We start from the raw sequence: 54472 nt of genomic DNA on the forward strand, positions 1-54472 counted from the left end.
CCGCCGGTGGCATCCTCGCCACGCTGTGCTTCGGCTGGCTCGAGAGGCACGTGTCCTTCGCGACGCTCATGCGTGTGGTGCTGTCTCTCGAAGTGCTGATGCACCTCGCCTTCGCGCTCACCAACACCGGGTGGGTCGCCCTCGTGATCATGTTCGTCTTCGGCGCCTACGCGTTCATCTGGGGCACGATCTCGACGACCGTGCGTCAGCGACTCGTGCCGCCCGAGCTGCAGGGCCGGGTCGCCTCGGTCAACATGGTCGGCGTCTTCGGCGGCATGGTGATCGGGCAGGCCCTGGGCGGCGTGATCGCCCAGTTCTGGGGGCTCACGGCCCCCTGGTGGTTCGCCTTCGTCGGCGCCGCGCTCACACTGCTGTTCGTGTGGAAGCCGATCTCGCAGATCGTGTCGGCGAAGCCGATCTCCGACACACAGGCGATCCAGATTCAGTCGAACGAGCCGTAGACCCGCAGGGTGTTGGCGGCGAGCTGGACAGAGAGCTCGTCGACCTCGATGCCGAGCTCCGCAGCCATGAATCGCACCGTGATCGGCACGAGATACGGCGCGTTCGGACGACCGCGGAGCGGTGTCGGGGTGAGGAACGGCGCATCGGTCTCGACGAGGATGCGGTCGAGCGGCGTCACCTTCAACGCATCGCGCAGGTTCTGGGCGTTCTTGAACGTGACGTTGCCCGCGAACGACAGGTGATATCCGGCATCCGCACAGATCCGGGCCATCGCGTCGTCACCGGAGAAGCAGTGGAAGACCGTGCGCTCGGGCGCTCCGACGCGGGTCAGAGTCTCGAGCACCGCGTCGTGCGCGTCGCGGTCGTGGATCTGCATCGCGATGCCGTGCTTCTTGGCGAGGGCGATATGCGCCTCGAAGGACTCGAACTGCGGTGCTCGGCGCTCGGGCTCGGTGCGGAAGAAGTCGAGTCCGGTCTCGCCGATCGCCCGCGTGCGAGGGTGCGCGGCGAGCTCGTCGATCACCGCGATGGCGTCACTGAGACCGACACCGCCGAGGCGACCCTCTTCGGCGTACGCGGGAGCGTCGTTCGGGTGGATCGCGACGGCCGCGAGCACGCGAGGGTCGGATTCGGCGGCCTCGACCGCCCACCGAGAGGACTCGATGTCGCCCGACGCCTGCACCACACCGGCGATGCCCACGGCCGCAGCGCGATCGAGCTGCTCGGTCAGCGACAGAGGCTCGTCGCCGTCGAGGATCTCGAGGTGCGCGTGGTTGTCGTAGACGGACACGGCAAGCGGCTCGGGCGCCGCCGGGTATCGCAGATTCTTGCGTCCGTCGCCGTCTCGCTCCTGCACGTAGGTCATGCTCAGCTGGCGGACTCCACCCGCGGGAACAGCGGGGTGAGGCCGTTGACGCTGGTGCCGGGTCGCAGCACGCCCCAGGCTCCGGCCTCGCGGATGGGCTGGTCCTGCAGACGCCCGAGGCTCTCGGCGGCGCCGAGGGCGACCCAGAGCTTCTCCGTCGACTGCGGCATCACCGGCGAGAGCAGCACGGCGAGGGCACGCAGCCCCTCGGCACACGTGTAGAGCACGGTGCCCAGGCGGCCGCGCTGAGCCTCGTCTCCGTTGTTCGACTGCTTGGCGAGCGCCCACGGCTCGTTCGCAGTGATGTAGCCGTTGAGCGCGTCGACGATCGTCCAGATCGACGAGATGGCCTCGTCGATGCGGAACTGTTCGATCGCGGCATCCGCGTTCGAGGCGGCATCCGCGACGATCCGCTGGATCTCGAGATCTGACTCGGAGTACTCGGCGGGCGGCGGCACGATGCCCTCGAAGTACTTCTCGATCATCGCCGTGGTGCGCGAGGCGAGGTTGCCGAAGCCGTTCGCGAGCTCGGCCTGGTAGCGGGCCGACAGGTCCTCCCACGAGAACGAGCCGTCCTGGCCGAACGCGATCGCCGAGAGGAAGTAGAAGCGGTAGGCGTCCGAGCCGAAGACGTCGGTGATCTCGGTCGGCGCGATACCGGTGAGCTTCGACTTCGACATCTTCTCGCCGCCGACCAGCAGCCAGCCGTGTGCGAAGACGCCCTTGGGCACGTCGAGGCCTGCGGCCATCAGCAGCGCGGGCCAGATCACCGCGTGGAAGCGCAGGATGTCTTTCCCGACCACGTGATAGGCAGGCCAGCGGCGGTCGAACGTCTCCTGGTCGGAGCCGTAGCCGACGGCCGTGGCGTAGTTGAGCAGCGCATCGACCCACACGTAGATGACATGCGACTCGTCCCACGGCAGCGGGATGCCCCAGTCGAACGTCGACCGCGAGATCGAGAGGTCCTTGAGCCCCTGGCTGACGAAGGAGACGACCTCGTTGCGCGCCGAGTCGGGGCGCACGAAGTCGGGCTGGGTCTTGTAGAGCTCGAGCAGGCGATCCTGGAACTCGCTGAGCTTGAAGAAGTAGTTCTTCTCCTGCAGCAGCTCGAGGGGCTTCGAGTGGATCGCGCACACCTTGAGGCCCTCGAACGGACCGGTGCCGTCGACGATCTCGGACTCGGGCTTGAACTCCTCACAGCCGACGCAGTAGAGCGCCTCGTATTCACCCGCGTAGATGTAGCCGCGGTCGTAGAGCCGCTGGAAGAACGTCTGCACGTTGGTCTCGTGGCGCTCCTGCGTCGTGCGGATGAAGTCGTCGTTCGCGACGTCGAGCGTCTCGAGCAGCGGGAACCACGCCTCGGTGACGAGCTTGTCGACCCACTCCTGCGGGGTGACGTTGTTCGCCGCCGCCGCGCGGAGCATCTTCTGGCCGTGCTCGTCGGTGCCTGTCAGCATCCACGTGTCATCGCCGCCCTGACGGTGCCAGCGCGCGAGCGCGTCGACCGCCACCGAGGTGTACCCGTGACCGATGTGGGGCACGTCGGAGGGGTAGTAGATGGGCGTGGTGATGTAGAACGATTCGCCTGCGGGCATGGGGACAATTCTAGGCGGGATGCAGGGGGTCGTTACGCTCAGGCGACCGACACCTGGATGCGGTGCCACCCCTGGGCTCCGTCGGGCACGACGTCGGCCGGATCGGAGGTCTGCGTCTCGCCGTCCGCGCTGATGGCGCGACACTCGATCGTGTGCTCTCCGCTCTCGGCCGACCAGTCGAGACGCCATTGCACCCAGGTGTCGTCCGAGATCGCGGTGGCGAGGTCCGCGCGACGCCATGCGCCATCATCGACCCGCACCTCGACGCCCTCGACGCCCACGTGCTGCTGCCACGCCATGCCCGCGATGACGGCGTCCCCCGCCTCGATCCGAGTGCCTCGGCGCGGTACGTCGATGCGCGACTGCAGCTTCACCGGTCCGCGCTCCGACCATCCGCGATCCGTCCAGTAGGCGGTGGCGCGGTCGAACCGGGTGACCTCGAGATCCGTCACCCACTTGGTCGCCGAGACATACCCGTAGAGCCCCGGCACGACCATCCGCACCGGGAAGCCGTGCTCGATCGGCAGCGGATCCCCGTTCATGCCGACGGCGAGCAGAGCGTCGCGGTCGTCGGTCAGCGCCTCGATCGGGGTCGAGGCCGTGAATCCGTCGGACGAGGTCGACAGCACCATGTCTGCATCGGAGTCGACTCCCGCTCTGGCGAGCAGCTCCCGCACCGGATGCCCGAGCCACAGGGCATTGCCGATCAGGTCTCCGCCCACCTCGTTCGACACGCATGCGAGCGTCACATGCGACTCCTGCATCGGCAGGGTGAGCAGCTCGTCCCACGTGATCACGATCTCTCGGTCGACCATCCCGTGGATCCGCAGCGACCAGTCGGCCGGGTCGATCCGCGGCACGATCAGCGCGGTGTCGATGCGGTAGAACTGCGCGTTCGAGGTGACGACCGGCGCAAGCCCCGGGATGTCGAGTTCCGCGGCGGCAGGCACCGCCGCGGCCGGGGTGGTCGCCTTCGGCAGCCGCAGCGCACCGCGCACCGCCTCGATCGACCGGGTCACACCGCGGGCCGCGCTGCCGATCGCGAGCGCGACGACGCCGGTGGCGGCGACACCGACGGTCCACAGCAGGAACTGCCGGCGCTCTTCATGTTCGGTGCGCAGGTACGGAACCGGATGCACCCTGCGCATGAGCAGCCGCAGTGCGACGACCGCCGTCGCCCCCGCGATGAGACCAGGAAGCCACGCGAACGGCCCCGCCCCCGGACGGATCATCGCGGCCACGAGCGCGAGCACGCCGAGCGCTGCGAGGATCACGGATCCCACGCCCGCCCGGCGGGACTCCACGATGCCCGCGAGCGCCGCCACGCCTGCCAGCACGATGGCGATTCCGGTGATCAGCGCCACCTTGTCGCCGGTGCCGAACAGCGCGATGGCCGCATCCTTCGCCCAGCTGGGCGCAAGATCGATGAGACCGCTGCCGATCACCGCGAACGGGCTCGCACTCGGCTCGACGATCGCCGCGACCAGCTCCGCCAGGCCGACCGCGACGACCGCCGCGCTCAACCCGGCGGCCGCCGATCGGAGCCTGTCACCGCGCGTCGTTCGGGCTGCATGGCTCATGATCCGAGGGTAACCCCGGGGCAGCGCCCCGGGGTCGTCCGGCTCAGAGCCCGTTGCGACGTGCGACCTCGCCGAGCCAGGCGAGAGACGGCTTCGGCGAGCGCTCGAACGTCTCGTGGTCGAATCCGATCAGCCCGAAGGTCGGACGGAATCCGCTGGCCCACTCGTAGTTGTCGAGCGCGCTCCAGTGCTGGTACGCCTTGACCTCGATGCCGTCGGAGATCGCGCGGTGCAGACCCTCGAGCGCCCCCTGCGTGTAGGCGATGCGGCGGGTGTCGTCGGCGGTCGCGATGCCGTTCTCGGTCACGAGCACCGGCACCCCGCCGCTGCGCTCCCAGGCGCTGCGCACGCCCATCTCGAGCGCCTCGGGGAAGAACTCCCAGCCGGTGAGCGTCGTCTCGACATCGTCGGCGACCGGCCGCGGCCCCTCGGGTCCGATGAACGTGCGGGTGTAGGCCTGCACGCCGACGAAGTCGTCGCCGGCCGACTGATCGAGGTACCAGTGATCGCGCGGGTCGCCGTACTCGGCGAGCATCTCGTCGGCGCCGGGCTCTCCTGTGGAGTGGAAGGCCTGCGTCGCGATCGTCCACCCGGCCTGCACGCCCGAGACCGAGTGCAGGATCTCCGACGCGCGGTGGTGCGCGTCGAGCAGCGTGTCGGCGACCGCGAGGTCGGGGTTCGGCAGTCCGAAGGCGACGAGGTTCGCCGCATCCTCTCCCCCGGCCAGCATCGCAGCGATGTTCGGCTCGTTGATCGTGCAGACGTACTTCACGCCCTCGAGGATCGGCAGCACCGTCTCGACGTAGCGTGAGAAGAGGTCGACCGCGTCGTCCGCGCGCCAGAACCCGTCCTTCTGGAACCACTGGGGCACCGTGAAGTGCATCAGGGTGACCGTGGGGTCGAGCCCGTTCTCGCGAGCCGTGTCGATCATGCGGCGGTAGTGGTCGAGCATCGCCCGCGAGACGAACCCGCGCTCGGGCTCGATACGGGCCCACTCCATCGAGAAGCGGTACGAGTTCAGACCGGCATCCGCCAGCAGCCGCATGTCCTCCGGGTACCGGTGGAAGTGGTCGGCGGCATCGCCCGAGGGCTCCACCATCGGCGAGCCCGGAGCATGCTCCATCGCCCACCAGTTGCTGGTCGTGTTGTTCCCCTCCACCTGATGGGCTGCGGTCGCAGCACCCCAGAGAAAGCCGTCAGGGAATGTGAGCACGAGTGCTCCTCTCTATTTCGAGATTCGGGATGGATTGGGCACGGCGTCGAGCAGCTGGACCGTGTACGAGTCCTCCGGATGCTGAAGGACCTGAGAGGTCTCGCCGCGTTCGACGACGCGACCGCTGTTGAGCACGAGGATGTTCTCGGTCACGAGACGCGCGCTGAGCAGGTCGTGCGTGATGTAGAGCATGCTGATGCCCCACCGCTCGCGCAGGTCTTCGAGCAGGGCGAGCACGCCGGCGCGCAACGACACGTCGAGCATCGAGACGGGCTCGTCGGCGATCAGCACCTGCGGGTCGCTGGCGAGCGCCCGTGCGATCACGACACGCTGACGCTGACCACCGGACAGCTGATGAGGCAGCTTCGCCGCGAACTGCTCGACAGGAGTCAGCCCCACCGTCTCGAGCAGCTCGAGCACGCGGGCCCTCGCCTCCTGACCACGGAGCGGCGTGTAGTTGCGGATCGGCCTGCTGAGCGCGTACTCGACCGTGTGCAGCGGGTTCAGCGCGGCATAGGGGTCTTGGAACACCATCTGCACGTCCTTGCGCAGATCGCGGAGCCCCTTCCTGCGGAGTGAGGCGACGTCGACATCGCCGAAGCGCACGGTGCCGTCGGTCGGCTTCTCGACTCCGGTGATGAGCTTCGCGATCGTCGACTTGCCCGAGCCCGAGGCGCCGACCAGTGCGAGCGCCTCGCCCGGCTCCAGACGGAACGACACGTCATCGACCGCCGTGACCGGCTTCTCCCCCCGACGCGGAGCCGGGTAGCGCTTCGACACGCCCTCGACCACGATCGCGGCGTCCGCCCGGCGCGTGTCGCGCTGCGACACCGTCGGCAGGGTCTCGGTCAGATCGGTGCGCGAGTGTCCCTCACGACGCCGGGTGCCGAGGTCGACGAACCCGGGGATCGAGATCGACTCGGCCCGAGGATCGGCGTAGTGACTCAACAGCATCCGCGTGTACTCGTCCTGCGGACGGTGCAGGATGTCGCCGCTCGGCGCGTCCTCGACGATCCGGCCCTCGTGCATGACCATCACCCGATCGGTGGCTTCGAGCACGATGCCCAGGTCGTGGCTGATGAGGATCGCCGTGAAGTGCTCGGAGCGCTGGAGATCCTTGATCGTGTCCATGACGGCGTGCTGCACGAGGACGTCGAGCGCGGTGGTCGGCTCGTCGAACACCATGAGCTGCGGTTCGAGCGAGAGGGCGAGCGCGATGGATGCACGCTGGCGCATGCCGCCCGAGAGCTCACCCGGATACCGAGACAGCACGAGGGGGTCGAGTCCGACCTTGCCGACCAGCTCCCTCGCCCTCGCCTCCCGGGCGTCGCGAGCCACATGCCCGTGCGCCGCGAAGATGTCTCGGAAGTGGTTGCCGATCGTCCGCACCGGGTTCAGCGCGTTCATGCCCGACTGCAGCACCATCGCGAATCCGCCCTGGCGCTGCCGGCGCAGCTCCTCGGCATCGAGGTCGCGGATGTCGCGGCCGTCGAACAGGATGCGCCCGTCGCTGATCCGCGCCGGGGGCTTCTGCAGCCGGGTCAGCGCGAAGCCGAGCGTCGACTTGCCCGAGCCCGACTCGCCGACGAGTCCGACGAACTCGCCGCGTCGCAGCGTGAACGAGACGTTCTCGACCGCGGTGACCGGCGTCGTGCCCGGCGAGGCGTACTCGACGGACAGGCCCTGGACGTCGAGCAGGACGTCGTTGGGTTCCATGGCGCTCATCGGCCCTTCCCCTCTCGCAGGCGCGGATTGGAGATGCCGTCCACGCCGAAGTTGATCAGTGTCAGGCTCAGAGCGAGCAGGGCGATGCACAGACCCGGGGCGAACAGCAGCAGCCACTGCCCGGTGAGCAGGGAGTTGGAGTTCTGCGCCCAGTAGAGCATCGTGCCCCAGCTGACGATGCTGGAGTCGCCGAGCCCGAGGAACTCGAGTCCGGCCTCGGCAAGGATCGCCGCGGTCGCCGCCCCGAAGAGCGTTCCCGCGATGATCGAGGTCATGTTCGGCAGGATCTCGCGGAACACGATGCGCGCCCGGCTGTCGCCCGAGAACTGCGCCGAGGTGACGAAGTCGTTGCCTCGCAGCGACTGCGTCTGGCTGCGCAGCACGCGCGCACCCCACGCCCATCCGGTGACGACGATGACCGCGATGATCATCAGGATGCCGCCGTTCTGCAGGTACGCGGCGATCACGATCATGAGCGGGAGCCCGGGGATCACGAGGAAGAGGTTGACGATGAAGCCGACCACCTCTCCCAGGAAGCCGCGCATGTAGCCCCAGCTGAGACCGATCAGCACCGCGACGATCGTCGAGAGGATGCCGGCGGCCATGCCGACCAGCAGGCTGATCTGCGAACCGTAGATCAGCTGACTCAGGACGTCCTCGCCCGCAGCGGTGGTGCCGAGCCAGTGCGCTGGCGACGCATCGGCGTTGCGCTCGAACGTGTTGACCTTGGGGCCGTACGGGGCGAGCAGCGGAGCGAACACCGCCACCACCACGAACAGCCCGAGGATGATGAGGCCCAGGCGGGCCTTGCCGTTGGACCAGAGGGTGCCCACCATCCGGGCGAACGAGCGCCACGGGCTGGGAGCCGCGATCCGGTCGGAGGGAACCTTGACATTCATGGTGGAGGTCATCGGCGGGTCCTTGGATCCAGCACGCCGTACAGGATGTCGACGAGGAAGTTGGCGATGAGCACGCTCACGGTGATCATCAGGAAGAGCGCCTGCATGAGCGGGTAGTCCTGCCCGATCACGGCGTTGAAGAGCAGATAACCGATGCCCGGATACCCGAACACCTGCTCGACGAGGATCGATCCGCCGACCACACCGCCGAGCGTGAGCCCGAAACCGGTGAGGTTCGGCAGGATCGCGTTGCGTGCGGCGTACCGCACGGCGATCGTGCGCCCGTGCAGACCGTTCGCCTCGGCGAAGGTCACGTAGTCCTCACCGAGCGTGTTGATCATCGCGTTGCGCATGCCGATGATCCAGCCGCCGAGGGAGGTCAGCAGGATCGTCACCGCCGGCAGCACCGCATGCTGCGCGAGGTCGACGATGAAGTCCCAGCTGAACGCCGGTGTCGTGGTCGCCGCGTAGGCGCCCGTCGTCGGGAACCAGTGCAGCACGTACCCGAAGAAGAACAGCAGCAGCAGCGCCGTCCAGAAGTACGGGAAGGTGCTGAGGAACGATCCTGTCAGCGTCGGCAGGCTGTCGAGCCACGTGCCGCGGCGCCAGGCCGCGGCGGTGCCGATCAGTGTGCCGATCACGAACGCGAGGATCGTGACGATGCCGACGAGGCCGATCGTGTACGGCAGTGCGGTCGAGACCATGCTCGAGACGGTCTGCGGATAGAACGTGTACGAGACGCCGAAGTCGAGCCTGGCCACCTGACCGAGGTAGGTCACGTACTGGTCCCAGATCGATCCGGTGGGTACTCCGAGCTGGGCCTCGATCGCGGCGCGCGTCGCATCCGACACCGGGCCGTTCTGCGAGAGCTTCGCGATCGCGGCATCGGCCGGAGAACCCGGCATCAGGCGCGGCAGGAAGAAGTTCAGGGTGATGGCCGCCCACAGTGTGAGGACGAACAGCCCGACCTTCTGAAGGACGTACTTCATCGGTCATCCTCCTTGACGCGCTCGAGCCGGGTGAAGATGCCCAGCGGCGCCGAGTCGTAGTTCTGCGGAATCATGTACGGGTCGTTCTCTGTGGGCCAGCCGGTGAACTTGGAGTCGTTGAAGAGGCCCCAGATCCCGCCGTAGTAGAGACCGATGACGGGCATCTCCTCATAGACGATGCCCTGCAGCTCGTGCACGATCTCGGTCTGGCGGGCGGGGTCGACGGTCTCGCGGTACTCGGCGAGCAGCGCGTCCGCCTCATCCGAGCGGTACCGCTCGAAGTTGTTGGCGGTGGTCTCACCGGAGGGAACGTAGAACTCGCTCGAGAGGAGGTTGTTGAACGCCTGGTAGATGTCTCCGTTGCCCATGCCGCCGATGGCCATCTCGAAGTCGCCGTTGCTGATGGCACTCTGATACCCCGCGGGCTGCGGGAGCTTGAGAGTCACCGTGACGCCGACGTCTGCGAGCTGGCTCTGCACGGTCTGAGCCGCGCGGGTCCAGTCCGAGTACCCGTTGGCCGTCGTGAGCGCGAACTCGAGCTGCTTCCCGTCGGCGCCGACGAGGCGGTCACCCTCGAGCGTGTATCCCGCGTCGGCGAACGCGTCGAGTGCGGCATCCGTGTCCTGGGTGATCATGCCCTGATCGGGGATGTTCGGGTCCAGGTACTCCTCCTGGTTGGGGAGGGTGAGTCCGGTCTGCCCTGCAGGTTCCATGTACCCTTCGGAGGCGGTCTCGGCGATCTCCTCGCGGTCGAGCGAGAGGGCGATGCCGCGGCGCACGTTCACGTCGTCGAACGGAGCGACTTCGAGGTTCGGCATGAGGGCGATGACTCCGCCCGGCGGGAACCACCAGGCGTTGTGCTCGCTGGCCGCACCCCAGGTGCCCTCGACGTCGGAGATGAACGAGTAGGCCCAGTCATAGCCACGCGTGACGGTGTCGAGCTGCGAGTTCGTGGACGGCAGGATGATGTGCTCGATCTCGATCTTGTCGGCCTGCCAGTAGTCGGGGTTCTTGTCGACCGAGTACTGCTGGTCGTTGTAGTTGCCGAGCACGAACGGGCCCGTTCCGACCGGGTTCTCGTTGCGGTAGGTGGCCGGCTCCTCGACGTCGGCCCACAGGTGCTCGGGCACGATCATCGTCTGACCGAGGATCGGCAGCGACGGGGCATCGTCGGTCTGCAGGTGCATGATCACGTCGTCGCCCTCGACTTCGACGGTCTCGAGGTGCTGCCACGCGCCCTTGATGTCGATCGCGGGGTTGTCCTTGAGCAGCTGGAACGTGAACGCCACGTCATCGGGTGTGAGCTTCTCGCCGTCGCTCCACTCGACGTCGTCGCGGATCGTCATCACGATCGTGCGGGCGTCCGGCTGCGACCATTCGCTCGCGAGCCAGGGGTTCTCGGTTCCGTCGAGCGGGTTCACCAGGATCAGCGGCTCGTAGATCCACCGCGACGCGGTGCGCGTGTTGGTGAGATACGGGTTGAAGTTCCGCGTGAAGAAGGGATTCCCCTTGTCCGCGTTGATGAGCATCGTGTCGTCGCCGATCGATGGATCGGGCTGCGAACTGATCTGGATGCTGCAACCGCTGAGCGCGACGGCCGCTGCCGCCAGTCCCACGATCGCGGCTCTCCGCCAGCGCCGGAGCATGTGCGTCTTCGCCACACTGCCACCTCATGTCGTCTGTGTCATGAAGGGGGTCCCGGGGGTCGGGGCGCCCCACGGCCAAGGCCGCATGAGCGATTGTAAGCGCATACATTTTGTGAGCGCAACCCCTTGACGGCGGGCCGGAGACCGCCTCACCCCGGCCATGGCAGGCGTGGGAGCGGTGCCAGATCGGTTGCTGTTACGGACGCTGCGAGCTCTCGCGGACCAGGATCTGCAGCGGCAGTCGCACCGTCATCGGCTCGGCATCCGGCTGTTCGAGACGTCTTGCGAGAAGCTGCACGGCGGCGCGGCCGAGGTCGATCATCGGCTGGCGCACCGTGGTCAGGGTCGGCCGCGAGAGCGCGGCGGCCTCGATGCCATCGAAGCCCGTGACCCGCACGTCATCGGGCACGCGGATGCCGGCCGAGCGGAACGCGTCGATCGCCCCCAGGGCCATCTGGTCGTTCGCTGCGACCAGCACGGCCGGTGCACCGCGGGCGATCAGCTCCTCGGCGGCCCGGTGTCCCGATGCGCGCGTGAAGTCACCGCGCAGCACCGTCACGGCATCCGTCTCGATGCCCGCCTCGGCTATCGCGGCCGCGAACCCCTCCCACCGCTGAGCGCCGTCGGGCGAGTCCTCCGGACCGGCGAGAAAAGCCAGCCGACCAGGGTCGGCCTGCGCGAGCACCAGGCGTGTGAGTTCGGACATCGCCTCGGCGTTGCTGACGGTCACATGGTCATAGCTGTCACCTCGAGCAGGGCCCGAGAGCACGACCACCGGGATCCGTTGGGCGAGACGAGCGAGCACGTCGTCCGGCACACTCTGCGCCAGCACCATCAGTCCGTCGACTCGGCCGGCGATGTCGCGCACCGTCTCGCGCGCGGGATCGCCCCGCCCGACGCCGATCATGAGCACGAACCCCTGCTTCCACGCCTCCAGCTCGGCACCACGCAGCACCTCGTCGAGGAAGAGCATGGTCGGATGCGGTGCACCCGAGTCGGCAGCCGCCTGCTCGACCGTGAACGGCGGCACCTCGGCCTGATCCCCGGCGAGCACATCGAGCACAGGAGCGTCCTCCGAGGCGTCGAAACCCGGGAAGTACAGCCCCAGCACACCGGTGCGGCGCTCGGCCAGGCCTCGCGCACTGCCGCTGGGCACGTACCCGAGGGCTGCGACCGTGTCGAGCACGCGTTCACGCGTCGCAGGGCGCACCGCATCCGGCTGCCGCAGCACGCGTGAGACCGTCGCAATCGACACTCCGGCGCGCTCTGCGACGTCGTAGACGGTCGCCTTCTTGGTCACGCTCGGTCCTCCTCGGGTCGCGTGTGCACCAGGGTACCCGGGAAGCGAGGCGCCGCCCGCGCGCAGAGTTCAACGAGCGGCGACCAGCGAGCCGTGGGGTCGGGCGCTGATCTCGCCCTGCTCGCGGCCGCGGGTGTCGGTCGACGCGACCGTGAAGCCTGCATCGGCGAGAAGCTCCGCGAGGGCGTCGGCAGACCAGAAGTAGGCCGGAGCGACGGCGTGGGAGAACGGCTCGCGCGGTTCGCCGTCGAAGAATCCGACGAGGATGCTGCCGCCGGGAGCGAGCACGCGACCGAACTCGGCCAGGATCTCGGGCAGCTCTGCAGGCGGGGTGTGGATCAGCGAGTACCAGGCGAGGATGCCGCCGACTGCGCCTGCCTCGAGCGGCAGCTCCCGGAACGAGCCCAGCTCGAATGTCATGCCGGGATGCCGGTGCTGCGCCACGGCGATGAATTCTGCCGACAGGTCGATCCCCTGCGCCTCGCGACCTCCCCTGCCGAGGAACTCTGTCCAGTGACCGGGTCCGCAACCGGCATCCAGCAGTCGCCCCGGCGTCGCGTCACGCCAGGCGGCGATGACCCCGGCATCACGGGGGTCCATCTGCTCGAGCGCACCGGCCACCTCGACGTATTCCGCGGCCCTCGCGTCGTAGGCAGAGCCGATCGCGGCGTCAGTGCCCTGCACCATCAGCTGCGGGCGGCGAGCGTTGCCTGATACAGGTCGCGTGATGACAGGCCTGTGGCGGCGGCGACCTCGGCGCAGGCCTCTTTCAGACGCACGCCGGATGCCACGAGGGTCTGCACCTGCGCGAGCGCGTCTTCCGCAGAGGCCTCACGATGCGGCGCTCCCTCGACGACGACGACGATCTCGCCCTTGACTCCCGCAGTCGCCCACTCGACGAGCTCGGCCGAGGTGCCTCGGCGGACCTCCTCGTAGAACTTGGTCAGCTCGCGGCACACGGCGATGCGGCGGTCGTCGCCGAACGCGGCGCCCATGTCGGCGAGCGACGACGCCAACCGAGCGGGTGACTCGAAGAAGACCATGGTGCGAGGCTCGGCGGCGAGCGCTCTCAGCGTCGACCGCCGCTCCCCCGGCTTGCGCGGCAGGAAGCCCTCGAACGTGAAGCGATCGGTCGGCAGCCCCGAGATCGAGAGGGCCATCAGCACGGCGCTAGGTCCGGGGATGGCCGTGACCGTCACGCCCTGCGCGACCGCTTCGGCGACGAGACCGTAGCCGGGGTCGCTGATGGCCGGCATCCCCGCATCGCTGACGACGACGACATCGGTCTCGATGGCGAGGGTCGCGAGCTCTGCCGCCTTCTGCTTCTCGTTGTGGTCATGCAGCGCGATCAGCCGCGGACGGTTCGAGATCTGCAGAGCCTGCAACAGCTTCTGCGTGGTGCGGGTGTCTTCTGCGACGACGACCTCTGCGTTCTCCAGCACCTCGACGAGGCGACGTGAGACATCCCCGAGGTTTCCGATCGGTGTTGCGGCGAGGATGATCACCCGCCCAGCTTAGGCGGCGCCCATCGGCGGAGTGTCTAGGCTGGTGCGGTGACCGCGCCCCTGCCCCTGCTGCCTCCGCCCGAGCAGCGACTCACGCGCTACGGGCGACTGCGCGACCGCGTGCTGCAGGACCCCGACTGGGGGCGCATGATGCGCTGGTTCGCACCGCTCGTGGTGACCGCCCTCGCTGCGGTGCTGCGTCTGGTCAACCTCGGGCACCCGCACCAGCTCGCCTTCGACGAGACCTACTACGTCAAGGACGCCTGGTCGCTGTGGACTCTCGGATATGAGGGCACCTGGGGCAAGGATGCGAACGAGGCGTTCATCACGCTGCAGCAGCTGCCGCTGTCGGACGCAGGGGCGTTCATCGTGCACCCACCCCTCGGCAAATGGCTGATCGCCCTGGGGATGGCCGTCGGGGGACCCGACAACACGGTGGGCTGGCGCATCGCGACGGCTGTTCTGGGCGCTGCCACCGTGCTGCTCACCTATCTGGTCGCCCGCAGGCTGACCGGCTCGATCGTGGCGGCGACCGTCGCCGGCACCCTGCTGGCGATCGACGGCCTCAGCATCGTGATGAGTCGCACCGCGCTGCTCGACGGGCCGCTGACGTTCTTCCTGATGCTCGGCGCGCTGCTCATCCTGATCGACCGCGACCGGTCGATCCCCCTGCTCGAACGCACCGCTCCCGACTCCCCCGAGCCGATGTGGGGTCCCGTGCTCTGGCGGCGCCCCTGGCTGGTCGCTGCGGGTGTGGCGCTCGGCGCGGCCTGCGCCGTGAAGTGGTCCGGCCTGTACGCGCTGGCGGCCTTCGGCCTGTATGTCGTGGTGACGGATGCTCTCGCCCGTCGTCGCGCCGGGGTCATCCTCTGGCCCACGGCGGCAGCGTTCCGCCAGGGTCCGGTCTCGTTCGTGCTGCTCGTGCTCCCGGCTCTCGCCACCTACCTCGTCAGCTGGACGGGGTGGTTCGTCACAGCCGGCGGATATGCCCGTCAGAGCGACCCGAACCCGCTGATCGCGCTGTGGAACTACCACGAGGCGATCCTCAACTTCCACGTCGGTCTCAGCAAGGGCCACCCCTACGCGAGCCCCGCCTGGGAGTGGCCGTTGCTGCTGCGGCCCACGGCGGTCTGGGTGGGCAGCGATCCGGGGCCCTGCGGCGTCGACCACTGCATCGCGGTGATCTCGACGATCCCCAACCCGATCATCTGGTACGCCAGCGTCGCCGCAGCCCTGTACCTGCTCTACCGTCTCGTGCGCGGATGGATCGACCGCACGCCGGTCGGTCCTGCATTCACGTTCCCCCTGGTCGGACTCGCGGCGACCTACGTCCCCTGGCTGCTGTTCCCCGAGCGGACGATCTTCCAGTTCTACACGGTCGCCATGGCGCCGTTCCTCGTGATCGCGCTCGCGGTCGCTCTGCGCCAGATCGCCGGGCGACGGGACGACCCGCTGCATCGCCGACAGTCAGGTGAGCGCACGGTGATGATCTTCCTCGCCGTCGTGCTGCTGGTCTCCGCGTTCTACTACCCGGTTTGGACCGGCATGAGCGTGCCCTACGACTTCTGGCTGCTCCACAACTGGCTGCCGGGCTGGATCTGACCCGTCAGCCGTCGACGCCGGCGCGCGAGGTGTCGCGCGTCAGGCGCGCGACCACCACCAGCACGGCGGTGAGACCGATCGTGAGCAGCAGCTGCACGCGAGCGGCGGGATCGATCATCGAGAGTGCGATCACGCCGGCGAGCAGCGCGAGGCATAGCCATGAGAGCCACGGGAAGCCCCACATGCGCATCGGCATCATCGAGATCTGCCGACGGGTGAGCCCCGGGTGCAGCCCCGTGGTCGTGGTGGTGGGAACCTCGGTGGTCATGCGCGTGCCTCCTGAAGTGCGCTCTCGACCCTACCGACGTCTTCGACCGATCACTGACCGGAGGCCTGCGTCATCCACGCCGCCCGTACTGCCCCGAGCGCCTCCTCGAGGGTGATCCCCTGCGCCGCGTCGACGAACACCTGCGCGGCCGCGCGGACCCGCTCGCCGTGCGCGTTGCCCGCCCGCACGCGCGTTCCCCGCGCCCGGCTGCTTTCGATCAGCCCCTCGACCTCGAGAGCCGAGTACGCCTTCGCGACGGTTCCCGCCGCGACCTGCAGGTCGGCCGCGAGCTGACGGATCGAGGGGAGCCGCGCACCCTCGCCGAGCTCGCCGGAGCGGATGCTGTCGGCGATCTGAGAACGCACCTGTTCGAAGGGCGAGACGGCCGCGGAGGGATCGACGGTGATCATCGAACGGTCTCCCGCGTGGTCGCCGCCTCCCCTATCGTGATCGCCGTCAGACCGGCGAGAGTGACACTCACGATGCTGATCACGAGTGCCGCACCGCCCGAGATCCAGAGCACGGTGGCGAGCACCGACCAGCCGAATGGAGTGCTGCCGTCGATCGTCGCATTGCCCATCGCCAGCCCGGCGATCAGCGCAATTCCGCCGAGCGAGAAGAGCACAGCTCCGACACCGAGCTTCAGCACGACCTCGACAGAGGTGCGCCGCCACGCCTGATCGATCTCTGCGTCTGCGGCGTGCGGGAAAGCCGGAGTGATGCTGATGCGGCGCAGCGCGATCACCAGGCTCACCGTCATCAGCGCGATCGCGCCGAGGGCGGGCACGCCGTAGAACCACCCCGGATACGGACTCGACGAGGACTCGACGTCGTACGCCTCGAATCGGATGGCGCGCGAGCGGCCTGCCTCGTCGAGGCCCGCTGTGAGACCGCAGAGCAGCACGAGTGCCACGAACAGCACGATGACGACGAGGAACGCCGTCGCCCACCGGGCAGGCACCGCGGAGAACGCGGAGCGGGGAACCAGTCGCGCGACGCGGGGTTCATCGTCGCGGAGCAGCACGAGTCGCGGCGGCGTGGCGCTGTACAGGAGCATGCCGGCCGCCCCCGCGATCAACGGCGTGACCGCGAACGGCTGCCCGAGCAGCTCGGGGAGCGTGATGCCGGCGATCATGCCGGCGAGGAAGACTGTCGCCGCGAAGAGCACCGCGATCAGGGCCCGACGCCGCGCCGCGTGGATCACCGGAGTGAGTCGCTCGGGCACGGCGGACACCGGCCGCCGTTGCACCGCCGACGACAGGATCATCGCTGCCACGACGATTCCCAAAACGTAGACCACCATCATGATCCCGGCCATGATCACCCCCATCTGTGTACCATTCGAACGGTACACGCGGCGAGGCTTCTGTGTCAATCTGTTGATACAGAAGGGGTGATGCATCCCGATACGATCTCTCACATGGGACGCCCCTCAGGTTTCGAGTTCGCGGTGCGCGGCGAAGAGGTCGTCATCCGCCACCGCGGAGTGACGGCGACCGTGCTGCGCGGCGCGAAGGCGGCCGAGTTCCTCGGCCAGGTCGCCCACAGTGATCCTCAGCTCCTCATGGCGCGAGCGACGGGAAACTACCGCCGTGGCAACGAGCGCACCGCACGGCAGCATCCGCGCAACGCACGCTGAACCCTCAGCGCTCGAGCGCCACCTCGGAGGGGTCGCTCACCGGCAGCCGGCACACGAAGGCTCGACAGTCGAAGGCCCGCTCGACCGTGCCTCCCTTGCCCTCGAACAGCTCGAACCCGGCATCCGCGAACGCCCGCGCCTGCGAAGGAGTGACGACCGCGATCACGTCGGCGTCGGCCTCACGGGCGACGGCCGCGAGCGCGCCCTCCAGCACCTCCGTGACGACGACGAGCTGCCTCGGCGCATCGATGAGCCCCGCCGCGACCCGCAGCAGGCTGCCGTGCGCGAACGGCTGCGCGATGGCCTGCGTCGCGTGCTCGCGCACCCGCACGGCGGCGGCTTCGCGATATCGGTCCCCCGCGCCGAGTCGCCATGCGGTGAGAGAGGCGGCGGCGACCGCGGCCGCATCCGAGGGCAGGTCGCCGTCGGTCTGATCGGGGGCGACGGCGATGCCGTGCTCGGCGAGCAGCGGATCGCCCCGGACGCCGGCGAGAACCAGATCGAGCAGACCGCGCCCCTCGACGGCCCAGCGCGGATCGCCGGTCGCGACGGCGAGTGCGAACAGCCCGTCGGCCAGCAGCGCGACGTCGGAGGCGGTCGCGACGGCCTGCGACGCGATGCCGTCGAGCGAGGCGCGCACCAGAGCGCCCGCCGCGTCACGATTCACCCGCAACACGTACGCCGCGGCATCCTCTGCCTTCGCGATCCACGAGGGCTCGCCGAGCCTCGCGCCGGCCCGTGCAAGCGCCGCGATCGCCAGGCCGTTCCATCCGGTGATGACCTTGCCGTCGACAGCCGGGGGCTCGAGTCCGCCGCGCTCCGATACCGGACGCAGGTAGTACCCGCCCTCGTTGCGCTTCCCGTCGATCCACGACTCCGAGTCCTGCGCCGCACCGAACCCGCCGCCCTCTCGGCGCAGCGTGCCCACGAGGACGTCCGCGACGCCCCGCGCAGTCGTCTCATCCCCCGCGTCGAGCGCGATGGCGAGCAGCTGGGCGTTGTCGGTCAGCATCCGCTCGTAGTGCGGCACTGTCCAGTCGCGCTGCGTCGCATAGCGAAAGAAGCCGCCGACGGCGTCGCGCAGGGCCGAGGCCGACATCGCAGTGAGCGCACGCTCTGCCGAGGCCGCGGCATCGCGCGCCTCTCGCCGCACCAGCGGTGTCTGCAGCAGGCTCAGGGTCGTCGCGACGGGGAACTTCGGGGCACCGCCGAAGCCGCCGAACTGACGGTCCTCGCGCGCCGCGATCGTCTCGGCCGCTCCGGCGAGCGCTGCAGCGTCCGGCAGCTCCGAGGGCATCGCCGCCCCCGCTCTGGCGAGCGCATCGGTCACGGCATCCGCCGATTCCTCCGCCTGCACCCGGCGCAGGGTCCAGGCCTCCTGAACCGCGGCGAGGACGTCGCGGAACGCAGGCATCGGCTGTCGTGGCTCGGGCGGCCAATACGTGCCGGCATAGAACGTGCGACCCCGCGGCGTCGTGAACACGGTCAACGGCCACCCCAGGTTCTGCGTGAACGCCGACGCTGCGGCCATGTAGGCGTCGTCGACGTCCGGGTGCTCTTCACGGTCGACCTTGATCGCCACGAAGTCGCGGTTGATCAGGGCGGCCGTGTCGGGATCGGCGAACGACTCCCTCGCCATCACGTGGCACCAGTGGCACGTCGAATAGCCGATCGAGATCAGCAGCGGCACATCGCGGCGCTGTGCTTCGGCGAAGGCCTCGGGACCCCAGGGATACCAGTCGACGGGGTTGTCGGCATGTGCGCGGAGGTAGGGGCTGAGCGTGTCGGCGAGCCGGTTCGTCATACGCCCACGCTACGCCGATCAGCGCACGACGAGACCGTCAGGAGACGAGCAGCTCCGCGGGTCGGGAGGCGGCGTAGCCGACGAGGGGCAGCGCACGGTCGGCGGCGAGGTCGATGCGCGCGCGGAGCACGTCGGACGCGATCACGTAGCCGTCGAAATCGGTGTCGCTGGCGTAAACGCCGAGCGGCAGCGTCAGCGCCTGGAAGAAGGCGAACAGCGGCCGCAGCTGATGCTCGATGATCAAAGCGTGGCGCTCGCCTCCTCCGGTCGCCGCGAGCAGCACCGGCTTGCCGACGAGCTCGTACTGGCCGACGAAGTCGAACAGATGCTTGAACAGGCCGGTGAAGGACGCGCGGTAGACGGGGCTGCCCACGATCAGGAGGTCGGCGGCCTCGATGGCCACGAGTTTCTCCTCGATGCTCGCCGGCAGCTGGTCGCGACGGAGCGCCCCCGCGAGCGATGGACCGATGTCGGTGAGCTCGATGACCTCGATCTCGACCTCGGCCCGCTCGGCGATCGCCCCGGCGATCGCACGGACGAGTGCCGTGGTCTTGCTGGGCTCGTGCAGAGAGCCGGAGACGGCGACGACGCGGTAGGGAGCAGTCATGCCGTTGACGCTACTCACGACGACGCCCCGTGTCGCGGAGAGCGACACGGGGCGTCATCTGTCGAAACGGGACGCCTCAGTTCACGTCGTCGGGGTGCGAGCCGACGCGGCCGGAGCCGTCGAGCGGGTCGAGCGCATCGATCTGCGCGATCTCGGCATCGGTCAGCTCGAAGCCGAACACGTCGAGGTTCTCGCGCAGACGCTCGGCCCGCACCGACTTCGGGAAGACGATGAACCCCTTCTGCAGGTGCCAGCGCAGCACCGCCTGAGCGGGGGTCACGCCGTGGGCGGCTGCGGCCTCAGCGATCGCCGGCGTGCCGAACAGGTCGTACTTGCCCTGGCCGAGCGGTCCCCACGATTCGATGCGGATGCCGTGCTCGGTCGCCCAGTCGACGACATCGCGCTGCTGATAGGCCGGGTGCAGCTCGATCTGGTTGACCGCCGGGGTCACTCCGGTCTCGGCCACGACGCGCTCGAGGTGCGGCACGAGGAAGTTCGAGACGCCGATGCTGCGCGTGAGACCGGCGTCGCGCAGCTCGATGAGCTTGGCGAACGCGTGCACGTAGTCGTCCTTGGCCGGGGTGGGCCAGTGCACGAGGTAGAGGTCGACCGCGTCGAGGCCGAGCTTCTCGAGGCTCTCGCCGATCGCCGCGCGCGGCTCCTCACCGTGGTGGCGGTCGTTCCAGAGCTTGGTGGTGATGAACAGCTCGTCGCGCGCGATGCCCGAGGAGGCGATGGCCGCGCCGACGCCCTCTTCGTTGCCGTAGATGGCGGCCGTGTCGATGTGGCGGTAGCCGATCTCGAGCGCCTCGCTCACGGCACGCTCGGTCTCGTCGGCCGGAACCTTGAACACCCCGTAGCCCAGCTGCGGGATGGAATGGCCGTCGTTCAGTTCGAGTGCAGGAATCGTCATGGTTCCACCCTACGACCTGTGATGACAGGTGGCCCAGGGGGAACACCGGCCATCCTCGTCGCGACCCGGCCGACGAGTCGCTCGAGGGGCCCTCGCCCGAACAGCATCGACCAGAGCGTCGTGACGAGAAGGAGCACGATCGCGGTGGCGGCCCAGAAGGCGTTGCTCGAGAAGAAGCCGCCGGGTCCCGCGATCAGCGCGACCGACACGACGTGCACGCTGTAGGCCGAGAGCGGCATGGATCCCAACGCGCCCAGCGGAAGGAGCACGGCGCGCAGCGGCCCGCTGAGCAGCACGCACAGCGCGATGACCGACAGGGCGAACCCACCCGAGCCCAGGATCTCGGCCGTTCCACCCGAATGCGGATCGACGGCGAAGATCGCTCGGACGACGGCGCCTCCCGGATCCGCCGCGGCCAGAGCATCGGGGTACGAATCCCACCCCGATGCACCCTCTCCGCCGGTCATCCACGCGGAGGATCCGATGCCGGCGACACCCCCGACGAGGCCGAGACCGTAGCCGACGAGCATGAGGCCGACTCCGATGCCGAACGCGATCGCCGCGGTCTCGAGCTTCTCGACGTGCAGGCGTCCGAGAGCCATGCCGGCGAAGACGAATGCGAGCCACGCCGTGATCGGATACGAACCGTAGAGCACGAGGCTGATGCCCGCTCCGGAGGGGTTCAGCATGAGCGCGGCCAGCAGCGCGAGCACGGCCGGCGCAGCGAGCGCCAGGATGCCGGCGGCGATCAGCAGCTTCCACGGCGGCCACCGGAGGAACGGGATGACGGCCACGTAGAGAAGTCCGTAGACGGTGAGGATCACCGCGATCGGCGTGTTCAGCATCTCGAGAGCCAGGCCGATCATGAAGATCACCGCACCGCGACCGACCAGCTGCAGGCGGATGCTCGGCATCCGCTCCGGCTCCGGGATCGTGCTGCGTCCTGTCATCAAGGCGATCGAGATGCCGGCGAGCACGGCGAACAGGATCGACGAGCGCCCGTTCACCAGGTCGGTCCACGTCGACAGGTCCGACGGATCGAACGCCTCGATCTCACCGATGTGCGCACCAGCCATGCCGAGGATCGCCAGCCCGCGCGCGACGTCGAGCCCGAGGATGCGGGGAGCGCGCCCGAACTCACGGAACCACCGCGTGGCGGGGAGGGGCTTCGACACAGTGCTCACGGATGAATCGTACGATGGGAGTTCTATGCCTTCCCCTGTGATCTTCTATCCTCCCGAGCTGCCGGTCAGCGCTGCGCGGGACGAGATCGCCGACGCCATCCGCGACAACCAGGTCGTCATCGTCGCCGGTGCCACGGGGTCGGGCAAGACGACCCAGCTGCCGAAGATCTGCCTCGACCTCGGGCGCGAGCGCATCGCCCACACTCAGCCCCGCCGTCTCGCCGCCCGCACGATCGCCGAGCGCGTCGCCGAAGAGCTGCAGGTCGAGCTCGGCACCCTCGTCGGCTACAAGGTGCGATTCACCGACAACGTGTCGGACGAGACGCGCATCGCGTTGATGACCGACGGCATCCTGCTCAATGAGATCCACCGCGACAGGCTGCTCACCCGCTACGACACGATCATCATCGACGAGGCGCACGAGCGTTCCCTCAACGTCGACTTCCTGCTCGGCTATCTGGTGCGGATCCTTCCCGAGCGCCCCGATCTCAAGGTCATCATCACCTCGGCGACGATCGACCCCGAGAGCTTCGCCCGGCACTTCGCCTCGCCCGACGGCGTGCCGGCGCCGGTCATCGAGGTCTCGGGGCGCACCTTCCCCGTCGAGATCCGCTATCGCGCCCAGACGGAGGACTCTTCGGCGGGCTCAGCAGCCCGGGAGGCGGAGGCCGATGAGGTCACCGCGATCGTCGCGGCGCTTCGCGAACTCGACCGCGAGGAGCCCGGCGACGTGCTCGTGTTCCTGCCGGGCGAGGCCGAGATCAGGGACGCGGCGGATGCCGTGCGCGGCGCCTACTCGAAGGACCGCTCCCCTACCGAGGTGCTGCCGCTCTACGGCCGCTTGTCGGCCGCCGAACAGCATCGGGTGTTCGAGAAGAGCCGCGTCGCCGGGGTGCGCCGCCGCGTCGTGCTCGCCACGAACGTCGCAGAGACCAGCCTCACGGTTCCCGGCATCCGCTATGTGATCGACACCGGCACCGCGCGCATCTCGCGGTACAGCAACCGCTCGAAGGTGCAGCGGCTGCCGATCGAAGCGATCTCGCAGGCCTCCGCGAACCAGCGCTCCGGCCGTGCCGGGCGCACGAGTGACGGCATCGCGATCCGCCTGTACAGCGAAGACGACTTCGAGAGTCGGGCGGAGTTCACCGAACCCGAGATCCTGCGCACGTCGCTCGCCTCGGTCATCCTGCAGATGCTGTCGCTCGGCTTCGGCGACATCACGGCCTTCCCGTTCCTCACCCCTCCCGACTCCCGTGGCGTGAAGGCCGCGGTCGATCTGCTCACCGAACTCGGCGCCGTGACCGGAAGCGGCGACACCCCTCGCCTCACCCGCATCGGCCGGGACATCTCCCGCATCCCGATCGACCCCCGCTTCGCCCGCATGCTGATCGAGGCCGGCCGCCCCGGCGGGGCCGACGTCACGCGCGATGTGCTCGCGATCGTCGCCGGCATGTCGATCCAAGACGTGCGCGAGCGTCCGTCGCAGGAGGCGCCGCAGAGCGTGCGCGACGAGGCCGACCGCATGCACGCGCGGTTCGCCGACCCGACGAGCGACTTCCTCTCGATCCTGAACCTCTGGAACCACCTCAGGGAGCAGCAGCGCGAACTCGGCTCGAGTGCCTTCCGTCGGCTCTGCCGGTCGGAGCACCTGAACTACGTGCGGGTGCGCGAATGGTTCGACGTGCACCGTCAGCTGCGGTCGCTGGTGAAGGACAAGGACGCCCGAGGGACCGGCACCGCCGATCCCGATGCGATCCACCGTGCTCTGCTCGCCGGCCTGCTGTCGCAGATCGGCATACTCGACGAGCGCAACACCGGCAAGGGTCTCGATCCCAAGAAGAAGAGGATGGCGGAGTACCGAGGCGCCCGCGGCATCCGCTTCTCGATCTTCCCCGGCTCGGCGCTGCGCAAGAAGGCCCCGCAGGCGGTCATGGCCGCCGAGATCGTCGAGACCTCGCGCACCTACGCCCGCACGGTCGCCGCGATCGATCCCGCCTGGGCCGAGGCCCTCGCCGGTGACCTCGCGAAGCGCCAGGTCACCGAGCCGCACTGGTCGAAGGACGCAGGGGCGGCTGTCGCCTATGAGAAGGTGACGCTGTTCGGGGTCGAGATCATCCCCCGCCGACGCGTGCAGTTCGCCCGCATCGACCGAGCGGCCTCGCGTGAGATGTTCGTGCGGCATGCGCTCGTCGAAGGCGAGTGGGACCCGACGCGCATCGACAAGCGGGTCAGCGCGTTCTGGCGCAGCAACGCCGAGCTGCGCAAGCGCCTCGAAAAGCTCGAGGAGCGCGAACGACGCCGCGACATCCTCGCCGGCGACGAGTCGGTCTTCCGGTTCTACGACGAGCGGATCCCTGCCGACGTCTTCGACGTGCGCTCGTTCGAGAAGTGGTGGCGCGAGACCCTGGCCGCCACGCCGAAGCTGCTCGTGATGCGCGAGGCCGACCTGCTCGACGACGACAGCAGGGCCGATCAGAGCGAATTCCCCACGAGGTGGACCCAGGGAGATCAGGTGCTCGGTCTCGCCTACCGGTTCGAGCCGGGCGCCGCCGATGACGGTGTCAGTGTCGTGATCCCGCTCCCCCTGCTCGCGCAGATCGAGGACAGGGGCTTCGATTGGCAGGTGCCCGGCCTCCGCGCCGAGCTCGTCACGGGTCTGCTCCGCGCGCTGCCCAAGGCGATCCGCCGTCATGTGGTGCCCGCGGCCGACTGGGCAGACAAGTTCGGGGCCGAGCTGGCCGGAGACGGCCCGGAGTCGCACGGCGGCCTCCCGACCCGCACGCTCAAGGAGGCGCTCGCCCGCCTCATCCAGCCCCTCGCGAACCAGCTCGTCTCGGCTTCCGATTTCGAGGACGACCGGGTGCCCGCGCACCTGCGCATGAACTTCCGCGCCGTCGACGAGCGCGGGCGCGTCGCAGGATCGAACCGCGACCTGAGCACGCTGCAGGCGGAGCTCGCCGACCGTGCCCGCAGCAGCGTGGCCCGCTCGATCGCGGCCCCGCCCCGCCGACCGGGGCCGTCGAAGGGGCCGCAGCCGGCCGCGGCCCCTGCCGCCTCCATCGAGCAGGACGGCCTGACCGGGTGGACGTTCGGCGAGCTGCCCGAGGTGCTCGACACCCGGGTCGCCGGTGGCGTGGTGCGCGGGTACCCCGCGATCGTCGATCAGGGCAAGACAGTGTCGGTGCGTGTGGAATCGACGGCGGATGCCGCGAGCACAGCCACCCGGACCGGTGTGCTGCGCCTCGTGCTGCTCGGCGTGCCCTCACCTTCGTCGTACGTGCAGCAGCACCTCACGAGCCAGGAGAAGCTCGCGCTCGCCGCGTCGCCGTATCAGTCGGCAGCCGCCCTCATCGAGGACTGCCGCGCCGCCGTGGTGCAGAGCGCGATCGACCGGCTCGCCCCCGGGGGCATCGTTCGCACCCAGGCCGAGTTCGAACGCGTGCGCGACGCCGTCTCGGCATCCCTCGTCGACGAACTCTTCGCCTGCGTATCGCTCGTCGCCCGCATCCTCACGAAGTCCCGAGACGTCGAGCGCGGCATCAAGTCGCAGAACTCGCTCGCTCTGCTGGGGCCGCTCAACGACATCCGCACCCAGCTCTCGGGCCTGCTGCATCCCGGGTTCGTCTCTGCTGCGGGCGTCGACCGACTCGCGCACTTCCCCCGGTACCTCGACGGGATGCTCGACCGGCTGAAGGCCCTGGCGAACGAACCGGGCAAGGACCGCACCCGCATGAGCGAGTTCGAGCGCATGGCGAAGGTGTTCGAGGATGCCGGGGGGACGATCCCGCTCGCACCCGGCGCACCTGCTGCGCTCGTCGAGACCCGCTGGCTGCTCGAGGAGTATCGCGTGAGCGTGTTCGCGCAGCGGCTCGGCACCGCGCAGCCCGTCTCGCCGCAGCGCATCATGAAGGTGCTGGCAGCGCGGGGGTAGCCTGAGAGCATGGCTCGCGCGATCGTCTACACAGAGTTCGGTTCCCCTGATGTGCTGCACCTGATCGAGGTCCCCGATCCGATCGCGCTGAGCGGCGAAGCCGTGGTGCGCATCGAGGCGGCAGGGGCCAACCCGATCGATGCCAAGCTGCGCAGCGCGAAGCGCCCCTCTCCGCCGATCACCGAGCCGCGCGCCGTCGGGTTCGACGGCGCCGGGGTGATCGAGTCGCTCGGCGACGACGTCGACGGCTTCGCGGTCGGCGACCGCGTGGCGATCCGCGACACCGTCGGCACCTATTCGAGCATGCTCGCCGTGCCGGTCGAGAAGCTCGTGGCCCTGCCCGATGCGGTCACCGCCGCGGAGGGCGCCGGCATCGGCATCCCCGCCGGCACCGCCTACCAGGCGCTCCGTTCGCTCGACGTCACCGCGGGCGACGTGCTGCTCGTGCACGGCGGCTCCGGCTCGGTCGGCCAGGCGGCCGTGCAGTTCGCTGTCGCCTGGGGCGCCACCGTGATCGCAACGGCCAGTCCTGCACGGCACGAGCAGCTGCGCGAGCTCGGCGCGGTCCCGGTCGCGTACGGCGACGGTCTGCTCGAGCGCGTGCGCGAGGCCGCACCGGAGGGCGTGACCGTCGCCCTCGACTGCGCAGGCACCGACGAGGCCATCGAGGTCTCGCTCGAGCTCATCGCCGACCGCGACCGCATCGCGACGATCGTGCGCGGACCGGATGCCGCATCGTTCGGCGTCCGCGCCTTCTCAGGCGGATCGCCTGAGCCTCTCACCGAGCAGGAGCTCGCGTGGCGGGCCGAGGCCATGGGCGCGACCGTCGAGCTGCTCGCGACCGGAGACTTCGTCATCGAGCTCGGGCCCGAGCTGCCGCTCACCGAAGCGGCGCAGGCCCATCAGCTCATGGAGTCCGGTGACGCCTCCGGCAAGATCGTGCTGATCCCGTAGAGCCTCAGGACCAGACGCGCGCGGCCGTGTCGGCTGTGGCCATGGAGATGGAGTTCGCAGTGATCAGCCGGCGCGTGGCGTCGGCCAGCAGCGCTTTCATGCTCGCGATCGCGGTGGACCACTCGTTTTGTGCGCGGTCGTATGCACGTTGTGCTTCCCCGTCCCATGAAGACTTCAGACGTTCGACCTCGGAATCGAGTGTGTCGAGTTCGTGCTCGAACGCTTTCACAGTGAGCGCGAGCTGCGCGATCGTCTCCGCGACGGCATCATGGCGGACCGAGACCTTCATCGTTCTTCCGGCAGGTCCTGAGTGAGGGTTCTGTGATCTGTCACGGCATTATCTCTGCTTCCACTCGGGTGACGAGGATGGGTTCCCCATCGAGTTCTCCGTGCGCGGGTGTGCCGGCGTTGACCCCCTCGTCGAACTGCCTCTGGATGCTCTCCGGGCTGCAGTAGTCATCGACTACGGCACCGAAGAGAATCACGATCCCGGTGTAGGTGTTCGGTCCATCGCCGTTCTTCACCAGTCCCGAGTACGTGCGTCCGCTCTGAGGCTGCGGGGTGCTGTCGGCGGAGGATGCCAATGGCACCGCGCCCGCCCTCTCAGCATCGTCCGTCACCGCAGCTCCGAGAGTTCGTTCGAGAGATCCAGCTCGCGAAGCACGTAGGGCTGCGAGACGGCGTCGGTGAGGTAGTAGGTGTAGAAGATCACTGCAGCCTCGTCGGCGGTGAAGATCTCGTTCGAGAAGACTCGAACCGCGCGGTCATCGCTGATGGGGATGAGAGTGGTCGTGGCCTCTGCGGGCTCGGGTCGTCCGACCGTGTACAGGTGGCTCTCGCCATCGGGGCCGGGGAGCCGCACCTCTACGGTCATCGCATCAGCGGAGCCTGCGGCTTGCATGAACGAGTCGTTCGCCCCGTCGCGGAACCCTGCGATGCTCTCTGGGTCTGCACCCCGCCAGATGATGTAGGTGTACTTCTCTCGGCCATCGAGTTGGCCAATCATTAGTCGCAAGTGGTCGGGGATGGGTCGTCTGTGGTCGTCGAACCACCCAATCAGTCCGCCTGGCGAGCTCTGCGCAAATGGTCCGTACTTTGTCATGGCACAACCACCGTCTCTACCTTCGTAATGAGAATCTCTTCCCCTTCGAGAACACCTCGAGCGATCGGGATCTGACCCTGCGGCGGCCTGGCCACGTTCAGCGGGCCCGACACCCGCAGGTGCTCCCCGTGCAGGCCCGCACCGCGGAGGCCGTTCGGATCGATCAGCACGCCGCGTTCGGCATCCGCGATCCAGGCGTCTTCACTCCACGAATCCCACAGGCGTCGCAGCGCTGCGACGAACTCGTCAGCGCGGTCGTACCGGGTCTCGTTGTCGGCGTACGCGTCTCGGCCGTGGTTGCCCGCGGCGCGCGGCTCGGCACCCGTGACGAGGTTGATGCCGGCGCGGCCACGGGTCAGCACGTCGAGTGAGGCGAGCGAGCGAGCGGTCGCGTACGGGTCGGCGTAGGTCGTGTTCACGGTGGCGATGAGGCCGATACGCGAGGTGACGCCGGCCAGGAACAGCACCGCGCTCACCGGATCGATGCGCGCCAGCAGATACGGGTCGCGGAACTCGAGGTCGGGCCCCGTGGCCAGCCAATCGCCGAAGAACAGGTAATCGAGCCCGGCGTCCTCACCCTCGCGCGCGATGTGCCGGAGGACGTCGGCATCCGACGAGGGATTCCGGTGCGCGCCCGGCTGACGCCACCCCGACGGGTAGGCGCCGAGGGTGCGCACCATGGCGCCGATGATGAGAGGTTCGGTCATGCCCCGAAAGTACGAGCGTCACGAGCGACCGCCAATCACCGCGGAAGCTCGGAGACATGGAGTGCAATACGGCGACACATCCTCGCGACGATCCGGCTGTCGGTGCGACCCTCTACGCTGAGACCATGACTGGTCTTCGTTGGGGAATCCTCGCGACCGGCGGCATCGCCGGCGCGTTCGCATCCGATCTGCGCACGGCAGGGCTCGATCTCGTCGCCGTCGGCTCGCGCTCGCAGGAGTCGGCCGACGCGTTCGCCGCCCGCTTCGACATCCCGCGCGCGCATCCCTCGTACGAAGCCCTCGTCGCCGACCCCGAGGTCGACATCATCTACGTCTCCACCCCGCACCCGATGCATCATGAGAATGCCCGCCTCGCGCTCGAGGCCGGAAAGCACGTGCTGGTAGAGAAGGCGTTCACCCTCAACCGCAGCGAGGCGGAAGACCTGCAGCGCCTCGCCGCCGAACGGGGCCTGCTGGCGATGGAGGCCATGTGGACGAGGTATCTGCCGCACATGGTGCGCATCCGCGAGATCATCGCCGATGGCACGCTCGGCGAGATCCGCGCCGTCAGCGCCGACCACACCCAGCTCCTCCCAGACGACCCGAGCCACCGTCTGAACGCTCTCGAGCTCGGCGGAGGTGCGCTGCTCGATCTCGGCATCTACCCCGTCTCGTTCGTCTGGGACGTCCTGGGCGCCCCGACCGCCGTCCACGCCGTGGCACGACTCATCGAGACCGGAGCGGATGCCGAGGTCGCCACCGTGATGACGCATGACAGCGGCGCGATCTCGACCACCCTCTCCTCGTCGCGAGCCGCGGGTCCGAACGCCGCGAGCATCATCGGCACGAAGGCGCGCATCGACATCGATCGCGTCTGGTACACCCCGACGACGTTCCGTGTCGTGCTCCCCGACGGCACGATGGTCGAGGAGTACGTGTCCGAGGTCGCGGGCCGCGGCATGCAGTACCAGGCCCACGCGGCCGAGCGCCTCGTCGCCGACGGCGTGCTCGAGGGCGACATCCTGCCGATCGCCGAGAGCGTCGCGATCATGGGAACCCTCGACGAGATCCGCGCTCAGATCGGGGTGCGCTACCCGCGCGAAGGAGTCAACCATGGCTGAGGCCAACGACGCCCGCGTCGCCGTCTACCTCGACTTCGACAACATCGTCATCTCCTGGTACGACCGTGTGCACGGACGCAACGCCTACGGCAAAGACCGTCAGCGCATCACCGAGAACCCGACCGATCCCGAGGTCACCGAGCGCCTCTCCCGCGCCATGATCGAGGTCGGCGCGATCATCGACTACGCCGCGTCCTTCGGCACGCTCGTGCTCACGCGTGCGTACGCCGACTGGTCGTCGCCGGTGAACGCGGTGTACCGCTCGCAGCTGGTGGCCCGCGCCGTCGATCTGGTGCAGCTCTTCCCGGCCGCCGCCTATGCGAAGAACGGCGCCGACATCCGCCTCGCCGTCGACGCGGTCGAAGACATGTTCCGTCTGCCCGACCTGACGCACGTCGTGATCGTCGCCGGCGACAGCGACTATGTCCCCCTCGCGCAGCGCTGCAAGCGCCTGGGCCGATACGTCATCGGCGTCGGCGTCGCGGGATCCACGGCGAAGTCGCTCGCCGCCGCGTGCGACGAGTTCGAAGCGTACGACTCCCTGCCCGGTGTGGTGCGTCCGAGCAAGACCGCTCCGGCGACCGTCGTCGCGGTGCCGGAGGTCGCGGCTGAGCCCGCCGTCGAACCCGCCGCAGAGCCCGCTGCCAAGGCGAAGTCGCGGCCGCCGGCCAAGACCGCCAAGGCCAAGGCCGCCGCCGCCGCTGCGACCGCGGCTCCGGCCAAGGTGGACGAACACGGCGACGGCACAGAGCAGGGTGAGGCGACCGAGCTGCTGCATCGCGCGCTGCGCCTCGGGCACGACAAGGCCGACGCCGACGAATGGCTGCACAGCTCGGCTGTGAAGACGCACATGCGTCGCATGGACCCGTCGTTCAGCGAGAAGGCACTCGGCTACCGGTCGTTCTCGGACTTCCTCAAGTCGCGCGAGAGCATCGCAGAACTCGAGGAGACCGGGCACGAGCGTCTCGTGAAGCTGCGCGACTCGGCCTGACCCGCGTCGGTCACTCCTCGAAGTCGTACTCCTGGAAGGCCGCGATCTCGGGCACCCAGCGCTCCGACACGAACGCGGTGTGCGCCGGGTGCGCGTCGTAGGCGCGGTACGCCGCCCGGTCATGGAACATCATCGAGAACTGGTGCTCCAGGTCGCTCTTCGGGCTCACCTGGCGACGGATGGTGAAGTCCTCGACCCCGGGGATCGACGTGAGCACGGCTCTGCCGGTCGCGAGGAACTCGCGCTCCTCGGGGCTGCCTGCCTCGTGCACGAGACGGAACACGACGGTGTGCTGGATGGTCATGCGGTGTCTCCGGTCGTCTGGTTGCTGAAGGCGGAGTCGAAGGATGCGGCGGGCGCTGGCCACAGCAGTGACCGCACGTAGGCGAGCGCCTGCGGTGCCCCGTGCAGGCGGTCCATTCCCGCATCCTCCCACTCGATCGAGATGGGCCCGCCGTATCCGATCGCGTCGAGGGCTCGGAACGCGTCTTCCCAGGGAACGTCGCCGTGGCCGGTCGAGACGAAGTCCCACCCGCGTCGGGGGTCGCCCCAGGGCAGGTGCGAGCCGAGCACGCCCGCGCGCCCGTTGTGCGGCCGCATCCGGGTGTCCTTGCAGTCGACGTGATAGATCCGGTCGGCGAAGTCGACGATGAACCCGACCGGGTCGATGTTCTGCCACATCATGTGCGACGGGTCCCAGTTGAAGCCGAACGCCTCGCGGTGGTCGATCGCCTCCAGCGCCCGCACTGACGACCAGTAGTCGTAGGCGATCTCGCCCGGGTGCACCTCGTGCGCGAAGCGCACGCCCTCACCGTCGAACACGTCGAGGATCGGGTTCCAGCGTGTGGCGAAATCCTCGAAGCCGGCCTCGATGACCGATGCCGGCACCGGCGGGAACATCGCCAGATACGGCCAGATCGACGATCCGGTGAACCCCACCACGGTGTCGACGCCGAGTCTGCGGGCCACACGAGCGGCCCGCTTCATGTCGTCCGCTGCCCGGGTGCGCACGCCCTCGGCCTCCCCGTCGCCCCACACGTAGTCGCGCAGGATCGCCCGGTGACGGAAGTCGATGGGCGCATCGCACACCGCTTGACCGGCGAGATGGTTCGAGATCGCGAAGATCTGCAGTCCGTGCCGGTCGAGGATCTCGAGGCGAGAGGCGACGTAGGCGTCATCCTGGTCGGCCCGCCGCAGATCGAGATGGTCGCCCGAGGCGGCGACCTCGAGGCCGTCGTAGCCCCACTCCGCCGCCAGGCGCGCGACCTCCTCGAAGGGCAGATCAGCCCACTGGCCGGTGAACAGGGTGACCGGATGCGTGGTCATGGACACTCCTTCGTATCGCTGCACGTTCGTATCGCTGCACGGCTCAAGCGCCGAGCACTCTCAGCGCCTGGATGCTGCGTGCGGCGAGCTCGTCCTGGCTCGCCGCGAGCGGTCGCCACACGGACGCGGCGACGGCGATCGTCGCGTTCTCGCCCGTGAAGCTCTCGAGCCCGAGCGGCCCCCGATACCCCGCATCGTCGAGGGCTCGGAGGATCTCCGGCCAATCGGTGTGGTCGTCGCCGACCGCACCCCGATCACTCCCGCACACCTGCACGTGGGCGATCGCCGATCCTGCCGCGCGGATCGCCTGCGCCGGATTCTTCTCCTCGATGTTCAGGTGGTAGGTGTCGAGCGCCAGCCCCACCCCTGCGCCGAGCAGCGGGGCGAGTGCATCGAGACTCTGCTCGACGGTGTTGAGCACGCTGGTCTCATAGCGGTTGAGCGGCTCGACGGCGAGCGTGATCCCGGCATCCGCGGCATCCGACGCCACCGGTTCGAGGTTCTGGCGCAGCTCCCGCACGACCCGAGCGCGCTCGTCCGCCGACATCCGCCATGCCACCCCGGTGGGTGCGTAGAAAGGGCCGGCGACCACGGCGGAGCCGAGCGTCGTGGCCGCAGCGATGCACGACCGCAGGTAGTCCTGAGTCGCGGCGACGTCGCCCGCCTGGGCGAGCAGCGAGCGTCCCTGCCCCATCGCTCCGATGACGATCGCGCCGAGACCGAGGTCGTCGAGCACGTCGCGGGCCCGTGCCGGATCCCAGTCCCCGATGCTCTCGAGAGGCAGCTCCAGCGCCTGATACCCCATGTCGGCGGCCTTGCGCGCGAGCGGCCCGAGCGTCGCATCGGTCAGCGGAGACGTCCACACCCACGTGTTGACGGCGATCGTGCGGGGCATCCTGCTCCTTCGGGGATGACGCGTGTGCTCCCACCCTCCCATCCGCGGGTGGGCGGAGGGAAGGGCGGGAGCGTCACTGCTCGTTACGGGATCTGACGTTCCTGCCACACCGTCGGGTAGCCGGGAAGGTTCTCTCCGCCGAACTTCGCGTAGTGCCCGTCCGGCATTCCCTCGTTGGCGGTGAGGTAGTCGTCGAGCTCACCCTCGGTGATCGGCTTCTGCGGCAGCACCCACTCCTTCGGCACCTCTTCACCGGCGAAGATCATCTGCGCGGCGAGCAGCGGCGTCCGCCACTGGAAGTTGGAGTAGACGGGTGCGAGCCCGGTGAGACCCGTGTCCTTCCACTTGCGGAGGAAGCTCATCTCGTCTTCACCGGTCATCACCGGGTAGTCCGCGCCGGCGTCCTCGAACGCCTCGATCGCTGCGACAGCGCCGTCACCGGCATCCATCCAGATGCCCTGCACGTCGCCCTTCGCGAGCTCGTCGCTGATGATGCTCTTGATCTCGGCCGGGTCCGCGCCCGTGAAGTAGTCCACAGCCTCGATGCCGGCCTCGTCGAAGAGCTTCTCCGCCGCAGCCCACCGGTGCTCGAGCACGTCGACGCCGGGGAGGATCCGCAGCGCGACGACCTTGTCGCCTTCGTCGAGGTTGTCGATGAGGAACTCTGCGGTATCGATGCCCCACGCGAATCCGCCGATCGGGTGGATGAACGTGACCGGGCAGTCGGTGTCGACGCCGCGGTCGAACACGATCACCGGCTTGCCGGTCTCGCACGCCCGCTCGACGGCCGGGGTCATCGCCGCGGTGCTGTTGGGCGAGACGAGGAAGACATCGCATCCGCCCTCGGAGATGAAGTAGTCGATGTCGGCGATCTGCGTGTCATCGGAGTCCTGCGCATCGCGGGTCTCCATCTCGCTGATCGCGCCGGCCTCCTGCAGCGCTTTCAGCTGCTCGTTCATCGTGATCCAGCCGGTCTGTCGCCACGGGTTCGAGATCGAGGCGTTCGCGAAGCAGGCCTTCTTGGCCCCTTCGCTCATGAACTCGGACGTGTCGACCATCTCGGCGTTGATGTGCTGGAGGTACGGCTCGTCCGCCGGCCCCTGGGGCTCGACACCGCGCTCCTCCATCTGCTTGTCGAAGAGCTCCTGGTCGAACCACTCCGTGGTCTCTGCCGATTCCTCCGGGTTCTCCGACTCCGCCGGCGCCACGGACGGGTCTGTCGTACACCCGGCGAGCGCGATGAGGCCGAAGAGAGCCACCCCTGCGGTGGCGATCTTCATTGATCGTCGCATTGCTAATCTCCTCTGGTTTCTGTGTGGATGGTGCTGGTTGTTACGGGTTCTACGGCCTCGGTAGCCGGAGAAGTCTGTGGGCTGCGCGTGCGCCGCTTTCGGAAGGCGACCCCGGAGTAGGCGACCGCGGCGATGATGATGACGCCCTGCACGGCGTCTCGCAGAGTCGACGGGACGCCGGCGATGTTGAGCAGCATGAAGAGGGCCTCGAGAGCGAAGGCACCGGCCGCCGCCGCGACGATCCAGCCCCGCCCACCGCCCAGCACGACCCCGCCGAGGACGACCGCGGTGATCGCGACGAACTCGTACCCGCGGCCGACCGAGGGGTGCACCCCGGCGTAGCCGACGAGCAGCACGGCCGAGAGCGTCGCGGAGAGCGACGAGATCATGAAGGCGCGGGTCGTGACCCAGGCGCTGCGCGCACCGGCGAAGTCGACCGCCGTGGCGTTGTCGCCCACCGCGATGAGCAGCTTGCCGAGCGGACGCTTGGTGATCCAGATACCGAGGGCGAGCCAGCCGATGAGGATGAAGACCGCCCACGGAATGAACTCGAGCAGCGGCACATCGCGGATGCCGCCGCGGCCGATCTCACGGAAGCTGTCTGCCGGGTTTCCGGTGGCCGCGCCGCCCGTCCACCACATGACACCGCCGAGAAGGGCGAGCATCATTCCGAGCGTGACGATGAAGGACGGGACCTTGAGCAGAGTCGTGATGACACCGTTGACGAGTCCGATGACCGCCCCGAAGACGATCATGAGCAGCAGCACGGGGATCGTGCGCGAGTCGTCCTGCCCGACGAGGTTGCCGGCGATGATCACCTGCGCCGTGATCAGCGACCCCTGCGACAGATCGAACTCGCCCGCGATGATGACGAAGTACTGACCGATCGCGACGATGGCGATCGGGGCGACGCGCTGGATGAACCTCATGAACTGGCCAGGCTCAGCGAAGCTCGGATTGAGGATCATGACAGCCACGAGCAGGATCACCAGCAGCAGGAACACCGCGCCTCGAGGGCTCACGAGTGTGCGCAGTGCGTTCATGCGCGTCCTCCTTCCGCGGTGGAGCTCGTATCGGTGAGGTGAGACGCGGCGGCCGCCATCTCGGACTCGGCCGCTGTGGCGGCGGCGTCTCCCCCGGTCCTCGTACCGCCTGCTCCGAAGCGTGGGCGGCGACGGACGATCGAGCGCCGACTGTAGACGGCGACCGCGGCGACGATCACGACGCCGCGGACGACGTCCTTCAGGAACGGGTTGACCTGCATGACGCTCATGACGTTGTCGACGACCGCGAGGATCGCGACGCCGCCGATCGCGCCCCAGATCGAGCCGCGGCCGCCCAGCAGCAGAGTGCCGCCGAGCACGACCGCGGCGATCGACAGCAGCGCGTAGCCGCCCTGCTGTCCGACGGTGGGACTGCCGACACCCAGACGGCTGGCGAGCAGCAGACCGGCGAGCCCTGCGAACACCGAGCACAGCACGTGCGCGGCGATCAGTGGCGGCTTCGTGCGCACACCCGACAGGCGGGCGATCTCGGGGTCGCCGCCGACCGCGTACAGGTGCGCGCCGGTGCGGGTGCGGTTCAGCAGGAACCAGACGAGCACCGCGAGCACGATCATGATGATGGTCGAGACGGGAACGGGCCCGACTCCGGTCGCGCCGATGAGCTGGAACTCCCACGGCACGCTGCCCGCCGAGCCCTCGAAGTTGGTGTTGAGGATGCCCTGCAGAATGAGTCCCACACCGAGGGTGGCGATGAAGCCGTTGACCTTCAGCACGGTGACGATCAGGCCGTTGACCAGGCCGATTCCGGCGCAGACGAGCAGAGTGACGGCGACAGCGGCCGGGACGTTCGCGGCGTTCCCGCTCATGATCGTCGCGGCCAGCAGGCTCGAGAGACTCACGACGTAGGTGACCGACAGATCGAGCGACGCGCCGAGAACCACCAGGGTCTGCCCGATCGCGACGAGTCCGAGCACGCTCATGCCGGTGAGGATGTCGCGGATGTTGCCGGGGCTGAAAAAGTTGCGCCCCACGGTGCCGACGAGGATGGCACCGACGATGAGTGTCAGGATCAGGATGCCGAGCACGATGACCGTCGAGTCGATCCGGAGCCGCTTCATCGTGCGCCTCCGTCGATGGTCGCACCCGTGGCCGCGCCGAGGATCTCATGCTCGGCCGACCCTGGAGGCAGCTCGGCGACGAGCTCGCCGTCATGCATCACGAGGATCCGATCGCTCATGCCGATCACCTCTGGCAGCTCGCTCGACACCATCAGCACCGCCTTGCCCTGAGCCGCCAGCTCGCGCATGAGCTGATACACGGCATACTTCGCACCGACATCGATGCCGCGGGTCGGCTCGTCGAAGAGCACGATCTGGGGCTGGGTGAGCAGCCATTTGGCCAGCACGACCTTCTGCTGGTTGCCACCGGAGAGGAACCGCGTCTCCTGGTCGAGGCCGCGCGAGCTGATCTCCAGCGAGCTGAGCACTCCCGGCACCTCGCGGCGTGACGCCGCGGTCCGGCCGGCGAAGACGCTGCGGATCACGAGCAGGGAGTTGTCGAGCACCGACTGCCCCAGGGCGAGCCCCTGGGCCTTGCGATCCTCCGAGACGAGGGCGAACCCGGCGCGGACCGCCGCCCTGGCGCTCGTGACGCGCGTCGGAGAGCCGTCGACCCGCATCGACCCCCGCACGAACGGATCGATCCCGAAGATTCCCTCGACCAGCTCGGTGCGCCCGGACCCCTGGAGTCCGGCGACGCCGACGATCTCCCCGGCACGCAGCGTGAGCGACACCCCGTCGACGAAGGCGTTGCCGCAGCCGTCGAGCTCGAGACGCGGCTCGCCCACGACTGTGCCGGCCACGGCATCCGGGTAGTACGACTGGATCGAGCGGCCCACCATGCGGCGCACGAGCTCGTCGGTCGTCAGCGCGCCCGTCTCATCGGTCGACACGAGTGCGCCGTCCTTGAGGATGGTGATGCGATCGCACAGGTCGAAGATCTCCTTGAGCCGGTGCGAGACGTAGATCACCGCCACCCCGCGAGAGGTGAGTCGGCGGATGATGGCGTAGAGCAGCTCGACCTCGCGGTCACTGAGAGCAGCGGTCGGCTCATCCATCGAGATGACCTGCGCCTCGAACGACAGCGCCTTGACGATCTCGACGATCTGCTGTTCTGCGACGGTCAGCGACCCCACCCTCGACTGAGGGTCGATGAACGAGACGCCGAGGTCGGTGAGCAGTTCTCCGGTGCGACGGATCATCGCCTTCTGATCCACGAACCCGCCTCGGCGGGGCTCGCGCCCGAGGTAGACGTTCTGCGCGACCGTGCGCTCCGGCAGCAGCGTGAACTCCTGGAAGACGGTCACGATGCCGTCATCCATCGCCTGCCGAGGGTGCGCATGTCGCACCTCGGCGCCGCGGTACCGCACCGTGCCCCCGTCTGCGGGCTGCACCCCGGCGATGATCTTCATGAGCGTCGATTTGCCGGCGCCGTTCTCGCCGACGAGACCGTGCACCTCGCCCGGACGCACGTCGAAGTCGATGCCCTTGAGCACCTCGACGCCGAAGAACGACTTGCGGATGCCAGCCACCTCCAGCACCGGCTGGGTGATCGTCGCGGTCATGCCGCCACCTCCGTCCATCGTCCGTGGGCGGCCGCCGAGGCGAGGACCGCCTCGGTCAGCACGGCCGAGCGGAATCCGTCTTCGAACGTCGGCAGCCCGTCGGGGCTCGCTCCGCCGATCGCCGCATACACGTCGGCGATGAAGCCGTTGAAGGCGTCCTGGTAGCCCATCGTGTGCCCCGAGGGCACGCGCTGCAGCCGGGCCGAGTCGGGCGCGGCCGTGGCGGGGTCGCGAAGCAGCAGCCGGGACTCGTCGCGCATGCCGATCCACAGTTCCTCCGGGCGCTCCTGCTCGAAGCGGAGCGTCTGCCAGGACCCGTGCAGCTCGAGCGTCAGGGCGTTCTTGCGGCCAGCCGCCATCTGCGAGATCAGCAGCGTGCCGAGGGCGCCGGACTCCGTCTCGACGAGGATCGCGACGATGTCCTCGGTGTCGACCGCGTGACCTGCTCGCTCGGCGAACACCCTGCGGGTGCGGGCGCTCAGGGAGCGGATGCGCTGGCCGATCACGAACTCGATGAGGTCGCACAGATGCGACCCGATGTCGGCGAACGCCCGCGATGCGCCGCCGGATGCCGAGCGCACCCGCCAGTCGTCGTCGGTGGCGAGCAGCATCCAGTCCTGCAGATACGAGCAGTCGAGGGTGAGGAGCTCGCCGACGTCTCCCCGGGCGACGCGGGCACGCGCCTCCCGCACCATCGGGTGGTAGCGGTAGACGAAGGGGACCGCGCCGACTCGTGCTCGCGACGCCGCGGTCTCGGCGAGCCTGCGGGCGTCTACGGCGTTCGTGGCGAGTGGCTTCTCGCAGATGACGTGCTTGCCGGACTCGAGCGCTCGGAGCGCCAGCTCGGCGTGCGTGGCGTTGGGGGTGCAGATGTGCACGACGTCGATGTCGTCGGCGTCGAGCAGCGCGGCGGCATCGATCTCGGCACGCGCGGCACCGAGTTGGTCTGCGGCCCTGCGTCCGCCCGAGGCGGAGCGGGTGGCGACGGCGCGAAGCTCGCCGCCCGCGTCTCTGGCCGCAGTGCGGTGCACGCGGGCCATGAATCCTCCGCCGAGGATTCCGGCTCGGATCGTCCCGAGACCGGTGTCAGTGACATCCGTTGTCATGCCGGCGAGTCTGACACAGGCTCTGCGACTTTTGCTAGAGCTTTGTCAAAAGTTCTTTGTAACGAATCGGAAGTCGATCGAGGACCGTTCCAAGTCTGTGGTTTACTGACGCAATGGTCGACGCACTCCGCACCGCCGCGGCAGCGAACCCCGGCGCAGGCGAGATCTTCCAGATCCTCCGCGACGGCACCGCTCGCACCAAGGCCGAGCTCGCAGCCCTCACCGGCCTCGCCCGTTCCACCGTGGCGCTGCGCGTCGATGCCCTGCTCGCCGCCGACCTCCTCCGTCCGGCGGGCGAGGCCGTCTCGACCGGCGGGCGTCCGCCGGCGCGGCTGGCCTTCAACTCCCGCGCCGGAGTCGTCCTCGCCGTCGACCTCGGCGCCACCCATGCCACGATCGCCGTCGCAGATCTGGCCGGCGTGATCCTCGATTCGCGCACCCGCACGATCGACATCGCCGACGGCCCCGACGATCTGCTCGACGTGATCCTCGCCGACGGCACGACGCTGCTCGAGACTCCGGAGGCCGAAGGGATCCCGCTGCTCGGCATCGGGATCGGCGTGCCGGGGCCGGTCGAGCACTCGACCGGCCGCCCGACGAACCCGCCGATCATGCCGGGCTGGGACCGCTTCGACATCCCTGGCTATGTGCAGCGCACGTTCGACGTGCCGGTGCTGGTCGACAACGATGTGAACATCCTCGCCCTCGGCGAGCATGCGACGATGTGGCCGCACGTCGACGACCTGATCTTCGTCAAGGTCTCGACCGGCATCGGATCCGGCATCATCGCCGGGGGTCAGTTGCAGCGGGGCGCGCAGGGCTCAGCCGGAGATATGGGACACGTCCAGGTGCCGAGCGTGGGCGGCTCCACGAGGGAGCCCGGCGACGAGCGCGACCTGGAGGCGCTCGCGAGCGGGTCGGCACTGGCGACGGCGCTGCGCGACGCCGGACACGAGGCGCACAGCCCGGCGGATGTGATCGAGCTGGTGCGCTCCGGCAACGCCGCAGCCATCGAGGCGACTCGGCAGGCCGGGCGCGATGTGGGCGAGGTCCTGGCGACGGTGGTCAACCTTCTCAACCCGTCGATCATCGTGCTCGGCGGAAGCATCGCGCGCGCAGGCGAGCACCTGCTCGCCGGGGTGCGCGAGGTCGTCTACCGACGGTCCATCCCCCTGGCGACACAGCATCTCGCCATCGTGCAGTCGCAGGCGGGCGACAGAGCCGCCGTGCTCGGCGCCGCGATCATGGTCGCCCGCGAGGTGCTCTCACCCGCGAACGTCGACCGCTATGTGGCGACGAAGGCACGCTGACCGCACCTCGTCGCCACCTCGGCGGATCTCAGAGAGTCGCCTCGAACGGGTCGAAGTCGGCGTCGAGAGAGCCGACCTCGTCGAGCGTGCTCGCGACCTGCACGAAGCTGCGCGACTCGGCTGCCTCTTCGATCGACAGCAGCGTGTCGAGCACGTGGTAACCGAACTCCCCCGTGGCGACGTGCGGTCGGCCGGCGGCGATCGATCGGGCCATGTCGAGCAGACCGACGCCACGCCCAGAGAGCACGCCCTCCTGGACGACGTCGACGATCTCCTGCGTCATGGGCTCCGGCGGCGCGAAGGCCTGCGTCAGCGGACGGGTGATCGCGATCTCGCCCCCGAAGGTGTTGGGGTCGGGGATCACGATCGTCCCCTCTGTGCCGGTGATCTCGACGATGCCCGTGCGCAGCAGCGGCGAGTCGGTGCTGTACAGACTCTGCGCCTGTCCGCCCTGCTCGAAGTCCATCAGCACGCTCAGTGTCGACGGGATCTCGACGGGGAACTCCTGACCAGCGAGCTCGCCGACCTGCACCGTGCGGGTCGGGCTGCCCTGAAGGCCGAGGGCGGCGACGGCGGCGACCGGTCCGAAGACGTGCACGAGAGCCGAGACGTAGTACGGCCCCATGTCGAGCAGCGGCCCCGCACCCTTGGCGTACAGGAACGCGGGGTTCGGGTGGAAGATCTCGGGTCCCTGCCACTGGAACGTGGTCTGGGCGAACAGCGGACGACCGATGTCGCCTCGAGCGATCGCACGCTTCGCCGTCTGCACGCCGGGCCCGAGGACGGTGTCCGGTGCGACGCCGACGCGCAGCCCCGCGGCATCCGCCTTCTGCAGCAGCCGCAGCGACTCGTCGCGGCTGACGCCGATCGGCTTCTCGGTCCACACATGCTTGCCTGCGGCGAGGATCGCCTCGGACACCTCGACGTGCACCGCCGGGATCGTCAGGTTCACCACGATGTCGATCTCGGGGTCGTCGAGCACGAGGTCGACACCGCCGGCCCTCGGGACGCCGTACTTCTCGGCCTGCGCCTTCGCGCGCTCTTCGAGCAGGTCGCCGATGGCGATCACCCGCACGTCGGGGAACGTGGTCAGGTTCGACAGGTACTGGTCGCTGATGTTGCCCGCGCCGATGATGCCGACGCCGACGGGGCCGCTGCCGATCGCCATCAGCCGGCCACCTTCTCGTCGAGGTAGATGCGGCTGCGCTCGATCGCGTCCCAGAGGTCGCCGTCGAAGTGATCGAACTCCACGATCGCGAGCTCGAGCGCCGGGGCCGCGGCGATGGCCTCGATCAGCGGAACCGCGCCCGCTCCGGCCGCGACCTGGTCGGCGGGCGGGTAGGCGCTCAGCAGCGCGGGATCGAGCGTGCCGTCCTTGGCGTGCACTGCGATCACCCGGTCGCCCAGGCGCTGCAGCAGTGCGACGGGGTCGACCCCGCCGCGGGCGACCCAGTACAGATCGACCTCGAGCACGACGCGCTCGTCGAGCAGGCCCGCGAGCACTTCGAGTCCGGTGACGCCGTCGAAGACGGCTTCCAGCTCATGGGCGTGATTGTGGTAGCCGACACGCACGTCGACGGTGGCGCCCACAGCGGCCGCCTCGTTGAGAAGACGCGCGGTCTCCTCGATCTGCTCGACCGTCTGCCAGCGCGCGGGCTCAGTGTACGGGTCGATGACCGTGTCCATGCCGAGCACCTTGGCGGCGGCGAAGACCTCAGCGGGCGACGGCACGGGGAGCGTGGTTCCGCTGCCGTCGGGATTCACGAACGACTCGGAGGCGAGGAACGCGTGACCAGAGGGTGCGGTGAGACCCGCGCTGGCCAGCGCGTCCGCGAGCGGCTGGGCGCGGCGCACGAAGTCGTATGGCTCGACGGCGGTGAAGCCTCTGGCGGCGACCTCGTTGAGCGAGCCTTCGAGGTCGGTCTCGAGCTGATCCTTGATCGTGAACAGCTGGATGGAAGTCTGAATCGCCACGGGGTCTCCTTCGGTCGTCGGTGACGTGCGGGCTGTCTTCACCCGTCTGTCCGGCACGCTACCACCAAATACCTCCGTGCGGAAGTTTTCATATCGCTACACTCGCATCATGACCGACGACCAGGATCGCCCGCGCCAGCGCGGTGCGTATGCGAAGGGCATCGCCCGACGCCAGGAGATCCTCGATCGCGCCATCGAGGTCTTCGCCGCGCGCGGGGCCGACCGCACGAGCCTGCGCTCCATCGCGAGCGCCGTCGGCGTCACGCACGCAGCCCTCACGCACTACTTCGGGTCGCTCGAGGAGCTGCTGGTCGCGGTCTACCAGGAGAGCACGGCGCCGGAGCGCCAGAATCCCGACGCGTTCCAGCCGGACGCGACCCCCGTCGAGCGGATGATCGAATCCGCGCGCACCAACCGCGAGGTCCCCGGTCTCGTGCAGCTGTATTCGATGCTGGTCGCCGCCGCTCTCGAAGAAGGTCACCCCGCCGCCCGCGAGTTCGCGACGACCCGGTTCGCGCGGCTGCGCGCGGACATGGCCGAGGTCGTGCGGGAGCAGCAGGAGACCGGACGCATGCGCGAGGACGTGGATGCCGAGGCCGTCGCCGCCCTGGTGGTCGCCGCCTCCGACGGTCTGCAGACGCAGTGGCTGCTCGACGACACCGCCCCGCAGCACGAGGCGCTCGCGCTGCTCGACCGACTGCTGCGTCCGACCTCTCGCTAGGGTGAAGGTGTGACAGCACCAGGCACTGATCGACGGTCGCCCTACGAGCGCGCGCTCGGCGAGCGCATCTCGGAACTCCACCCGAAGACCGCCTGGTACTTCCGCACGATCCCCGAAGGCCGCGTCGGCGTCGGCACCGGGGTCTTCACGACCGCGGGATCGCGTCATCGCTGGCTCTGGCCCGTGTTCCGGATCGCGGAGTCCCTCGGAGTCGCGTTCGCCGGATGGGAGCACGACGTGCCGTTCCGCATCGAGAACCGCACGGTCGACGGCGAAGCGCTGGCAGTCAGGCACTTCGACCTCCCTGGACGCACGTGGGTCATGCCCGACGTCGTCTCCCTCGGCGCGAACCGCATCCTGCGCAACGAGATCGGCCCTCATCGCACGGTCGTCACGACCTTCGACATCGACGTGCGCGACGGCGCCGTCGTGCTGACCATCCGCCGCGTCGGGATGCGTTTCGGGCGGCTGCGCATCGCCGCGCCGCGTTTCCTTCGTCCACGCATCGGTCTCGTCGAGAGCTGGGACGAGCAGAGCGAGCGGCACCATGTGAACATGACGATCGATGCCCCTCTGCTCGGTCGGGTCTACGAGTACACCGGCTTCTTCGAGTACGCGATCGAGAGCGAGACTCCGTGACCGACCAGCCGCCTCCCTCGGCAGGCCCCGTCGTGGTCGGCGGCTCGACCGGGTTCATGGGGCAGTATCTGATCCCGCGCCTGCGGTCGACGGGGCGGGAGGTCATCACGATCTCGCGCACAGGCGCCGACATCTCCTGGGGCGACCAGGCGGCGATCGATCATGCCGTCGACGGCGCGTCGCTCGTGATCGGCCTGGCGGGCAAGAGCGTGAACTGTCGCTACACGCCCGAGAACCGCGCAGCGATCTTCCGCTCCCGTCTCGACACCACCGCGTCGCTGAGCTCCGCCATCGCGAAAGCCGCGAGCCCTCCCCCGCTGTGGATCAACTCGTCGACGGCGACCATCTACCGCCATGCGGAAGAGCGCCCCATGACCGAATCGTCGGGCGAGATCGGCACGGGGTTCTCCGTCGAGGTCGCGAAGGCATGGGAGCGCGCCCTGTTCGCAGACGATCTGCCGCACACGCGGCGGGTGGCCCTGCGCAGCGCTATCGTGCTGGGCCACGGCGGCGTGCTCGGCCCCCTGAAGACCCTGGCCCGGCTCGGGCTCGGCGGGGCGCAGTACGACGGTCGGTGGCCGATCAGTCATTCCCGCCGGGCCGCCGGCACCGGACACCGTCCCGGTGCACGCCGCGGTCGGCAGCGGTTCAGCTGGGTGCACGTCGAGGACATCGCCCGCATCATCGACTTCCTCGAGGTGACGCCGACCCTCGACGGGCCCGTGAACGCCGCCTCCCCGATCCCGACGGACAACGCCGATTTCATGGCGACGGTGCGGCGGCTGCTCGGCGTGCGCATCGGCCCGCCGATGCCGCGGTGGATGCTCGAGCTCGGCGCCATCGGCATCCGCACCGAGACCGAGCTGATCCTCAAGAGCCGATGGGTGATTCCGGAGAAACTGACGGTCGCCGGGTTCGAGTTCGCGTATCCGAATCTCGAAGACGCCCTGCGGGAGTCGTTCGATCTCGAGCGCGTCGACTAGCGGGACGCGTCAGCGGCGCCGCTCGACGAGTCGCCGCCGTCGCGCCGTCGCTTCTCGATCTCCTGACGCAGCCGCCACTCCTCGATCTCGCGATCGAGATCGGCGATCTGCTGCTCGGTGCTGCGGGCATCCACCGGCGGCGCCGTGCGAGGTGCTGACCGGGGCACCCCGGGCCGAGCCGCAGTTCGCGTGCCGGGGAATCGAGGGATCCGAAGACCCGCCTCGGAGTACTCCCTGCCGATCGCGAACCACAGCAGACTGCCGATCAGCGGCAGCAGGATCACGATGATGACCCATGCCATCTTCGGCAGGTGCCTCACCTGCGCGTCGTCTCTCCTGATGATGTCGACCATCGCGGCTACCATCAGCGCGATGATGAGGAGCGAGAAGAGGAACGGCATGTGTTCAGGGTAGACGACGCGCGAGTCTCGCGCCGTTGCTACGGCAGCAGATGCCCGGCCGCGCGGAAGAGCTCGTACCACTCGGCCCTGGTGAGCTCTATGTCGGCACCCGCAGCGGCATCCTGCACGCGCTGCGGAGTCGTGGTTCCGAGCACGACCTGCATCTTGGCGGGGTGACGCGTGATCCACGCGGTCGCGATCGCGATCGGCGCGACTCCGTACGACGCCGCCAGCCGATCGATCACGCCGTTGAGCTCCGCATACTCGGGGTTGCCGAGGAAGACGCCTGTGAAGAAGCCACCCTGGAACGGCGACCACGCCTGGATCGTGATGCCGTTGATGCGGCAGTACTCGACGATGCCCCCGCCGTCGCGGACGATGCTCTGGTCTTCACCGGCCATGTTCGCGGCGACGGGCTGCGCGAGGATCGGCGCGTGCGTGATCGAGAGCTGCAGCTGATTGGCGACCAGGGGCTGAGTGACTGCGGTGCGGAGCAGATCGATCTGCCGAGGGGTGTGGTTCGAGACCCCGAACGCGCGGACCTTGCCTGCGGCTTCGAGCTCGTCGAAGGCCCTGGCGACCTCTTCGGGTTCGACCAGCGCGTCCGGACGGTGCAGCAGCAGCACGTCGATGTGGTCGGTGCGCAGCGCCGCGAGGGACCCCTCGACCTGGCGGACGATGTGCTCGTACGAGAAGTCGAACGTGCCCTCAGCGGGGTGGATGCCGCACTTGGTCTGCAGCACGATCTCATCCCGTTCGGCAGCGCTCAGCCCCAGCGCCTCGGCGAAGCGCCCCTCGCAGAAGTGCATGCTCCCGCCATAGATGTCGGCGTGGTCGAAGAAGTCGATGCCCGCGCTGCGTGCGGCGTCGTAGAGTTCGCGGATCTGAGCGTCATCCTTGTCGTCGATGCGCATCATTCCGGCGACGACGGCGGGGGCGGTGGCGGTTCCGAACGGGATGGTCTTCATACCCCCACGCTAGTGCGGGTGAGGAGTGAGCTGTGCGACTGCGATGTCGAGCGCCTGCGCGATCTCGGCCAGGTCGGCGACGGTGAAGTCGGACTCGCCTGCAAGCCGCTCGCGCAGCTCGGCGACGGTGATGCCCACCTGTGTGGAGAGCCACTGAGTGCTGCGACCGGCGCGCAGCAGTTCGTCTTCGACCGCGTTCGCCACCACACGTCGCACATCTGTCGTCATTCATAGACAGTATCGCCACGCACGTGTCGCGACAAGCGTTCTGCGCACCAATATGACAGCATCCTGGCTTCATCTCGGTGCTATCGTGACTCACGTGAAGACACCCGGCGAGCAGTTCAACGCGGCGGTCGGCCGCCAGCTCCGTGCCGAGATCGGCGCGTCAGGAAGCAGCATCGCCGCGATGGCACGCGAGATCGGCATCGCCAGGAGCGCACTCGACAACTACGTGACGGGCAAGCGCTCCATCCCGATCCCCATCGTCTATGCAGTCAGCGCGTCCGTCGACCTCGCGCCCCACATCATGATCACTCGCGCAGAAGAGCGGTTTCATGCCGAGGTCGAGCGTGGCGGCGCCACGATCACCCCGCTCCGCCCCCGCACCGATGTCCGTGGTCGACGCGAAGATCGATCCGAAGTCGCGTTCGAGTCGCCCCTCGCCCACGCCGACGACACCGACGATCTCTACGACTGACGACGCGCGACGAGGAGGACCATGGAGGCCCTCCTCCGCCTGCTCGAAGAGAACGGGCTGCACCTGGTCGAACGCCGAGGCCGGCACCACGGCGGTTACGAACCGCAGACGGCGACGATCCGCGTCGCCCCCGGCCTGAGCCGGAGAGCGACCTGCAGCGTGATCGCGCATGAGCTGGCACACGCCGTGCTCGGCCACACCCCACCGCAGATCCGTCGACCCGCGCGCGACAGGAGCGGCGCGCCGACGAGTGGGCTGCGCGCCTGCTGATCACCGCCGACGACTACGCCGAAGCCGAGAAGGTACGAGGCGCCCATCCGGCGAGCCTCGCGTTCGAGCTGGGAGTGACCATCGAGATCGTGACCGCCTACCAGCGGCTGCTGCACCGCGTCGGCGACGCCACCTACGTCAGCGCGAAGATGGGCCGAGGCCAATGGGAGCATCGCACCCTTATCGCGTGATCCGACACCGGACGCCGCGCTGATTGAATGGCTGCATGACCTTCCGCACCACCCCGGCCCCGATCAACCTCACCGGACGCCTCGTCGAACTCCGCCCGTTGGAGACCTCGCATCACGACGGCCTCCTCGAGGCGCTGAGCGAAGGCGATCTGTGGAAGCAGGCCTGGTACACCTCGGTGCCCTCTCCCGAGGGCCTCGCCGCCGAGATCGACCGTCGCCTCGGCCTGATCGAGAGCGGCGGCATGATCCCCTTCACGGCGTTCGACGCCTCGGGGCGCATCCTCGGTCTCACCTCGTACTACGACCTCGAGGCCGACGTCCCGCGGCTGCACATCGGCTACACGTGGAACCGCCCGTCTGCTCACGGAACCGGAACCAACGCCGAGTCGAAGCTGCTGCTGCTCCGCCACGCGTTCGAAGAGCTCGGCGTCTTCCGTGTGGGCCTGACCACTCAGTGGGTCAACTTCCAGTCGCGCGCGGCGATCGAGCGCCTCGGCGCGAAGCAGGACGGCGTGATGCGCGCGATGAGCCGCTACCGCAACGGCGCGCTGCGCGACAGCGTCGAGTTCTCGATCATCGAACCGGAATGGCCTGCAGTGAAGGCCAACCTCGAGGCGAGGCTGGCCAGACGGCGCTGACTACTCGGTGGCGTTGCCCGACCAGTTGTCCTTGCGGCGAGTGGCCGAACCGCCCGCGCGCATCATGAATGCGAGCGACAGGCTGGTGACGAGAAGTCCGCCGACGAAGACGATCGCCTGGAAATCTTCGAGCGACTGCGCGAGCCCCATGAGCCAGATGCCTCCGAGGAAGAGGATCATGAAGAAGATGAAGCTGAGGATCACGGGATCTCCTGTCGTAGCGGCCGTCATCCAGGATACCGTCTAGCGCACACCTGCCAGCGACGGAACCCCCTGGGCTATCGACGCCGACGATGATTTCGTGCAGGGATGACCGCACAACTGACAGCCCTCGCCATCTCCTGCACGCTCAAGCCCTCTCCCTCCGAGTCGAGCACCGACGTTCTCGGGTCGCAGATCCTCACAGCACTCGCCGAGCACGGTGTGACCGGAGAGCTCGTACGCGCCGTCGATCACGTCATCAGCCCCGGGGTCGAAGCCGACATGGGCGGAGACGACCAGTGGCCCACGCTGCGTGAGAAGGTTCATGCCGCCGACATCCTCGTGTTCCTCACCCCGACCTGGATGGGACAGCATTCGAGTGTCGCGCAGCGCGTGCTCGAGCGGCTCGACGCCGAGCTGAGCGAGACGGATGACGCGGGCAGGCCGATCCTCTTCGACAAGGTCGCGATCGCCGGCATCGTCGGCAACGAGGACGGCGCACACCACATCGCCGCGATCCTGTTCCAGTCGCTGAACGACGTCGGGTACTCCGTGCCCGCTCAGGCGTCGATCTACTGGAACGGGGAGGCGATGCAGACCGTCGACTACAAGGATCTCGACGAGACCCCCGAGAAGGTCGCACAGGCGACGGCGACCGCCGCGCGCAATGCGGCCCACCTCGCACGCCTGCTCAAGACAGACGGCTACCCCGCGGAGTAGGTCAGGACTTCGACGTGCTCCCGTCGACGATCTTCGCCTGCACGTAGTCGTCGATCACGAGTTCCCCGGTCGCATTGAGGGCGTGCATGATCTCTTCGACGCGCGGCTTCTGGATCACCTGGGGCTCACTCGAGCTGAACAGGAACTGCAGAGGGATCGCCGGGTGGATCCACACCGTGACGCGCCCAGGGTCGCCGCCCTCGGGAGGAAGCCAGGTCATCATGAAGCTCTCCTGGCGACGCAGCTTCGTGCCGACGATGACCTTCAGATGTGCCAGCGTCTCGTCGTCGATGAGGATCGGCTCCGACGTGCCGTCGTATCGCAGTCTTCCCATGAAGGAAACCGTACCCCGGCCCGCGCATCGTCGTGTACACGCGGGCGCGCTCAGGGACGGTGGAACGTCACGACCTGATCACGGCGGCCAGGAGCAGCAGTCCCCATGCGAACGGAGCACGCACGAACCTGCGACCGATCTCGCGCCTCAGCCGCCTCTCCGAGGTCATCTCGGGCGCGGTGTCGGTCATCGCAGCAATCCTAGGGTGAGACCCGACGTCATCGCGGGCGCATCGCGCCGCGTGCGGCAGTACCGTGGTTCCATGACCGCTCCCGTTGATCCGACACACACTCCCGCCTGGTCCGAGCTCGCCGCGCTGCGCGAGTCGATCACCGCCGATCTGCGAGGCTGGTTCGCCGATGACGCGGGCCGCGCCGAGCGTCTCACGTTCCCGCTCGCCGATCTGCACGTCGACCTGTCGAAGAACCTCGTCACCGACGAGGTGCTGGCGGCGCTGCTGCGTCTCGCGGATCAGACGGGTGTCGCAGATCGATACGCGGCGATGCTCGAGGGCAGCCACCTCAACACGTCCGAGGACCGCGCCGTGCTGCACACCGCGCTGCGCCGCCCGGCCGGGTCCTCCCCCGCGCTCATCGTCGACGGGCAGGACGTGGATGCCGATGTGCAGGCCGTGCTCGAGGCGCTCAGCGCGTTCGCCACCCGGGTTCGCTCCGGCGAGTGGCTCGGCATCACCGGCAAGCGCGTCACCCACGTCGTCAACATCGGCATCGGCGGCTCAGACCTCGGCCCGGTCATGGTCTACGAGGCGCTCAAGCCCTACGCGGATGCCGGCATCGAGGCGCGGTTCGTGTCGAACATCGATCCGACCGACCTCGCGCAGAAGACCGCGGACCTCGACCCGGAGACGACCCTCTTCATCGTCGCCTCGAAGACCTTCACCACCCTCGAGACGCTCACGAACGCGCGTCTGGCGCGCGATTGGCTGTGGGCCGGGCTCCTAGCCTCCGGCGCGATCTCCGACGGCGACGACGCCCGCACAGACGCCGTCGCACACCACTTCGCCGCGGTGTCCACTGCTCTCGACAAGGTCGCCGCGTTCGGCATCGATCCGGCCAACGCCTTCGGGTTCTGGGATTGGGTCGGCGGTCGCTACTCGGTCGACTCCGCGATCGGGCTGTCGCTCGCGATCGCGTTGGGTCCAGACGCGTTCCGCGAGCTGCTGGCCGGATTCCACGCCGTCGACGAGCACGTGCGCACCACTCCGCTCGAACGCAACGTCCCCGTGCTGATGGGCCTGCTCAACGTCTGGTACGTCAACTTCCACGGAGCGCAGTCGCATGCGGTGCTGCCCTACGCACAGCAGCTGAGCCGGTTCCCCGCCTACCTGCAGCAGCTGACGATGGAGTCCAACGGCAAGTCCGTCCGGTGGGACGGCACCCCGGTCACCACCGACACCGGCGAGGTGTTCTGGGGCGAGCCGGGCACCAACGGCCAGCACGCGTTCTACCAGCTCATCCATCAGAGAACCCGACTGATCCCGGCGGACTTCATCGCCTTCGTGAACCCGGCCTACCCGCTGGCCGACGGCGGGCAGGACGTGCACGAGCTGTTCCTGGCGAACTTCCTCGCTCAGACCAAGGCCCTGGCCTTCGGCAAGACCGCCGAAGAGGTCGAGGCCGAGGGAACCACGGGAGCGCTCGTGGCCGCACGCACGTTCGCCGGCAATCGTCCGACCACCTCGATCTTCGCGCCCGCACTCACGCCGCAGGTGCTCGGCCAGCTCATCGCGCTCTACGAGCACATCACGTTCACCCAGGGCACGATCTGGGGCATCAACTCGTTCGACCAGTGGGGCGTCGAGCTCGGCAAGCAGCTCGCGATGCAGATCGCCCCGGCGATCGGCGGCGACGAGTCGGCGATCGAGACCCAGGATGCATCGACGAAGGCGCTGCTCGCGTACTACCGCGCGAATCGGAAGTAGGTGAAGACCGAGACGCAGATGCCGTCGATCTCACCCCGCGATCCATCGGTCCGTGCGCGTCGACGACGCCTGCTCGTCAGCGCCGTACTGGTGATCGCGGTGGGTCTCGTGACACACTTCGTCGGCAGCGGTCCGGTAGCGGATTTCGCCGGCGACGCCCTCTACGCGGTGATGACCTACCTCGTCATCGCCATCGCGATCCCCCGCACCGCCCTCTGGATCGTGGGGCTGAGCGCGCTGGTCCTGTGCACGCTGATCGAGTGCTTCCAGCTCACCGGTCTGCCGGCGTTGTGGGCTGAGACCTTCTGGCCCGTTCGCCTCGTCCTGGGGGTCGGCTTCGACGCGCGCGATCTCGTCGCGTACGCAGTGGGTGCCGGCGCCGCGACGATCGTCGACATGGTGGTCAGCCGCCGTCGTCGCGCACGCGTCCGGTAGAAGGCGAAAGCCCCTCCGTGCTTCGCTCGGAGGGGCTTCTTTCGTCTGTGGACCTAAGGGGATTCGAACCCCTGACCTCCTCGATGCGAACGAGGCGCGCTACCAACTGCGCCATAGGCCCTGACGTCTTCTACGCTATCACGCTCGAAGACCCGTTCGTGTCGCGTGGATCAGCCGGCCGCACGCTTCGCGAGGAGGTCGCGGACGTGCGCCTCGATCTCGGCGTCGTCGACGTATCCCATCTTCGCGAAGGGAGAACTGGCTGCCGGAGCGGCGGCGGGGATCTGCACGGGTGCTGCGGGCGCCAGGCGCTCGGCACGCTCACGCAGCTCGGCGAGGCGAGCCGCGGTGCGGCGTTCCTCCTGGGCATCGAGCTCTGCTCGCGCTACCTGCGCACGAGAGCCTGCCACGGTCACCAGCGGCTCGGGCAGCGGACGCGGAGTCCACGTCGCTCGCCCCTGGTCGTGCAGTTCGGGCGCCACCCTCTGCGCGGGCTGCTCGGCGACCCGAACGGATCGTCGGGCGGCGCGAGCGGCGACCGACGACATACGCTGCAGGGCGTAGCCGGCCACGACGATCATCGCTCCGCCGACCCACAGCAGCAGCTGCGCCTGAACGGCGACCAGCTGCCATACGCCCAGTCCGGCGATCACGAGACCGAGAAGCAGAGTCGAGGCGGCGACGATGCGCACGCGGCGGCGTGCGCGGGCCTGACGGATGACAGGATCAGCCCTCGTGGCAGCGAGCTCTTCGCGGAGAGCCATGAGCTCGGCGGCCTCCTTCTCGGACTGCAGGCGCTTCGCCAGTTTCTGCTGTGCGAGAGCTGTGCGCGCGTTGAGCTCGAGACGCACCTCGCCGGGGGTCTCGCTGGTCTCTGCGAGCACCCGGAGGGCCTGATTCAGCCTGACGGCGTTGCGCTCCGCGGCGTCATACTGGAAGCGTCCGCGCCACGACGGCAGCAGATAGAGCATCCACAGGAGCACGGCGACGAGGACTATCACTCCCCCGCTCAGCACTGGCCCGTCCATGTCGACAACGGTACGGGAACATCGGTGATCACGACGCTCAGTGGAAGCGTGTGTCGCGACCAGTTCTGAAGTCAGCGGCGTGTCAGAGCGCGAAACGGTCGGAAGGAGGGATCGTCGCGGCGTCCGGAGGCACTTCGCCGTTCAGCCAACGAGCCAGCACCCCCTGCGGCACGTCCTCGCGCGTCAGGGCGAACGCATAGTGATCTCGCCAGTCGCCGTCGATGTGGATGTAGCGGCGACGCAGCCCCTCGTAGCGGAACCCGAGCTTCTGCACGACCCTCAGACTCGCGACGTTCTCGGGGCGGATGCAGATCTCCATCCGATGCAGGGCGTACTCCGTGAAGCACGCGTCCGTCGCGAGTGCGACGGCCGTCGGAGTGATGCCCTTGCCCGCGAACCGCTCGCTCACCCAGTAGCCGATGGTCGCCGAGCACAGCGACCCGCGGGCCACCCCCCAGACATTGAGCTGCCCGGCGATCTCGCCGTCGTACTCCATGACGAACGGATAGCCCGCACCGTCGCGGTACTGCTGCAGCAGACGACGGATGCTGAGCCGCATGTCGAAAGAGACGGAGCCGTACGGCACTGTCGCCTCCCACGGCTGCAGCCAGGAGCGGTTGCTCAACAGCTCATGCTGCAGAGCCCTCGCGTCCCGGGAGCGCACGAGGCGCAGCTCGATCGGGCCGTGCCGCATCCCCGTCGCCTGATCCATCCGCGCGCCCACGACCGCGACGACGCCTAGAGGCGTTCCGCGAACTCCTTGAGCCACGGACGCAGCTCGGGGCCGAGGTCGTCGCGGTCCGAGGCCAGCTGCACGATCGCCTTGATGTAATCGACGCGGTCACCGGTGTCGTACCGGCGTCCGCGGAAGATCACGCCGACCACACCGGGGCCCTCGGGCCTGGTCGCCAGCACCTGCAGCGCGTCGGTCAGCTGGATCTCTCCGCCCTTGCCGGGCTCGGTGTGCTCGAGCACATCGAAGATCGACGCGGGAAGGACATAGCGACCGATGATCGCGAGGTTCGACGGAGCATCTTCGGCGGCGGGCTTCTCGACGAGGTCGGTCACGCGCACGGCGTCCGATCCCTCGATGTCCTCGACGGCCGCGGCGCCGTACATGTGGATGCTCGCGGGGTCGACCTCCATGAGGGCGATCACCGCGGCACCGGAGCGCTCGTGCTCGGCGATCATCTCGGTGAGCAGCTGGTCGCGCTCGTCGATGAGGTCGTCGCCCAGGAGCACGGCGAAGGAGCTGTCGCCGACGTGGGTGCGAGCACGCAGCACCGCGTGACCGAGGCCCTTCGGCTCCCCCTGACGGACGAAGTGGATGTCGGCGAGGTCGCTCGAGTGGATGACCCGCGCCAGGCGACCGGTGTCGCCCTTCTCCATCAGCTTCACCTCGAGCTCGGGAACCGAGTCGAAGTGGTTGGAGATCGCGTTCTTGTTGCGGCCGATGATGACGAGGATGTCGTCGATCCCGGCGGCGGCGGCCTCTTCGACGACGTACTGGATGGCCGGCTTGTCGACGACCGGCAGCATCTCCTTCGGCATCGCCTTCGTCGCAGGAAGGAACCGCGTTCCCAGTCCTGCGGCGGGAATGACAGCCTTCATGTTCCTAATACCCATCCACACAGCCTAGTGGGGATGCCGCCGTAGACTCGGTAGCATGCCCCACGACGTCGAGCACGAGAAGCGCGCACTTCGCGCCGAGCTCCGCGAGCGCCGCCAGCTGCTGAGCGACGCGCAGCGGGAGACCGCGGCATCCGCCGTCACGCAGCGACTGGACGAGCTCGTCGAGACGCTCGACGCCCGATCGATCTCGTGCTTCCTGTCGACCACGACCGAACCCGGGACGAGGGAGTTCGTCACCGGAGCCGTGCGCCGCGGCATCCGGGTCCTGCTTCCGGTGACGCGCGCCGACGGCCTGCTCGACTGGGCGGTGGCGACCGACGGCGACGATATCGCCGAGGGCCTGTTCGGGCTGCCCGAGCCGACCGGCGAGGTCCTCGGTCCGATCGCCGTGAACGACGTCGATCTGATGATCATCCCCGCCGCCGCGGTCGATCGCACCGGGATGCGCATGGGCTGGGGGCGCGGTTACTTCGACAAGACCATCGGATCGATGGAGAAGTGCCCGCCTGTCTACGCAGTCATCTATGATTCCGAGGT

The 54472-nt window shown here is 68.6% G+C and carries 59 protein-coding genes and 1 tRNA gene (2 of these 60 cut by a window edge); 18 read left to right on the forward strand and 42 right to left on the reverse strand.

All coding sequences use genetic code 11. The annotated features are described in order from the left end of the window. Positions 1 to 461 carry the final stretch of an MFS transporter gene (locus ACIOU8_RS16405; RefSeq protein ID WP_400791923.1) on the forward strand. 814 nt of this gene lie to the left of the window's left edge, so 461 of the gene's 1275 nt are visible here — the last part of the coding sequence; its start codon lies beyond the left edge, outside the window; it ends in the stop codon at positions 459 to 461. Here the strand turns inward: ACIOU8_RS16405 and ACIOU8_RS16410 are convergent. The 11 genes from ACIOU8_RS16410 to rsmI all read right to left on the reverse strand — a co-directional run bounded on the left by ACIOU8_RS16410 (position 443) and on the right by rsmI (position 13779). Next, entirely contained in the window at positions 443 to 1327 is an 885-nt protein-coding gene (locus ACIOU8_RS16410; RefSeq protein ID WP_400791729.1) for a TatD family hydrolase, read from the reverse strand. The two genes, ACIOU8_RS16405 and ACIOU8_RS16410, sit on opposite strands and share 19 nt — an antisense overlap. A gap of 2 nt (positions 1328 to 1329) precedes the next feature. Beyond that, complete coding sequence (metG, locus tag ACIOU8_RS16415; RefSeq protein ID WP_400791732.1) at positions 1330 to 2922, reverse strand: methionine--tRNA ligase; 1593 nt, start codon at positions 2920 to 2922, stop codon at positions 1330 to 1332. 38 nt (positions 2923 to 2960) lie between these two features. Continuing rightward, positions 2961 to 4502 carry a molybdopterin-dependent oxidoreductase gene (locus ACIOU8_RS16420; protein WP_400791734.1) on the reverse strand — a complete coding sequence of 514 codons (1542 nt, stop codon included), beginning with the start codon at positions 4500 to 4502 and terminating at the stop codon, positions 2961 to 2963. A 43-nt stretch (positions 4503 to 4545) separates the two neighbouring features. After that, positions 4546 to 5715 (reverse strand): family 1 glycosylhydrolase, encoded by a 1170-nt coding sequence (locus ACIOU8_RS16425; protein WP_363575178.1) that lies wholly within the window; start codon positions 5713 to 5715, stop codon positions 4546 to 4548. A 12-nt stretch (positions 5716 to 5727) separates the two neighbouring features. Continuing rightward, positions 5728 to 7431, reverse strand: coding sequence for an ABC transporter ATP-binding protein (locus ACIOU8_RS16430; RefSeq protein ID WP_400791925.1), 1704 nt, complete (start codon positions 7429 to 7431; stop codon positions 5728 to 5730). Positions 7432 to 7436: 5 nt separating this feature from the next. After that, the gene (locus tag ACIOU8_RS16435) at positions 7437 to 8351 is read right to left on the reverse strand and encodes an ABC transporter permease (RefSeq protein ID WP_400791737.1); all 915 of its coding nucleotides are present in this window, start codon (positions 8349 to 8351) and stop codon (positions 7437 to 7439) included. Next, complete coding sequence (locus tag ACIOU8_RS16440; RefSeq protein ID WP_400791739.1) at positions 8348 to 9328, reverse strand: ABC transporter permease; 981 nt, start codon at positions 9326 to 9328, stop codon at positions 8348 to 8350. Before ACIOU8_RS16440 ends, ACIOU8_RS16435 begins: the two co-directional genes overlap by 4 nt. Beyond that, on the reverse strand, positions 9325 to 10989 hold the full coding sequence (locus ACIOU8_RS16445) for an ABC transporter substrate-binding protein (RefSeq protein ID WP_400791741.1): 1665 nt from the start codon (positions 10987 to 10989) through the stop codon (positions 9325 to 9327). The genes ACIOU8_RS16440 and ACIOU8_RS16445 overlap by 4 nt, the downstream gene beginning before the upstream one ends. Before the next feature lie 181 nt (positions 10990 to 11170). Continuing rightward, positions 11171 to 12274: a LacI family DNA-binding transcriptional regulator gene (locus ACIOU8_RS16450; RefSeq protein ID WP_400791743.1), complete on the reverse strand. Its 1104-nt coding sequence runs from the start codon at positions 12272 to 12274 to the stop codon at positions 11171 to 11173. 69 nt (positions 12275 to 12343) lie between these two features. Beyond that, positions 12344 to 12961, reverse strand: a complete 618-nt coding sequence (locus tag ACIOU8_RS16455; protein ID WP_400791745.1) for a class I SAM-dependent methyltransferase — start codon at positions 12959 to 12961, stop codon at positions 12344 to 12346. After that, positions 12961 to 13779 (reverse strand): 16S rRNA (cytidine(1402)-2'-O)-methyltransferase, encoded by an 819-nt coding sequence (gene rsmI, locus ACIOU8_RS16460; protein ID WP_400791748.1) that lies wholly within the window; start codon positions 13777 to 13779, stop codon positions 12961 to 12963. Before rsmI ends, ACIOU8_RS16455 begins: the two co-directional genes overlap by 1 nt. A gap of 48 nt (positions 13780 to 13827) precedes the next feature. Here rsmI and ACIOU8_RS16465 point away from each other — a divergent pair, with 48 nt between their 5' ends. After that, on the forward strand, positions 13828 to 15381 hold the full coding sequence (locus ACIOU8_RS16465; RefSeq protein WP_400791751.1) for a dolichyl-phosphate-mannose--protein mannosyltransferase: 1554 nt from the start codon (positions 13828 to 13830) through the stop codon (positions 15379 to 15381). 4 nt (positions 15382 to 15385) lie between these two features. Here the strand turns inward: ACIOU8_RS16465 and ACIOU8_RS16470 are convergent, their stop codons facing one another. From ACIOU8_RS16470 to ACIOU8_RS16480, 3 genes are read right to left on the reverse strand one after another with little or no spacing between them, the layout of a single operon-like run. Next, positions 15386 to 15649 carry a hypothetical protein gene (locus ACIOU8_RS16470; RefSeq protein ID WP_400791753.1) on the reverse strand — a complete coding sequence of 88 codons (264 nt, stop codon included), beginning with the start codon at positions 15647 to 15649 and terminating at the stop codon, positions 15386 to 15388. 50 nt (positions 15650 to 15699) lie between these two features. Next, complete coding sequence (locus ACIOU8_RS16475) at positions 15700 to 16059, reverse strand: GntR family transcriptional regulator (RefSeq protein WP_400791756.1); 360 nt, start codon at positions 16057 to 16059, stop codon at positions 15700 to 15702. Then, positions 16056 to 17003, reverse strand: coding sequence for a hypothetical protein (locus tag ACIOU8_RS16480; RefSeq protein ID WP_400791758.1), 948 nt, complete (start codon positions 17001 to 17003; stop codon positions 16056 to 16058). The genes ACIOU8_RS16475 and ACIOU8_RS16480 overlap by 4 nt, the downstream gene beginning before the upstream one ends. 66 nt (positions 17004 to 17069) lie before the next feature. Here ACIOU8_RS16480 and ACIOU8_RS16485 point away from each other — a divergent pair, with 66 nt between their 5' ends. Beyond that, entirely contained in the window at positions 17070 to 17288 is a 219-nt protein-coding gene (locus ACIOU8_RS16485) for a hypothetical protein (RefSeq protein ID WP_400791760.1), read from the forward strand. Positions 17289 to 17292: 4 nt separating this feature from the next. Here ACIOU8_RS16485 and ACIOU8_RS16490 read toward each other — a convergent pair whose 3' ends face one another. From ACIOU8_RS16490 to ACIOU8_RS16505, 4 genes are all read right to left on the reverse strand, one after another. Further along, positions 17293 to 19092, reverse strand: coding sequence for a thioredoxin domain-containing protein (locus ACIOU8_RS16490; RefSeq protein ID WP_400791762.1), 1800 nt, complete (start codon positions 19090 to 19092; stop codon positions 17293 to 17295). Between the two features lie 37 nt (positions 19093 to 19129). Continuing rightward, positions 19130 to 19699, reverse strand: a complete 570-nt coding sequence (msuE, locus tag ACIOU8_RS16495) for an FMN reductase (protein WP_400791764.1) — start codon at positions 19697 to 19699, stop codon at positions 19130 to 19132. Between the two features lie 76 nt (positions 19700 to 19775). Next, positions 19776 to 20612, reverse strand: coding sequence for an aldo/keto reductase (locus ACIOU8_RS16500; protein WP_400791766.1), 837 nt, complete (start codon positions 20610 to 20612; stop codon positions 19776 to 19778). Then, complete coding sequence (locus ACIOU8_RS16505; protein ID WP_400791768.1) at positions 20609 to 21796, reverse strand: heparan-alpha-glucosaminide N-acetyltransferase domain-containing protein; 1188 nt, start codon at positions 21794 to 21796, stop codon at positions 20609 to 20611. Before ACIOU8_RS16505 ends, ACIOU8_RS16500 begins: the two co-directional genes overlap by 4 nt. A gap of 25 nt (positions 21797 to 21821) precedes the next feature. Between ACIOU8_RS16505 and hrpA the strand changes: the two genes are divergently transcribed. After that, positions 21822 to 25727: an ATP-dependent RNA helicase HrpA gene (gene hrpA / locus ACIOU8_RS16510; RefSeq protein WP_400791770.1), complete on the forward strand. Its 3906-nt coding sequence runs from the start codon at positions 21822 to 21824 to the stop codon at positions 25725 to 25727. 9 nt (positions 25728 to 25736) lie between these two features. Beyond that, a complete protein-coding gene (locus ACIOU8_RS16515) occupies positions 25737 to 26681 on the forward strand; it encodes a zinc-binding alcohol dehydrogenase family protein (protein ID WP_400791772.1) in 945 nt (314 codons plus the stop codon). Positions 26682 to 26685: 4 nt separating this feature from the next. On the opposite strand, the gene ACIOU8_RS16520 is transcribed toward ACIOU8_RS16515, so the two are convergent. The 4 genes from ACIOU8_RS16520 to ACIOU8_RS16535 form a co-directional block, all read right to left on the reverse strand. Further along, complete coding sequence (locus ACIOU8_RS16520) at positions 26686 to 26970, reverse strand: WXG100 family type VII secretion target (protein ID WP_400791773.1); 285 nt, start codon at positions 26968 to 26970, stop codon at positions 26686 to 26688. Positions 26971 to 27010: 40 nt separating this feature from the next. Next, complete coding sequence (locus ACIOU8_RS16525; protein WP_400791775.1) at positions 27011 to 27301, reverse strand: hypothetical protein; 291 nt, start codon at positions 27299 to 27301, stop codon at positions 27011 to 27013. Next, the gene (locus tag ACIOU8_RS16530; protein ID WP_400791777.1) at positions 27298 to 27687 is read right to left on the reverse strand and encodes a hypothetical protein; all 390 of its coding nucleotides are present in this window, start codon (positions 27685 to 27687) and stop codon (positions 27298 to 27300) included. The genes ACIOU8_RS16525 and ACIOU8_RS16530 overlap by 4 nt, the downstream gene beginning before the upstream one ends. Before the next feature lie 92 nt (positions 27688 to 27779). Then, positions 27780 to 28490: an LLM class flavin-dependent oxidoreductase gene (locus tag ACIOU8_RS16535; RefSeq protein ID WP_400791780.1), complete on the reverse strand. Its 711-nt coding sequence runs from the start codon at positions 28488 to 28490 to the stop codon at positions 27780 to 27782. Positions 28491 to 28615: 125 nt separating this feature from the next. Here ACIOU8_RS16535 and ACIOU8_RS16540 point away from each other — a divergent pair, with 125 nt between their 5' ends. Together ACIOU8_RS16540 and ACIOU8_RS16545 are read left to right on the forward strand one after the other, a co-directional pair. Further along, the gene (locus ACIOU8_RS16540) at positions 28616 to 29611 is read left to right on the forward strand and encodes a Gfo/Idh/MocA family protein (RefSeq protein ID WP_400791783.1); all 996 of its coding nucleotides are present in this window, start codon (positions 28616 to 28618) and stop codon (positions 29609 to 29611) included. Further along, a complete protein-coding gene (locus ACIOU8_RS16545) occupies positions 29604 to 30602 on the forward strand; it encodes an NYN domain-containing protein (RefSeq protein WP_400791785.1) in 999 nt (332 codons plus the stop codon). The genes ACIOU8_RS16540 and ACIOU8_RS16545 overlap by 8 nt, the downstream gene beginning before the upstream one ends. A gap of 10 nt (positions 30603 to 30612) precedes the next feature. Here the strand turns inward: ACIOU8_RS16545 and ACIOU8_RS16550 are convergent, their stop codons facing one another. The 8 genes from ACIOU8_RS16550 to ACIOU8_RS16585 all read right to left on the reverse strand — a co-directional run bounded on the left by ACIOU8_RS16550 (position 30613) and on the right by ACIOU8_RS16585 (position 38848). After that, on the reverse strand, positions 30613 to 30906 hold the full coding sequence (locus ACIOU8_RS16550; protein ID WP_400791787.1) for a Dabb family protein: 294 nt from the start codon (positions 30904 to 30906) through the stop codon (positions 30613 to 30615). After that, entirely contained in the window at positions 30903 to 31928 is a 1026-nt protein-coding gene (locus ACIOU8_RS16555) for a sugar phosphate isomerase/epimerase family protein (protein WP_400791789.1), read from the reverse strand. Before ACIOU8_RS16555 ends, ACIOU8_RS16550 begins: the two co-directional genes overlap by 4 nt. A 43-nt stretch (positions 31929 to 31971) precedes the next feature. Next, positions 31972 to 32823: a sugar phosphate isomerase/epimerase family protein gene (locus ACIOU8_RS16560; RefSeq protein ID WP_400791792.1), complete on the reverse strand. Its 852-nt coding sequence runs from the start codon at positions 32821 to 32823 to the stop codon at positions 31972 to 31974. A gap of 83 nt (positions 32824 to 32906) precedes the next feature. Next, on the reverse strand, positions 32907 to 34103 hold the full coding sequence (locus tag ACIOU8_RS16565; RefSeq protein ID WP_400791794.1) for a substrate-binding domain-containing protein: 1197 nt from the start codon (positions 34101 to 34103) through the stop codon (positions 32907 to 32909). Positions 34104 to 34117: 14 nt separating this feature from the next. Further along, positions 34118 to 35158: an ABC transporter permease gene (locus ACIOU8_RS16570; RefSeq protein WP_400791797.1), complete on the reverse strand. Its 1041-nt coding sequence runs from the start codon at positions 35156 to 35158 to the stop codon at positions 34118 to 34120. Next, positions 35155 to 36237, reverse strand: a complete 1083-nt coding sequence (locus tag ACIOU8_RS16575) for an ABC transporter permease (protein ID WP_400791800.1) — start codon at positions 36235 to 36237, stop codon at positions 35155 to 35157. Before ACIOU8_RS16575 ends, ACIOU8_RS16570 begins: the two co-directional genes overlap by 4 nt. After that, the gene (locus tag ACIOU8_RS16580; protein WP_400791802.1) at positions 36234 to 37742 is read right to left on the reverse strand and encodes a sugar ABC transporter ATP-binding protein; all 1509 of its coding nucleotides are present in this window, start codon (positions 37740 to 37742) and stop codon (positions 36234 to 36236) included. The genes ACIOU8_RS16575 and ACIOU8_RS16580 overlap by 4 nt, the downstream gene beginning before the upstream one ends. Then, positions 37739 to 38848, reverse strand: coding sequence for a Gfo/Idh/MocA family protein (locus tag ACIOU8_RS16585; protein WP_400791805.1), 1110 nt, complete (start codon positions 38846 to 38848; stop codon positions 37739 to 37741). Before ACIOU8_RS16585 ends, ACIOU8_RS16580 begins: the two co-directional genes overlap by 4 nt. A gap of 113 nt (positions 38849 to 38961) precedes the next feature. Here ACIOU8_RS16585 and ACIOU8_RS16590 point away from each other — a divergent pair, with 113 nt between their 5' ends. Then, the gene (locus ACIOU8_RS16590) at positions 38962 to 40158 is read left to right on the forward strand and encodes an ROK family protein (RefSeq protein WP_400791806.1); all 1197 of its coding nucleotides are present in this window, start codon (positions 38962 to 38964) and stop codon (positions 40156 to 40158) included. Between the two features lie 28 nt (positions 40159 to 40186). Here ACIOU8_RS16590 and ACIOU8_RS16595 read toward each other — a convergent pair whose 3' ends face one another. Together ACIOU8_RS16595 and ACIOU8_RS16600 are read right to left on the reverse strand one after the other, a co-directional pair. Continuing rightward, complete coding sequence (locus tag ACIOU8_RS16595) at positions 40187 to 41326, reverse strand: Gfo/Idh/MocA family protein (RefSeq protein WP_400791808.1); 1140 nt, start codon at positions 41324 to 41326, stop codon at positions 40187 to 40189. Then, a complete protein-coding gene (locus ACIOU8_RS16600) occupies positions 41326 to 42132 on the reverse strand; it encodes a sugar phosphate isomerase/epimerase family protein (RefSeq protein WP_400791810.1) in 807 nt (268 codons plus the stop codon). The genes ACIOU8_RS16595 and ACIOU8_RS16600 overlap by 1 nt, the downstream gene beginning before the upstream one ends. 109 nt (positions 42133 to 42241) lie before the next feature. On the opposite strand from ACIOU8_RS16600, the gene ACIOU8_RS16605 reads away from it, so the two are divergent. The 3 genes from ACIOU8_RS16605 to ACIOU8_RS16615 are packed head-to-tail and all read left to right on the forward strand — an operon-like array spanning position 42242 to position 44475. Further along, the gene (locus tag ACIOU8_RS16605) at positions 42242 to 42853 is read left to right on the forward strand and encodes a TetR/AcrR family transcriptional regulator (RefSeq protein ID WP_400791813.1); all 612 of its coding nucleotides are present in this window, start codon (positions 42242 to 42244) and stop codon (positions 42851 to 42853) included. Positions 42854 to 42862: 9 nt separating this feature from the next. Further along, positions 42863 to 43492, forward strand: coding sequence for a DUF4166 domain-containing protein (locus ACIOU8_RS16610; RefSeq protein WP_400791815.1), 630 nt, complete (start codon positions 42863 to 42865; stop codon positions 43490 to 43492). Between the two features lie 56 nt (positions 43493 to 43548). Next, the gene (locus ACIOU8_RS16615; RefSeq protein ID WP_400791927.1) at positions 43549 to 44475 is read left to right on the forward strand and encodes an epimerase; all 927 of its coding nucleotides are present in this window, start codon (positions 43549 to 43551) and stop codon (positions 44473 to 44475) included. On the opposite strand, the gene ACIOU8_RS16620 is transcribed toward ACIOU8_RS16615, so the two are convergent. Genes ACIOU8_RS16620 through ACIOU8_RS16630 form a run of 3 tightly spaced genes read right to left on the reverse strand, consistent with a single transcriptional unit; the run spans position 44472 to position 46072 of the window. Further along, the gene (locus ACIOU8_RS16620; RefSeq protein ID WP_400791817.1) at positions 44472 to 44876 is read right to left on the reverse strand and encodes a PLD nuclease N-terminal domain-containing protein; all 405 of its coding nucleotides are present in this window, start codon (positions 44874 to 44876) and stop codon (positions 44472 to 44474) included. The two genes, ACIOU8_RS16615 and ACIOU8_RS16620, sit on opposite strands and share 4 nt — an antisense overlap. Before the next feature lie 38 nt (positions 44877 to 44914). Further along, positions 44915 to 45844: an aldo/keto reductase family oxidoreductase gene (locus tag ACIOU8_RS16625; protein ID WP_400791819.1), complete on the reverse strand. Its 930-nt coding sequence runs from the start codon at positions 45842 to 45844 to the stop codon at positions 44915 to 44917. A gap of 9 nt (positions 45845 to 45853) precedes the next feature. Further along, positions 45854 to 46072, reverse strand: a complete 219-nt coding sequence (locus ACIOU8_RS16630) for a hypothetical protein (protein WP_400791821.1) — start codon at positions 46070 to 46072, stop codon at positions 45854 to 45856. A gap of 94 nt (positions 46073 to 46166) precedes the next feature. On the opposite strand from ACIOU8_RS16630, the gene ACIOU8_RS16635 reads away from it, so the two are divergent. From ACIOU8_RS16635 to ACIOU8_RS16645, 3 genes are all read left to right on the forward strand, one after another. Beyond that, positions 46167 to 46544 carry a helix-turn-helix domain-containing protein gene (locus ACIOU8_RS16635; protein WP_400791824.1) on the forward strand — a complete coding sequence of 126 codons (378 nt, stop codon included), beginning with the start codon at positions 46167 to 46169 and terminating at the stop codon, positions 46542 to 46544. 21 nt (positions 46545 to 46565) lie between these two features. Further along, entirely contained in the window at positions 46566 to 46814 is a 249-nt protein-coding gene (locus ACIOU8_RS16640) for an ImmA/IrrE family metallo-endopeptidase (protein ID WP_400791826.1), read from the forward strand. Between the two features lie 226 nt (positions 46815 to 47040). Beyond that, on the forward strand, positions 47041 to 47643 hold the full coding sequence (locus tag ACIOU8_RS16645) for a GNAT family N-acetyltransferase (RefSeq protein ID WP_400791828.1): 603 nt from the start codon (positions 47041 to 47043) through the stop codon (positions 47641 to 47643). On the opposite strand, the gene ACIOU8_RS16650 is transcribed toward ACIOU8_RS16645, so the two are convergent. Further along, the gene (locus ACIOU8_RS16650) at positions 47644 to 47847 is read right to left on the reverse strand and encodes a hypothetical protein (RefSeq protein WP_400791830.1); all 204 of its coding nucleotides are present in this window, start codon (positions 47845 to 47847) and stop codon (positions 47644 to 47646) included. A 105-nt stretch (positions 47848 to 47952) separates the two neighbouring features. Between ACIOU8_RS16650 and ACIOU8_RS16655 the strand changes: the two genes are divergently transcribed. Next, positions 47953 to 48564, forward strand: a complete 612-nt coding sequence (locus ACIOU8_RS16655; protein ID WP_400791832.1) for a flavodoxin family protein — start codon at positions 47953 to 47955, stop codon at positions 48562 to 48564. 1 nt (position 48565) lies between these two features. On the opposite strand, the gene ACIOU8_RS16660 is transcribed toward ACIOU8_RS16655, so the two are convergent. Together ACIOU8_RS16660 and ACIOU8_RS16665 are read right to left on the reverse strand one after the other, a co-directional pair. Further along, positions 48566 to 48898, reverse strand: coding sequence for a hypothetical protein (locus ACIOU8_RS16660; RefSeq protein ID WP_400791835.1), 333 nt, complete (start codon positions 48896 to 48898; stop codon positions 48566 to 48568). Positions 48899 to 48965: 67 nt separating this feature from the next. Then, on the reverse strand, positions 48966 to 49088 hold the full coding sequence (locus ACIOU8_RS16665) for a hypothetical protein (protein ID WP_400791837.1): 123 nt from the start codon (positions 49086 to 49088) through the stop codon (positions 48966 to 48968). Positions 49089 to 49160: 72 nt separating this feature from the next. On the opposite strand from ACIOU8_RS16665, the gene pgi reads away from it, so the two are divergent. Both pgi and ACIOU8_RS16675 read left to right on the forward strand, forming a co-directional pair. After that, positions 49161 to 50840 (forward strand): glucose-6-phosphate isomerase, encoded by a 1680-nt coding sequence (gene pgi, locus ACIOU8_RS16670; protein ID WP_400791840.1) that lies wholly within the window; start codon positions 49161 to 49163, stop codon positions 50838 to 50840. Next, on the forward strand, positions 50841 to 51275 hold the full coding sequence (locus ACIOU8_RS16675; protein ID WP_400791843.1) for a DUF2809 domain-containing protein: 435 nt from the start codon (positions 50841 to 50843) through the stop codon (positions 51273 to 51275). It abuts the gene before it with no gap. A gap of 48 nt (positions 51276 to 51323) precedes the next feature. Here ACIOU8_RS16675 and ACIOU8_RS16680 read toward each other — a convergent pair. The 4 genes from ACIOU8_RS16680 to galU all read right to left on the reverse strand — a co-directional run bounded on the left by ACIOU8_RS16680 (position 51324) and on the right by galU (position 53929). Then, a tRNA-Ala gene (locus tag ACIOU8_RS16680) sits at positions 51324 to 51396 on the reverse strand. 49 nt (positions 51397 to 51445) lie between these two features. Then, positions 51446 to 52303, reverse strand: coding sequence for a hypothetical protein (locus ACIOU8_RS16685; RefSeq protein WP_400791844.1), 858 nt, complete (start codon positions 52301 to 52303; stop codon positions 51446 to 51448). Between the two features lie 82 nt (positions 52304 to 52385). Next, positions 52386 to 52997 carry a GNAT family protein gene (locus ACIOU8_RS16690; RefSeq protein ID WP_309694366.1) on the reverse strand — a complete coding sequence of 204 codons (612 nt, stop codon included), beginning with the start codon at positions 52995 to 52997 and terminating at the stop codon, positions 52386 to 52388. A 44-nt stretch (positions 52998 to 53041) separates the two neighbouring features. Beyond that, a complete protein-coding gene (galU, locus tag ACIOU8_RS16695; RefSeq protein ID WP_400791846.1) occupies positions 53042 to 53929 on the reverse strand; it encodes a UTP--glucose-1-phosphate uridylyltransferase GalU in 888 nt (295 codons plus the stop codon). Between the two features lie 40 nt (positions 53930 to 53969). On the opposite strand from galU, the gene ACIOU8_RS16700 reads away from it, so the two are divergent. Continuing rightward, positions 53970 to 54472, forward strand: the 5' portion of a protein-coding gene (locus ACIOU8_RS16700; protein ID WP_400791847.1) for a 5-formyltetrahydrofolate cyclo-ligase. It continues 94 nt past the right edge of the window; only the first 503 of its 597 coding nucleotides appear in the window; the start codon lies at positions 53970 to 53972; the stop codon falls past the right edge of the window.

This window comes from Microbacterium sp. NPDC087589, assembly GCF_044743635.1.
In the GTDB taxonomy this organism is placed as follows: domain Bacteria; phylum Actinomycetota; class Actinomycetes; order Actinomycetales; family Microbacteriaceae; genus Microbacterium.

Excerpts from the sequence above, each read along its gene's own strand:
- ACIOU8_RS16665 (WP_400791837.1), bottom strand. The coding sequence starts at position 49,088 with ATGACCGACACCGCGCCCGAGATGACCTCGGAGAGGCGGCTGAGGCGC.
- ACIOU8_RS16580 (WP_400791802.1), bottom strand. The coding sequence starts at position 37,742 with ATGACCGCGACGATCACCCAGCCGGTGCTGGAGGTGGCTGGCATCCGC.
- ACIOU8_RS16500 (WP_400791766.1), bottom strand. The coding sequence starts at position 20,612 with ATGACGATTCCTGCACTCGAACTGAACGACGGCCATTCCATCCCGCAG.
- ACIOU8_RS16470 (WP_400791753.1), bottom strand. The coding sequence starts at position 15,649 with ATGACCACCGAGGTTCCCACCACCACGACCACGGGGCTGCACCCGGGG.
- ACIOU8_RS16430 (WP_400791925.1), bottom strand. The coding sequence starts at position 7,431 with ATGGAACCCAACGACGTCCTGCTCGACGTCCAGGGCCTGTCCGTCGAG.
- ACIOU8_RS16625 (WP_400791819.1), bottom strand. The coding sequence starts at position 45,844 with ATGAAGACCATCCCGTTCGGAACCGCCACCGCCCCCGCCGTCGTCGCC.
- ACIOU8_RS16630 (WP_400791821.1), bottom strand. The coding sequence starts at position 46,072 with ATGACGACAGATGTGCGACGTGTGGTGGCGAACGCGGTCGAAGACGAA.
- ACIOU8_RS16550 (WP_400791787.1), bottom strand. The coding sequence starts at position 30,906 with ATGACCATCCAGCACACCGTCGTGTTCCGTCTCGTGCACGAGGCAGGC.
- ACIOU8_RS16440 (WP_400791739.1), bottom strand. The coding sequence starts at position 9,328 with ATGAAGTACGTCCTTCAGAAGGTCGGGCTGTTCGTCCTCACACTGTGG.
- msuE (WP_400791764.1), bottom strand. The coding sequence starts at position 19,699 with ATGACTGCTCCCTACCGCGTCGTCGCCGTCTCCGGCTCTCTGCACGAG.
- ACIOU8_RS16575 (WP_400791800.1), bottom strand. The coding sequence starts at position 36,237 with ATGAAGCGGCTCCGGATCGACTCGACGGTCATCGTGCTCGGCATCCTG.
- hrpA (WP_400791770.1), top strand. The coding sequence starts at position 21,822 with ATGCCTTCCCCTGTGATCTTCTATCCTCCCGAGCTGCCGGTCAGCGCT.
- ACIOU8_RS16615 (WP_400791927.1), top strand. The coding sequence starts at position 43,549 with ATGGGGCAGTATCTGATCCCGCGCCTGCGGTCGACGGGGCGGGAGGTC.
- ACIOU8_RS16515 (WP_400791772.1), top strand. The coding sequence starts at position 25,737 with ATGGCTCGCGCGATCGTCTACACAGAGTTCGGTTCCCCTGATGTGCTG.
- ACIOU8_RS16530 (WP_400791777.1), bottom strand. The coding sequence starts at position 27,687 with ATGATTGGCCAACTCGATGGCCGAGAGAAGTACACCTACATCATCTGG.
- ACIOU8_RS16435 (WP_400791737.1), bottom strand. The coding sequence starts at position 8,351 with ATGACCTCCACCATGAATGTCAAGGTTCCCTCCGACCGGATCGCGGCT.
- ACIOU8_RS16520 (WP_400791773.1), bottom strand. The coding sequence starts at position 26,970 with ATGAAGGTCTCGGTCCGCCATGATGCCGTCGCGGAGACGATCGCGCAG.
- ACIOU8_RS16640 (WP_400791826.1), top strand. The coding sequence starts at position 46,566 with ATGGAGGCCCTCCTCCGCCTGCTCGAAGAGAACGGGCTGCACCTGGTC.
- ACIOU8_RS16490 (WP_400791762.1), bottom strand. The coding sequence starts at position 19,092 with ATGACGAACCGGCTCGCCGACACGCTCAGCCCCTACCTCCGCGCACAT.
- ACIOU8_RS16485 (WP_400791760.1), top strand. The coding sequence starts at position 17,070 with ATGGGACGCCCCTCAGGTTTCGAGTTCGCGGTGCGCGGCGAAGAGGTC.
- ACIOU8_RS16690 (WP_309694366.1), bottom strand. The coding sequence starts at position 52,997 with ATGCGGCACGGCCCGATCGAGCTGCGCCTCGTGCGCTCCCGGGACGCG.
- metG (WP_400791732.1), bottom strand. The coding sequence starts at position 2,922 with ATGCCCGCAGGCGAATCGTTCTACATCACCACGCCCATCTACTACCCC.
- ACIOU8_RS16455 (WP_400791745.1), bottom strand. The coding sequence starts at position 12,961 with ATGGTGCAGGGCACTGACGCCGCGATCGGCTCTGCCTACGACGCGAGG.
- ACIOU8_RS16565 (WP_400791794.1), bottom strand. The coding sequence starts at position 34,103 with ATGAAGATCGCCACCGCAGGGGTGGCTCTCTTCGGCCTCATCGCGCTC.
- ACIOU8_RS16570 (WP_400791797.1), bottom strand. The coding sequence starts at position 35,158 with ATGAACGCACTGCGCACACTCGTGAGCCCTCGAGGCGCGGTGTTCCTG.
- ACIOU8_RS16605 (WP_400791813.1), top strand. The coding sequence starts at position 42,242 with ATGACCGACGACCAGGATCGCCCGCGCCAGCGCGGTGCGTATGCGAAG.
- pgi (WP_400791840.1), top strand. The coding sequence starts at position 49,161 with ATGACCGCTCCCGTTGATCCGACACACACTCCCGCCTGGTCCGAGCTC.
- ACIOU8_RS16475 (WP_400791756.1), bottom strand. The coding sequence starts at position 16,059 with ATGATCACCGTCGATCCCTCCGCGGCCGTCTCGCCCTTCGAACAGGTG.
- ACIOU8_RS16555 (WP_400791789.1), bottom strand. The coding sequence starts at position 31,928 with ATGACCACGCATCCGGTCACCCTGTTCACCGGCCAGTGGGCTGATCTG.
- ACIOU8_RS16535 (WP_400791780.1), bottom strand. The coding sequence starts at position 28,490 with ATGACCGAACCTCTCATCATCGGCGCCATGGTGCGCACCCTCGGCGCC.
- ACIOU8_RS16590 (WP_400791806.1), top strand. The coding sequence starts at position 38,962 with ATGGTCGACGCACTCCGCACCGCCGCGGCAGCGAACCCCGGCGCAGGC.
- ACIOU8_RS16585 (WP_400791805.1), bottom strand. The coding sequence starts at position 38,848 with ATGACAACGGATGTCACTGACACCGGTCTCGGGACGATCCGAGCCGGA.
- ACIOU8_RS16545 (WP_400791785.1), top strand. The coding sequence starts at position 29,604 with ATGGCTGAGGCCAACGACGCCCGCGTCGCCGTCTACCTCGACTTCGAC.
- ACIOU8_RS16660 (WP_400791835.1), bottom strand. The coding sequence starts at position 48,898 with ATGGGAAGACTGCGATACGACGGCACGTCGGAGCCGATCCTCATCGAC.
- ACIOU8_RS16655 (WP_400791832.1), top strand. The coding sequence starts at position 47,953 with ATGACCGCACAACTGACAGCCCTCGCCATCTCCTGCACGCTCAAGCCC.
- ACIOU8_RS16540 (WP_400791783.1), top strand. The coding sequence starts at position 28,616 with ATGACTGGTCTTCGTTGGGGAATCCTCGCGACCGGCGGCATCGCCGGC.
- galU (WP_400791846.1), bottom strand. The coding sequence starts at position 53,929 with ATGGGTATTAGGAACATGAAGGCTGTCATTCCCGCCGCAGGACTGGGA.
- ACIOU8_RS16410 (WP_400791729.1), bottom strand. The coding sequence starts at position 1,327 with ATGACCTACGTGCAGGAGCGAGACGGCGACGGACGCAAGAATCTGCGA.
- ACIOU8_RS16620 (WP_400791817.1), bottom strand. The coding sequence starts at position 44,876 with ATGCCGTTCCTCTTCTCGCTCCTCATCATCGCGCTGATGGTAGCCGCG.
- ACIOU8_RS16645 (WP_400791828.1), top strand. The coding sequence starts at position 47,041 with ATGACCTTCCGCACCACCCCGGCCCCGATCAACCTCACCGGACGCCTC.
- ACIOU8_RS16560 (WP_400791792.1), bottom strand. The coding sequence starts at position 32,823 with ATGCCCCGCACGATCGCCGTCAACACGTGGGTGTGGACGTCTCCGCTG.
- ACIOU8_RS16685 (WP_400791844.1), bottom strand. The coding sequence starts at position 52,303 with ATGGACGGGCCAGTGCTGAGCGGGGGAGTGATAGTCCTCGTCGCCGTG.
- ACIOU8_RS16420 (WP_400791734.1), bottom strand. The coding sequence starts at position 4,502 with ATGAGCCATGCAGCCCGAACGACGCGCGGTGACAGGCTCCGATCGGCG.
- ACIOU8_RS16595 (WP_400791808.1), bottom strand. The coding sequence starts at position 41,326 with ATGGCGATCGGCAGCGGCCCCGTCGGCGTCGGCATCATCGGCGCGGGC.